The organism is Methanobrevibacter sp. (genome assembly GCF_045114555.1).
Taxonomy (GTDB): domain Archaea; phylum Methanobacteriota; class Methanobacteria; order Methanobacteriales; family Methanobacteriaceae; genus Methanobrevibacter.
Genome location: NZ_JBGUKT010000002.1, coordinates 1 through 57,671, shown reverse-complemented (window position 1 = coordinate 57,671; position 57,671 = coordinate 1). Strand labels below are relative to the sequence as shown.

The window sequence follows — 57,671 nt, the reverse complement described above, 5'->3', positions numbered from 1 at the left end:
TTTAAATAAATTTTAAATCTAAACTAATGCTCTTTTTTTAACAATTTAACGAAGATAATGGACTTTTTCCTTATCAATATCATCAAGGCTGTAAGCTTCCATATGTCCATCTTCAATTCCCAAAGCCAATATTCCAACTATTCTAAAGTAATCATCAATTCCTAAAATGTCACGTACAAGGTCTTCTGATGATTTTCCCAATTTGGATTTTCTTAAATGGATTTGAATCCAGCAGCTTCCAATATCCTGTTCTGCAGCCATCAAATGCATGAATGCTAAAGCTATTGAGGAATCTTCTATCCAGGTATCTGAAATCTCGCTGTTTGCAATGACTGCTATTGCCTTATTTGCATCCTTTACAAATGAAGCTCCAAATGCTTTTGATTTGCTTATTTTCTTTAATGTTTCCTTGTTTTCAATAACTAAAAAATTACATGGCTTTAGGTTTCTGCTTGTAGGGGCAAGGAGACCTGCTTGAATGATCTTATTCATTTTCTCATTTGGAATCTCTTCATCAGTATATTTTCTTACACTTCTTCTTTTAAGCATTACATCCAATAAATCCATTCTATCATCCTTTAAAATTAGTTGATTGTTTATTTCTTGAATTGATTTTTATAGTTTATTATATTAAACTTTTTATAAAATAGAAATTTTTATAAAATAGAAATATCTATTAATTAAGATAAATAAACTATATTATAATAATTGATTATGATTAAAATTAATTCATAAATTAAACTTATAGGAATTATTATCATGAATAGCGAAGAATTATTTAAAATAAGTAAAACCATCACTCCTGGAGGAGTAAACTCTCCAGTACGTGCTTTTGAACCTTATCCATTCTTTGTAAAGGAAGCAAAAGGTTCTCACATCAAAGACATTGACGGCAACGATTATGTTGACCACTGTTTGGCTTACGGTCCTATATTGCTCGGTCATAGTGACGACGATGTCATGAATGACGTTTTTGCACAGATGCAAAAGGGAACCGCTTATGGTGTCCCTACTGAAAATGAGGTCAAATTGGCTCAGGAAATTATCGACAGGGTTCCATGTGCTGAAATGGTTCGTTTTGTAAACTCCGGTACTGAAGCTACAATGGCTGCAATCAGACTTGCAAGAGGGTTTACCGGTAGGGATAAGATTGTCAAGTTTGAAGGATCATATCATGGGGCTCATGACTATGTGCTTGTAAAATCAGGTTCCGGTGCAGCATGTCTTCCAGATTCTTTAGGAATTCCAGTGGAAACAACCCAAAACACCCTTTCCGTACCATTCAATGACGTGGATGCAATGACCAAATTGATTGATGAGGAAGGAAAAAACATCGCCTGTATTATCGTAGAGCCTGTTATGGGAAATATCGGTTGTGTAGAGCCAACTGTCAAATTCTTGAAATTCCTAAGGGAAATCACTGAAGAAAATGACATTGTCTTGATCTTTGATGAAGTTATCACTGGTTTCAGAGTTTCCCGTGGTGGAGCTCAAGAGTATTATGGAGTCAAACCTGATTTGGTCACTTTCGCTAAGATATTAGGTGGAGGATTCCCAATTGGTGCTTATGCAGGTAAAAAGGAAATCATGGAAATGATTGCACCTAACGGCAAGGTTTACCAAGCTGGAACCTTTAGCGGAAACCCTGTTTCAGTTCAAGCAGGCCTTTCCACATTAAAGAAATTGGATTATGTGTTCTATGGGGAATTGGCAAGAAAAGGAGACTTCTTAAGAGACAATATGAAAGATATAGTTGAAGACTTGAACTTGGACTTGCAGGTTGTAGGTCTTGCATCAATGTTCCAAATCTACTTCAATCCAGAGCCAGTTCTCAATTATGAAATAGCTAAAAAGTCAGATACAAAAAGGTTCTTGGTATACTTCAGGGAATTGTTGAAGAATGGTGTATTCATTCCACCTAGCCAATTCGAATGTAATTTCATCTCTGGTGCACATAGCGAAGAAGATTTGGTAAAGACATCAGAAGCTATTGAAGCTGCATTGAAAGTGGCTTGGGATATTTAATCAAGGAAAGGTTTATAATAAATAAAATATAATTTATAATTGTTTATTAAGTTTATATACTTCATATTCTAAAAAAGTTTAGGTGAAAATTATGGATAATAAATTTAGAATTATTATGGCAGTTTTATTGGTTGTTTTTTTAACTTCAATAGCAGCTGCTTTCGGAGGAATTTTTGATGATGGTGATTTAACTACTCAAAATATCCTTGTTTGTCCTGTAGATGACAATGGTGCTTGTAATCTCGCATTTTTAGTCACTGTTGAAAATGGAGCTATTTCCAGTTACACTCCTGTATTTACTGATGGTATGGCTCACGCTACTGCAACTAATGATGCCAATGAAAAATTATCATTTAAAGATGTATTTGCCCTTAGTGATAAACAGCAAGCATTAGATTATGCAAAAGAAATTTATGAAGCAAATAATGATGGAGTTACTGTTGATGCAGTAGCTACTGTCGATAGTCAAACTATTAATGATGTTATTTCCGCAGCAGGTACCTTAAAAGATGGTGAAAACGTTATTACTCCTACTGCTACTGACATTCTTAATGCTGATCCAAATGCTGGAGCAGATGCAGTTAAACCAATTTGTGATGCTCTTTTAAATGCAGCAAAAAATCCACAACAAAGAGATGCTATGTTACAAGCTGTTATAGGAGACTATAAATCTGGTGATGTTTCATTATCTTCTATTGGTTTCTTTAAAAAGTTCCTTGCATCACAAGCACTTGGCGGTTTATTTGTTTAGAAAATTGTAAAAATTTTCTAATTTCTTTTTTCTTTTTTTATTTTACTATTATTTTTAGTTTTATTCAGCTCTTTATTTTTCAACATTTTATTTATTATTAATTATTCAATTAAAAAAACTTTAAATAATTTTAAAATAAATTATTAAATGTAATTAATATTCATTTGATTATTAATGTCAATTAAATATTTCGGAGGCAAAAAAAGATGAAAATTATTGCATTACAAGGAAGTCCACGTATCGGTGGAAACTGTGACGTATTAATGGATGAAATGATTAAAGGGGCAGAAGAAAACGGTCACGAAGTAGTTAAATACTACCTCGAAGAAGAAGACATTGCAGGCTGTAAAGCATGTATGTTCTGTGCTGAAAACCCTGACTGTGTACGTGAAGACGATGGTAACAAGATTATCAATGAATTGGTTGCAGCTGATGGTGTAATCTTTGCAACTCCTATCTACTATGGTCAAATGACTGCACAAGCAAAAACCATTATCGACCGTTTCTATGCAATCGGTCAAAACCCAAATAAAAGCTTAAGCGGTAAAGCTGCTCTTATCTTTACTGAAAACCAACCTGAAGGAACCTACGAAGCATACATTGAATTGACTAAATTCTCTCCATTCACCTTTATGGGATATGAAGTTATTGGTCATGTTGATGCAGGATCTGCAGGTCCAGCAGGAATCGTTGCAGAAGAACAGGAAGACAAATTAAAAGAAGCTTACGAATTAGGTAAACAATTCTAAGTTTATCTATTTCTCTTTTTTTCTTTTTTACTTTATTTTACTTTATTTTATTATTCTATCTATTTTTTCTAATTTTTCATACTTTGACTATCTATAACTATTTTTAATAGGATATTTTTCTAGTTCTGATTTTTTATAAAACTATAAATTAAATAATGAATAAAACAATTACTATGATTAGAATAGTGGCTGGTTTAGGAGAAAATGAAAATATCATAAAGGCTTCTAACCAATTGAAAGATATTGATGATTTGGAAATAACTTTAGTGAAAACTGAAGATGAGCTTATAGAAGCATTTAAAAATCCAGAAATTGATGCAGTTATCAGAGGATCTCTAAAGGCATCTAAAGTCATTAAAGCGATTAAAAAGTTCAAATCAGATAAAACAATCAACAGAACCACTTATATTAATACAGAAGACGATGAAAGTTTTTTAAAGGATTATGAATTTCTGCTAGCTCCTGTAGGCATTGATGAGGGAAAGAACATTGAAGAAAAAGTCACTTTGGCTATTCAAGCAGCTAATTTCATCCAATACCTTGGTAAAAAGCCTAAAATAGCTATTTTAGCTGAAGGAAGAAAGGATGATTTGGGAAGAAGCGAAAGAATCGATGAAAGTTTAATATCCTCTGAAGAATTGACAAATAAATTAATTGAGACATTTAAAGAATTGGATAATTTTGATAATGATAGTGATGAAGTATCAAAGAATTATTCAATAAAAAACTATTATATTCTCTTGGAACAGGCTATTGAAGATGGTTATAACATCCTTCTTGCAAATGATGGCATCTTTGGAAACATCATGTTCAGGACACTTGTGCTTCTTGACAAATGGCCAAGCTATGGTGCTGTAACTCTTGGAATAGATGAGATTTTCATTGATACAAGCCGTGACCAAACTGTAGAAGGTTATGTGAGAAGCTTAAGATTAGCTTATAATCTATCTAAATTAAGAGAATAATTCTATTTTTTTATTTTCATGAATCTATTCATTTTACTTTTTTTTAATTATTTTTATAAATTTAAGAACTGTTTTTCTGAAAATTTATATAAAACTATTTAAATTATTTTTTTTAAATATATTAATATTAGAATTACTTCATTAAGTAATAGTTAAATAAAATTAAGGAAATTTTTCCAAAATAAAAAATAAAAAAATAAAAAAAATATCATGGGGGATTGTTTTGCCACCAAAATTTTTATACAGTATCTATGAAAAGCGTCTTTTAAAGGAATTGGATCCTGAAAGGATGCCAAAGCATGTAGCTATTATCATGGATGGTAATAGAAGATACTCAAAGATTCAAGGAAATATGGAAGTTATCAAGGGACACGAAATTGGTGTAGATACCTTGGAAAAGGTTCTTGATTGGAGTATTGATTTAGGAATCGAAATAGTTACCGCTTATGCTTTTTCCACTGAAAACTTCAATAGGCCTGAACATGAAGTGGAAGGATTGATGAATCTCTTTGTCAAGAATTTCAAGAGAATTGTAAGTCATGAAAAGATTCATAGGAATAAGGTTAAAGTTAAGGTTGTAGGAAGAACTGAACTCTTGCCGGATAGCGTTAGAGAAGCTATTATGGAAGCTGAAGAGGCTACAAAGGACTATGATGAAAGACTTTTCAACTTGGCTATCGGTTATGATGGAAGATTGGAAATCGTTGATGCAATCAAGAAGATCTATAAGCAAGTGGAAGCAGGTGAGATTTCCATTGACGATATCGATGAGGAAATGGTCAGCAAAAACCTTTACACTGCAGGGCTTGAAGATCCGAGCCTTATCATAAGGACCAGTGGTGAAGAAAGACTTAGTGGATTCCTTTTATGGCAATCTTCCTATTCAGAGCTTTATTTCTGCGATAGCTTATGGCCAGAGTTAAGAAAGGTTGACTATTTAAGAGCCATTAGAGACTATCAGGAAAGAGATAGGCGTTTTGGAGTATAATACTTTAAAAACTTAAAATTTATTTCTCTTTTTATCTTTTTTTAACATAATTATTTTATTTTTATCATTGTTTTATTGATTGTGATTATTATGATAGACACACATTGTCATATAGATTTTGATGAGTTTGATGAAGATAGGGATAATGTCATATCCAGAGCTAAGGAAAAGCTCAATGCTGTCATCAATTCAGGATATGGTTTGGAAAGCAATGCAAAGGCATTGGCTCTTTCTAAGGAGTATGAAGGATTCGTTTATCCAACCTTTGGATTCCATCCGGTATCATCCCAGAACTCTCCTCAAGAGGAAATAGATGCTGCACATAATCAGATGATTGAGCATCTTGATGAGATATTGGCAGTTGGTGAAGTTGGAATGGATTTCTTCTATTGTACTGATAAATCATTGAGAGCCAGACAACAGGAAATATTCACTGGATTCATTGAAATTGCAAATGAATATAAGAAACCATTGCTCATTCACGGAAGAGACTGTGAAAAGAAGATATTCAATTTGTTAAAGGATTATGATGATATTCCTAAGGTGATCTATCATTGTTACGGGGGTAGCCTAAAAACAGCCAGAAAGATTTTGGATATGGAAGACCATTACTTAAGCTGTTCTACTATGGTATGCTATAGTCAAAGGCATCAGGACTTATTCAAGGAAATCCCTATTGAAAGAATCTTGACTGAAACTGACAGCCCATATTTGGCAATGACCAAGGATGAAAGAAATGAACCTGCAAATGTTGCACTTGCAGTTGAAAAACTAGCTGAACTCCATGAAATTAGTGTGGATGATGTATCTATACAAACTGAAAAGAATGCAAGATATGTATTCGACATATAATTTTGAATGAACGATTGATTAAATTGATAGTTGTAAAAATTATTTAATTCTAATTATTCTATTATTGGACCTAAGGGTATGATAAAATGAAGCCTTATGTTATACTTAATGCAGCCATGACATTGGATGGAAAAATAGCTACAAAAACAGGAAGTTCTGAAATTTCAGGAAAAGAAGATCTTGAACGTGTTCATGAAATCCGAAAGGAAGTTGATGGAATCATGGTTGGAATTGGAACAGTTCTTGCAGATGACCCAAGGCTTACCGTTCATAAGATAAATGCAAAAAAAGAGGATAATCCAATTCGTGTTGTAGTTGACAATAAGGCAAGGACTCCACTTGACTTTAGGATATTGAATGATGATGCTGAAACAATCATTGCTGTAAGCAGCATTTGTGATGAGAATAATCCTGATTGCGATGAAGAGGCAGTCAAGAGAGCAAAAGAGCTTTCCAAAAGAGTGAATGTTTTCTATTCCTCTAAGGAATCAGTTGATTTAGCTGAATTTATGGAGCATTTGCATTCTGAAGGAATTGAAACCCTTATGCTTGAAGGAGGATCCACACTTAACTTTTCAATGATTAAGGAAAATTTGATTGATGAGGTTAAAATCTGCATAGCTCCTATGATTGTTGGAGGAAAGGATTCCAAAACTTTCTTCGATGGTGAAGGATTCGATTATATGAAGGAAGCTATTCCATTGAAATTGGAAAAGTATTATCCTTTAGGAAAGGACTTTGTTATGGAATACAAGGTTTTAAAATAAGTTTTTTTAGATTTTTTAAAATAGCTATTCTTGTAAAATAAGAAAATTGTAAAAAAGATTAGTAAAAAAAGAATCTAATAAAAATAATAAAAATTAATAAATAAAATAATGTAAAAGCAAACAAATCATTTCTTCTTTGTTTGCTCCTACTTGTTTTTGAAATTTTGCTTTTCAAATTGAGGTTTTATTTTTCGTATCTTGATATTTCCACCTCTAATTTTTGTTTTTTCGATTTGTGCGATTTGTTTTTCTTTTTTTGATTTGATTTGAAATATAGATTGAAGCAATGTTTTGTCGAATGATTTTAGTTTAATTCCTTGCTAAAACACATTTTTTTTTTAAAATTGCTTATTTTTTTGTTTTTGACTAATTTAAAAAATTAATCATTTCGTTCAACCACTTAATCAATTGCAAATACAATTGATGCATTTTAGTTTAAATGTCTCTAATCAGGCTAATTAGTACATTCTAACTTTTTTGGAGATATTCAGGGTCATTTTTTCTTTGGATTTCGATAGTATTCATTTTACTCCAGTTTCGATTTTCGACGCTGGAGTTGTCCCAAATATCTATATTAATATTTGTTCTTATAGTATATAACTGTTTGTATATTTACAAACATTTTGTATATATACAAATATTTAGGTATACCTAAACATTTATATATGATGAAAACAAACTATAATTAAAGATATTTAGGTACACCTAAATTTTAAGGATTCGCCTACAAGTAAAAGAATACTGTCATTAATCACTCCAAATAAAAACAAGTCCTTAAAATTTTAGTACTTTTGTCTTTAATTCTCGGAGGTGAAATATTGGGAAGAACCAAAAGTGGAATTTGTGGCAAGAAGCAGATTAAACCGACTAAACGAGAAAGAAAAAGAGATCCAAAAGTTGTTTCTTTCAGAAGATGATTTTTGGAAATGATCTTATAGTTCCAAACTTTAGAACTTTTTGCAAATATGCTCTAACAACAAAACATTACATGGAAAAATAATTATCTTCAAAATTTCAATCAAATCAAACACACATCCAGAATAAATTCACTAATTAGTTTTCCAATATCGCTCAAATCAAATCTCAAATTTAGAGTTATATTAAAAAAGTTTTAATTTCCAAATAATTTTTTGGAATTCGATTAATTGGCAAACAAAAAGGATTCATTCTTTTTTGTTGCTGGTTGATGATTTTACTATTTTTTGATTTTATTTTTATCAAGATTTTTTATTTTTTAACAATTTATTTTTGTATATAATTATTTTAGCAGGTGAAAATATGGGAAATATGGCTGAAGCAAGAAGAAAAATGCATGAAAGAGACGAAAGGGTAAAAAAGGAAAACAAGTCTGAAGTCAAGAAAATTAGAAATTTCTTCTTTGGTTGCTGCAACAATAAGGAAAGCAAAAAAGTCAAGGAACATAAATAATATTTAAAACACAAAAAAAATATTTAAATGGATATTAAACACTATTTTTTAAAAAAAGATTATTTTTATTTAATTTTATTTAATTTTTTAATAAGTAAAAAAAAGTAATGAATGGAATAACTAAAGGTTTATTCCATTTCTTTTTAAGATTTTTCTAGGATTATCAACGGTAGCTTTCATAACTTCTTCTTTTGTCATTCCAGCTCCTAATCCTATTTCCATTGCTCTTTCAAATGTAATTAAATTGTCAGGGGAATGGGTGTCTGTATCGATTAAAAGATCATTTCCAACTTCTCTTGCAATGTTTGCTACATGGCCGTTTCCTAAACAGTGGCCTTTTCTTGCGCTGATTTCCAAAGCGACATCATTTTTTTTAGCAAGTTCTGCCTCTTCACGGGTAATGAGTCCAGGATGGCCTAAAATATCGATTTCCTTACAGTTTACTGCAGCAAAGTTAGTTCCTTCCACAACAGGTTCATTCAATGTTTCACCGTGAACAACAACAATCTTTGCACCTAATTCACGAGCCTTATCTGCAAGGTCTGGAATGGATTCTACAGGAGCGTGAGTGATTTCAGCACCTAAGACAACTGTAATGTCCCAGTTATTGTTTATGTCATCAATTGCAGCGCTGATTTCCGGAATGGTGTTGATGTTTGAATAATCAACATGGTCAGTAATAGCTATTGCTTCATGTCCAAGAACAAGTGCTCTTCTTGCAAGTTCAGATGGCAAAAGCTCTCCATCACTGAATAAGCTGTGCATATGTAAATCAATTCTTTTATAATTCAATAATATCTCTCCTTCGAGTAAAATAATATAATTATAAATATAATTTTTATTTTTATTTTGAATATTTTATAATTATAAACTTTTATAAATGTTAAAAATCTAATTTATATTAATTAAATAGAATTATATATTTAATGTTTAATATTTATATTCTTATAATTTATAAACTTATTATTTAATTGTCAAGTAGAGTGTTAAAATGATTTCTGTATTTGTTCCATCTCATATCACCGGCTTCTTCAGCATTATTGATAATGAAGACCCATTGTTGAAAGGATCTTTAGGTGCAGGAGTGCTATTGGATAAGGGTGTAATTACTGAAATAGGCGAATGTGGGGAGTTCTCTATTTCAATAAATGGAAAGAAAGATGAATACAATGAGGTAATTATTCTTAAGACCATAGAGCTTATGAAAAAGGACTTGGGGTTTGACTTGGATAATGTCCTTATTAAGCAAACAATTCAAGTTCCAATAGGTTGCGGGTTTGGAACATCCGCTGCATCAGCTATTGGCACTGCCATTTGCATAAATGAGCACTTTAATTTAGGATTGTCTATAGAAGAATGCGGTAAGTATGCACATTTGGCTGAAGTGGCTCTTGGAACTGGTCTTGGAGATGTGATTGGAGAGCTTTCAAAGGGAATAGTTCTCAGAACAAAACCTGGGGCTCCAGGTTATGGTGAGGCAAAATCAATTGTTCCACATGAAAAAACAGGTTTTGGAGTTTTTGAAGTCTTGAAATCAGATTTCTATGTAATAACAAAGTCATTGGGAGAAATATCTACAGCTTCAATCATAGAAGACCCAAAGCATAAGAAGATAATTACACAAGTTGGATTGGAAATTGGAGAGGAATTCAATAAGAAAGATGATGGAATAGTCATCGGTTCCAAATTCAAGAATAAGTTCAATGTAGCTGTTGACAGTGAATTCAATGAAGAGGAAACAATCAAGAAGTTCATGAAGGCTTCACTTTCATTTGCCAAAAGAACTCATCTGATAAATGATGAGCTATTGGAAATCGTTCATAAACTCCATGGAAAGGTCCTTGGAAGTTCAATGGCAATGTTAGGAAACACTGTATTTGCAATTGCAAATGAAGATCAAAAGCTTAAGTTGGAAGCGAAATACTACAATGAATTTGAATTCTATAAGATGGATACTGAAGGAATTCGTATAATGAGTCATGATTAATCAATGGGGTGATATTAGTGATAAAGCTCAGTTATGATATGAAAGTCTATAGGCAACATTTAAGGGAAGTTTTGGAAAAGACAGACAATGTTGTTGAATTAGGTGCTCATGTAGGCAAGTCAAGTGAAATAATCTTATACAAATTGACTACTGGACGATTAATAAGCATAGACAACAGTCCAGAAGCTCTTGAACCTATGGAAAAGCTTTCAAGATACAATGATAATTTTACATTCATCAGTGGAGATGTGAGACTTCACGAAACCTTGGAGCAGGTTGCTAAATCAATTGATCGGTGTGATGTTCTCTCTATAGATTTAGGAGGGGGATATCATCCAGATACTGTATTTAAGGTCTTTTATATTTGGTCTTCTACATTAAAGCCAAGGGATGTCTTGATAAGGAATCAAGGATTGATAGACTTTGTAAACAGTGTGGATTATGATGAGGAATTCGAGTCCAGTGAAGGATGGCTTGAATCCTGTGGAGACCAAGGAATTCCGCCTCAAATAAAGGAGTTTAGCCTTTGGAGCGATAAGATATAATTTTTATAATTTTTTTATTTTTCAAATCTTTTCTATTTTTTCTATTTTAATTTAATTTTATCTTTTTTAATGATACTTTTTACAAATACATTTATAAAATATAAAAGTAATATATTATAATGATTTAAATTTATAAATTTGATTATTTTATTAAGGAAGGAATAAATTATGAATAGACGACAAAAACTTATTATAGCAATTCTTTCTGTAATTCTTATTTGGTTATTAGTTGTTATAGGGAGCTTTTTCATAGGGGGTCCTGATTTAGCTGCTGAAAACAAGACTGTTCTTATCCTTGCAGCAGATAAATACGAACAGCCAAATGGAGGATGTGATATGGCATTCATTGTCCGTTTAGAAAATGGACATTTGAAGAGCTATGATCCGTTCTATCCTGGTGGAATGGTGCACCCAACCCAACCGGCTCCTGGAAATCTGGGAGGCAATATGCGTTTCCACGATTGTCTCTGGAATGGTGTTGAACAGGGTATGGAATATGCAAAAGAAATTGTTGAAGCGCGTAATGGAACACACATAGATGCTGTAGTTGTTATCTATGATGAAGGTTTAGACAATATCATTGATTCCGTAAGACCACTTGAAGTTGATGGTGAAGTAACTAACCTTAGTGCTACTGACATTATTCGTGAAAACGATAATTATAACGGATACAAAGGTAATGGTGGTGTAACTGGAACCATGAACAGAGCAGATGCTGTAATGGTATTGGTTAAAGCACTTTCTACCGCTGCTAAAGATCCTGATAAAAAAGAAACCATGGTTAAAGCAGCTATGGATGAGTATAACAAAGGTAATATTGTTATGACTCCAAAAGGTTCTTTTGCACGTTTACTCGCAACAAAAGGATTTGAAAGTATTGTATAAATTTTAATAATTTATACAATTATATTTTTTTTTAAATTTTTTTATTTTTAACAATTGTTATATTTACTTTTTTAATTCTATATTTTTATTATTTAAAATTAAAAATCAATAAAAATAGAAAATACTTCTTTTGAAAAAAATAATTTTATATAAATTAATAAAATAGAATATGCTCTTTTTAAAAAAATAATTTTATATAAATTAATAAAATAGAAATGTCTTTTTTTTTAAAATTAAATAATTATAAAAATAGGTAAAAAAACAAATGTTTTATTTTAAACTGTTTGCAGCTTCCTGACCTGCCAAGTAACCTGTAGAAAATGCTATCTGCAAGTTATATCCTCCAGTAGGTCCGGCCATTTCAAGAACTTCTCCTGCAAAGTACAATCCATCCACAAATCTTGATTGAAGTGTTTTGGACTCAATCTCTTTTGACTTCACTCCTCCAATGGTAACCTTTGCAAGATCAATTTCCAATGACTCTATTTCAATAGGATGTCGCTTAAGGTTCTCAGCTATTTTATTCTTATCCTTTTTAGTGATGTTAGCCATTGTTTTGCTAGGGCTGATATTGATTTTCATTAGGAAATAATCAATGAAATTAGTTGGCAGGAACTTTTTCATATAATTCTTAATAGCCATTTTACCATTGTCAGGGGTGTCTTTGGTGATTTGGTCCTTTATCTCTTCTTCAGTCATGTCTGGACTAAAATCGATACTGATCTTATTGCTAAACAATTCAAGGCTTTCAATTTCATCATCATCATCCTTTTGATTCAAGTTATCATCCAGTATTGTAAACTTGGACTTTTCAATCAATAAATTGCTTAAGTCAATAACAGCAGGGCCAGTCAATCCAAAATGGCTTATCAATGCATCTCCTCTAACGCTTATTTTTTTCTTCTTATCCTTAAATGAAAGTTCCACATCACTTAAGGTAAGTCCGCTTAAGCTTCTAAGCAAAAAGTCATCTACATTGAATGAAACAAGTCCCGGCTTGATGTCAGTGATTGTATGATTCATCCTTGAAGCAATCCGATATCCATCTCCAGTGGAACCTGTAGAAGGATATGTGATGCCTCCTGTAGATACTATGATCTTTGATGCATTTAATGATAGTTTTTCATTTTCTATTAAGAATACCGGTTCCATACTTTCATTTAATTCATGTTCAATATCATTTGCATTTATTGGACAATTGGTATGTATATCCACTTCCAGTTCTTCAAGATATTCCTCCAAAACATCTAAAATATCTTGGGCATCTTCACTGTCTGGGAAGATTCTCTTTTTGTCCTCAATGTGGAATTCAAGGTCTTTCTCTTCAAATATTTCAAGCAATTTGTCTTGAGGCAATGTGTATAATGCATGTTTTAAGAAGTTCTTGTTCTTATTGTAATAGTTCAATTGATCATGGATAGGTGTGCTGTTTGCAATGTTGCATCTTCCACCTCCGGTCATGAGAAGCTTTTTGCCTAAGCTATCATTCTTTTCTATTATGCATACGGTTTTTGGGCCTAAGATTTGCGCTGCCTTTATTGCAGCCATCATTCCTGCTGGCCCTCCTCCTATAATTGCTACCTTGTATTCCTGCATATTATTACCTTGAATTCATTTTATTAAAGTTTTCGTTTTAAAATAGTTAGTTTAAAATAAGTAAAATAAGTATAAAAATAGTTCTTTTAATTTTAAATAAGTAAAATAAATAAGGAAAATCAAGTTAATTCCTTACTTATTCTTTTTCAATTAATTTTTATTTTAATTAATATTTTATTAATTTCCATTAACTTATGGAGTTAATCTGTGTCTGTCTCTTGGGAAGAGTACAGTTTCCCTAATGTTCTCAACACCGGTTAATACCATAGCTAATCTGTCAGCACCTACACCCCAACCAGCGTGAGGAGCCATACCATATTCGAATGCTTTCAAGTAGCTTCCGAATCCATCTGGGTTTAAGTCTCTTTCAACCATTTGTTTAACTAAGAGGTCATATTGGTGAACCCTTGTGGAACCTGATGAGATTTCAAGGTTTTTGTACATCAAGTCGAAAGCATGACTGATTTCTGGAGTGTCTTCGTAAGGCATTGCATAGAATGGTTTGATAGCTGATGGCCAATCGGTTAAGAAGTAGAAACCTTCTTGAGTATCTCCTAAAGCTTTTTCAGCTTCTCTGGATAAGTCTTCTCCCCATTCCATATCGATTCCCTTGGAATTGATTATGTCTACAGCATCGTCGTATTTGACTTCTGGGAATGGTCCTTCAGGAATAGCGCTTAAGTCGTATTCCAAGATTTCCAATTCTTTTGCACAGTTTTTCTTAGTTGATTTGAGAACTGCAGTGATCATTCCATCCAATACTTTCATTACATCAACATCATCTGCAAATGAGATTTCACAGTCAATGGAGACAGCTTCGTTCAAGTGTCTTAAGGTGTCGTGCTCTTCAGCTCTGAAGATTTGGCCGATTTCAAATACTTTGTCAAATCCAGCACCCATCATCATCTGTTTGTATAATTGTGGAGATTGGCCGAGGAATGCTTCTTTTTCAAAGTAAGTGATTGGGAAAAGTTCAGTTCCTCCTTCAGTAGCGGAAGCTACAAGCTTAGGAGTGTTGATTTCAATCATGCCCTGTTCGTAGAAATAGTCACGAACGGTTTTGAACATGTTAGCTTTTATCTTGAAGATAGAGCTGACATTTGCTTTTCTTAAATCCAAGAATCTTGAGTTTAATCTGGTATCGATTTCAGCCTTTACCTTTTCGGTAGGGTCCATTGGCAATGGCTGTTTAGCAGGGTTAAGGATAATGACTTCAGCTGGAATGATTTCTACACCATTTGGTGCTTTTCCTGCATCTTGCACTGTACCTTTAATAGCCACTACAGATTCTTTTCTGAGTGCTCTTAAATCATCTAAGATGCTTGCATCTACCTTTTTACTTGGTGCAGTTATTTGCACTAATCCATCTCTGTCTCTGATGATTACAAAGATGATTCCACCTAAATCTCTTATTTCATGTACCCAACCCATAATAAGGACTTCTTCCCCACTGATATCTGGGTTTACATCTTTTGAATAATGAGTTCTTCTTAAGTCGCCTAATAAATAATCCACGTTAATCGCCTCGATTATATTTACAATTTAATTTTGTTAATTTTTAATTATAATAGATTTTTAATTATAATAAACATAATAATTGCTTTAATTATAATAATTATATTATTTCTTTAATTTATTTAAACTTAGTTTTTTTAGCATTATTTTTTATCCAATCTCACTTTCACTGAATTTGCATGTGCATAGAATCCTTCATATTCGGCTATTGGGATAACTGTTTTAGAAAGTTCCTCGATTCCTTCCCTTGTAAGGGTCTGAACAGTAGGTTTCTTAAGGAATGCTTCAGTTGAAAGTCCGGAATACATTTTTGCTCCACCACCAGTTGGCAAAACATGGTTTGTTCCAGAACCGTAATCTCCAGCAGCAACTGGAGAATATTTGCCTAGGAAAATGGATCCTGCATTTTTAATTTTATCTAGAACTGCCTTGTCATCTGCTGTGCTTATGATTAAATGCTCAGGAGCATAGGTATTAGTAAAGTCAATAGCATCCTCCATATTTTCACAAAGGATTATGTGTCCATGCTTTTCTAAGGATTCTTCAATGATTTCACGTCTTTCTGCTTCTTTTGCAAATTCTTCAATCAAATCTTTTGCATTGTCAGCTATTTCCTCATCATCAGTTACCAAGAAGCATGATGCATTAGGGTCATGCTCTGCTTGAGATAGGAAGTCATGAGCAAGATACTCTGGAATTGCAGTATTGTCACACAAGATCAACACTTCAGAAGGACCTGCAGGGAATTCTATATCAACATCACCGTAAACAAGCTTTTTGGCTCCAGTAACAAATACGTTTCCAGGGCCCACTATCTTTTCAACCTTTTCAATTGACTCAGTTCCATAAGCCATTGCTGCAATAGCTTGAGATCCACCGCATTTGTAGATTTCGTCTGCTCCAGCCAAGTCTGCAGCCACTAATATAGCATCCATGATTTTTCCATCAGCTCCTGGAGGAGTGCAGCAAATGATTCTTTCCACTCCTGCTATTTTTGCAGGAATCACTTCCATTAAAATGGAAGAAGGATAAGCAGCTCTTCCTCCTGGAATGTAACAGCCAACACTATTGATTGGCCTTATAATCTGTCCAGCAGTAATTCCAGTGTTTACTTCCATAAACCATTCTTCTGGAATTTGGGCCTTATGGAATTTTTCAATGTTTGCAGATGCTCTTTTAAGCGCTTCAATAAGATTTTTATCCAAATTATCGTAAGCTTCTTTGATTTCATCTTTTGAAACCTGCAAATCATCCAATTCTGCCTTATCAAACTTTGCAGTGTATCTTTTTACAGCTTCATCCTGGTTTTCCTTAACATCCTTTAAGATGTCTGAAACTATATTCAGGACTTCACTGATATCTGCCTGTGATCTTTTGATTAAATCATTTGCAGTTTCCTTATCATATTTTAGAATTTCCATTCTACCACTCTTGCTAAATAAAATAAAAAAAATTAATATAATTATAATTTCTTTTCATTTCTTTTTGTTGTTTTTATGCATCTTTTTCTTATGATTATATTGATGCATAATTTATAACATAATTAAATATATTTTTTATATTTTATATACATTATTAATAATATTATTAAATTCTTTTATTTTTTGTCTATTTTTCAGTTTTTTTCAGTTTATTTCTAGTGCTGTTTGCCCATTTTTCGCATGCTTAAGATTTTTCAATATTTTAAACTGTTTAAAAAATTTATTTATTTAATTTAGTTAAGTATTAGTTTGTCTATTTTTCAGAATTTTTAATAGGAAAAATCTAAAAATTTTTGAAAATATTTTGTTTTGAATCCAATTCAACAAAAAGATTTATATATTTTTGATACAAAGAATTAAATATAAAAATTTATATAGTTAAACATAAATTTTAAATACAATTGTGTTTAAAGTACTATTAACAAAAATAAATTTGAGTATGTAATTTAGGTAGTTCATTATTGAGGTTTATATGGGGATTTTGTTGTTAGTTGTTTAAATCCCAAAAGATGATATAAGTCTCTTGGTATTTGTAGTGAATTAATATTTTATAGCTTATTTTTATGTTTGTTATGTGTTTAATGATTTAGTTAAATAATTAGATTTAATTTAAATCCATAATTTATTTTTACAATTTTAAAATATAGGAAAGGTATTATATGTATAAGGATGAAATGATTCAATTACATCAATTTTTAGTATATGTTTTAAAATATTTAGACACTGATAACTCTGCTCATGAGTTCTTTGACGATTACCTTGCTTTGAATATAAGTCCTCATCATATTCACAGAACAAAAGCAGAGCACAAACATGCAATTTTCGTTCTTTCTAACATTATTTCTGAAGTAATCTTGAACAAGGAAGAGGGATCTGTTCCTCCAAATGTTTCAAATGCTTTAAGGGATCTTGTAAGAAGATCTAAAAAAGAATTAAAAGCAGCTGAAGCTGCTCAATCCAAATAATTCTTTTTTCTTTATTTTTTTATTTTTCTATTTTTGTTATCTTTTTTAGTGGTTTTTTGTGTATTATTGTGTATTTTTTTTCTTTTTTTAGTGGTTTTTTGTGTATTATTATGTATTTTTTTTCTTTTTTCAGTGGTTTTTGTTGTAGTGTTCAAAAGTTTTTTGTGTATCCCTGTTGTTTTTTCATCTATTTTTTCTTTAGGATTTTTAAATTATTATTCTTGTCTTAAAAAGATTTAAATATATTATTACTGATATATATTTATAGTATAAAAATTTAATACTAAAATATTAAAATTAGAATCATATTAATAAATAGATTCATATTAAATTAAAAAATTTTAATATTTTAAGTATTTAGATTGACAGATTTAATTAATGGCGAGAATTAAAATCATTCATAGAAAAATTATAATTAAATAAAATTTTTAAATAAAATTTTTTAAAAAAACTTTTAAAGGGTGATATCTTGAAAGTTATTATTGATGCAGCAAATGTTGCGCATTTTCATAAAGAGGAAGGTTCAAAAGCTAAATTAAAAAACATTACCTTGGCTGTTAAGGCTTTGGAAGAAGAAGGCCATGACTTTTTGATCATAGCAGATGCTTCCTTGCGTCATAATATAGATGATAAAGAGACTTTTGTCAGATTGGTTAATGATGGAATCATTGATGAGGTTCCTGTAGGAACCATTGCAGACCATTACATTCTTGATTTGGCTTATGAAGAGGATGCAAAGGTATTGTCCAATGACAAGTTCAGGGATTTCATGTCTGAATTCCCAGACATCAACAGCATAAGGATTCCATTTTCAATTCAAGACAATGAATTGGTTATGGGAAAAGCGAAAAAACCTAAAAAAGTCAAGAATCTCTTGCAGAACATCTGTGATGAAATATTGAATGAGCTTGAAAGAAAACGTTGGGTAGTCTACAAAGGAAAGGAGACAACCAAATTCACTCCATTGAATGTTGCAAAGCAAGCTATTCTCTTGCTTGACGAGTCTGAACAGGATAACGTTTCCTCAAAAATAGAAGGAATATTCTCTAAATTGCCAATGTTTGACAAGGTTATGGAAATGGTGGATGATGTTGAAACATCTGTTCCATATGTGATCTTTGTTCTTGTTCATCCAAAAGACTATAAGGCTGCTGTCAAGGATGCAGGTAACATTTCAGTAACTGTAGCGGACAGATTGAGATTGGTTCACAAGCCACTTATCGCAGTTAGAAATGACTTGTTCATCAAGCCAGGTTACTTTGGATTGAACATAGTCTTGACTGATGAGGTTGAGGACAATCCTCCATATAACATTGAAATCCAAACAAACACCTACGATGAGGTATTCATTAAGAAGAATTCAAGAAACATTGCAAGTACAATTGCAGGCAGATTAGGTTCCTGGAAGTTCCCATTCGTTTCAGTCAAGCCTAATATGATTCTTGAAAAGCCAGGTGAGTTTGAGATCTATTTGGAAAAGAATTCCAAGAAAAAGAAAGATAAGGATTAAATCACCTAATCTTTCAATTAATATTTTTTAAAAGATTCTATCTAATGGATCTTATTTCTAATTAAAGATTTTGAAATTTAACGATTTTATACTTAACAATTTATTTGATATTTAAAAATTAATAGGAGGTAAAATATGGCTGAACATAGTATTATAAGAAAGCTTGTTTCATTAGTTACAAAACATGAAATCATAAGCATAGGTACTAAATACTTCCCTACCACTCCATTGGAAACTGAATATGTGGACATGTTCAATTACACTCAAACCATGCTGATGGAGATCGATAAGGCACATATCACAACAGAAAGTATTTTTACCAACTTGGTTAGAGATGTTGGCCGTGAAAACATTCCAGAAAATCATAGCTTTTATGAATTACTTCCTGCTCAAGATAAGGTTGAAGAATATGCTCTTGTAAGCAATATCATAATGGGTAGTGACCGTTACATGTATGTAGAGCTTTCAGAACCTTCTTATATTATTAATCTTTTCACTGATATTATTTTAAGAGAAAATGGAGAAATTATCGAAAGAAGCGAAACCGAAATCGTTTCAAGATTGATGTCTAAAAACGATGCAATCAGAGTGGCTATACGATTGGTGGGCATTGGTTTGGATAATGGAATCAAAGTAAGGGCTGCTGCGGGTATGACTGGTGCTGCAGCTATTGAAAGATCCATTAAGTTCAATAAGGAAGTTGGAGATTCTCCAGGTGTTGCATTCACTAAATTAGGTGGTGAATATGCACTTGTATTGGACACTCCATTCAAATTGGCTGAATCCGAACCTCCTGAGTTCCAGCAATACCTGTTCATTGATATTGTTGACTCTACAAACTTCATTTCCAAGCATGGAAGAAACAAGCTTGTGGAATTGATGACAAGTGTCAAGGAGTTCATGGAAGATTGTGAAGGTCAAATCGAAGGATACCGTGAAGGTGGAGATGACTTGATAGCAAAATTCCCAAGTAAGGATGTAGCTATTCGTGCAGGTCTTGATTGTGCATGGTTTATATTGAATAACGGTGCTAAAGTCAAGATAGGAATCGGTAGAAGCAGAAGAGAAGCAGGTGAACGTGCAAACATTGCAGAGAGCATTCATGGATTCGGTGCATTGTCTTTAGTCATATTTGATTTGGCTAATGGTTTGTATGGATATTACATTCCATCAGACTTTACAAGAACATTATGTGAATTCTTAACAAATAAGAAAGGTAAGCTAATCACTGCATTTATTGTAATGTTTGTAGCTTCATATTTGCTTGCTATAATGGGCATGGGCATTTATGGACTTTTATTAGTCTTATTGCTTGTGGCTTACTATACATTTAGGTAAAATTTATTCTTAAAAATAATTAGTATTCAGTTGAAATTTGAAATTTATAGTCTTAGCTTTAAAGACTTAAATATGTAATTTGTGGTGAAATTAATGGCAATCGGTAGAAGAGGGAATTCTAGAAAACAGCAAAACAAGAATGTCTTGAAAACTAGAACTCCTAATAATTCTAGAAACTCCAGAGGTTCAAGAGGTTCAAGACACTCAGGTCCTGCTAGAAATCCTAGAGGTTCCGGAGGTTCCAGATACTCATCTAATGCTAGAAAACCAAACAATTCATTAAGTTCTATTTGGTCTAAGAGTTCTATGCCAAGAAGGCCTAGAAGCCCTAGACAGATACTTGTGCTAGTGATAATATTAATTGCTTTCATTTGTGGTTTGGCTTTAGGCATTTCAATGATTATGGGTGTTGGAAGTGAGCCTGATCCTGGTGAAGTGCAATATATGAATGTAACTGATAATATAACTGTATATGAAAACAGCAGTTACGACTTGCATGATGAAAACGGTACTCAAATCTCATATTATGAGTTTGATGAAAATGTAACCTCAGGCCAAAATGTCACTGCATTCAATGCTTCGACTGCCACTGGCATTTATTAATTAGAGAACTTTTTCTCTATTTTTTTCTAATTTTATTTTTTTAAGTTTTTTATAATTTTTTATAATTTTTATTTTTTATATAATTCCAAAGGAGATATCATGTCTAACATTAAAGTTATTGAAGGAGGAATCTGTGCTGTAGAAGGTGTTCGGGCAGCAGGAAGTCGTGAAGGCAAATACGGCCTTACAATTATTGAATCTAAGAATAGTGCTGCTTCAGCTGTTTTCACATCAAATAAGGTTGTAGCTGCTCCTATTATACATACTAAGGAAATGATTAAAGGTGGAAAAATATCATTGGTTGTTGCAAACAGTGGAAATGCAAACTGCTTTACAGGGCAAGATGGAATAGACGATTGTGACAAGACCATTGAATTTGCCTCAGGCATCTCTGGCATTCCATCAAGTGAGATAGCTACTGCATCAACTGGAGTAATAGGAAGAAAAATGCCTATGGACATTATTTTGCCATTGGTTGAAAAATCAATTTCCAAGTTGGACCATAGTGCAGAAAGCTCAACTGATGCTGCAAAATCATTAATGACCACTGACACTTACCATAAGGAATTTGCTGTAGAGACTGAAATCGATGGTAAAAATGTAAGGATTGGAGGAATAACTAAAGGAGTCGGAATGATTGCACCTAACATGGGAACCATGCTTTGCTTCTTGGCAACAGATGCTCTCATATCCTCTGAAATGATTAATAAGGCATTGAAATCTGCTGTAAACAGAAGCTTCAACATGATCGTTGTTGATGGGGACCAAAGTACAAACGACACTGCAATCTTGATGGCAAATGGAAAGTCTGGTGTTGAAGTTGCTAAAGACGGTGAAATCAATGAGGATTTCCAAAATGCTTTGGATTTCATTTGCATTAGTTTGGCTAAAATGATGGCTCGTGATGGTGAAGGAGCAACTAAATTCATTGAATGTAAGGTCAATGGAGCTAAGGATGAAAATGATGCTATTTTGGCTTCTAAATCTGTAATCAGTTCCTCACTTGTAAAATCAGCTATCTTTGGTGGAGACCCTAACTGGGGAAGGATTGTGGCTGCAGTAGGATATTCTGGCTGTGAAATGAATCAGAACATGATTTCAGTTTCCGTTAATTCAGGTGATGGGAAGGAAGCCATTTTAGTTGATAAAGGTAAAATCCTTGCATTTGATGGAACTGAAGAGCTTAATTCAGCAGAAGAGATCATGCAGGAGAAGACAGTAAACATAGTTGTAGATTTGTATCAAGGTGATGCAAGTGCAACCGCTTGGGGATGCGATTTAACCTATGATTATGTAAAGATCAATGCAGAATACACTACTTAAAATAGGTCTTTTATAATATGGATATTATTTTTATAAAAAAAGAAAAAATTAAGAAGCTTCATTTAACTTCTTAATTTCATTTAACTTCTTAATTTAATTTATTAATCTAAATTTATTTTTTTTACTTATCTCTTTATTATTAATTAGTTATTATTCAGGTTCTCCTTGCAAGAATCATATCCCTGATTCCATATGGGGGAACTTCAATCTTCAATCCTAATGTTTGAATAATACTTTCCATTCCATTTCTTCCACTAGGAATCTGTTCAAATGTATTTTTTGGAATGAATACATATCCTCCTGATTTGACTCTGGATAGACCTTCAAATGACAATTTAATGATGTTTTCATCACTTTCAACAAAATAGCTTTTATTTAGATTAATCAGTACAAAATCAAATTCCCCATTTAACTTACCGATATCTTCTGGTTTACTTTGTAAGATATCAGTATCATCTATAAACTGGTCTGTAATAATAAAACCGGTTCCATATTTTCCTACAAAATCAATAAATGGTTTAATTTCATTTAAATAGGTTTCATCATCCTTGGTATCTGTTTCTTTTTTATTTTCACTTAAAACCAATGAAAATGCACGTTTTTCAATATCCCTTAGGAAATTAAGGTTGTCCTGCACTTCATTCAAGTCTTCATGAACCAAATAGACCAAGCCACAGCTTGTATGCAAATCTTCTGTTTTAGGGAATAATGTGCTGTTGTCAATGATTTCAGCCATGGAAGTCTTATAATGGCTTTTGAATCTAAAGCTTATATTGTCCATAGGTGATGATTTGGCAATGATGTCATTAGGAACTATAAATAGCTTTAATGCACCATGTGCATATAATCTGTAAGGCCTTCTATAATTTGCCATAAAAAGTTCTGGCTTTAGATATGAATCCAGAATGCTGTCTGTTTCGTGTTGGCCGGAGATTCTGTTTAGGAATTCTGCTTCCATACTTGCACCGCAAGGGCGGCAATTCACTTCAATCAGGACAGGTCCATTTTCATCTATCATATATTTTCCATGAACTGGACCGTATTGGATTCCAATTGCATCAGCCACATCGTATGCATATTCAACCATTTCTGCCTCGCCAATGCTTAATTCATTGACTGTTTCACTTGAATCATAGACTATGGCACCTTCATTGGTTTTGACTTTTGAATATTTCCAGATTAGGGTAACATTATGAATTCCCTCGCATGAAACTGTATTTACAATATATTCATCGCCCTTTATTCGTTCTTGGATTAGGAATCTAATCTCATTGTCCCCATAATAATTTACTGAATGATTCAATAGTTCTTGGAGGGATTCGATCATTTCCTCTTTGTTTTCGCATATCCTTACACTGGCACTTCCTGCACTGTAAGTTGGCTTAATGACCACTTCCTTTAAATTTTCATTATCATAGAACTCGATTGCATCATCGATGGAATCGACTACTTTTCCTCTAATATAGCGAATTCCGCATTCCTTTAGTCTCTTGTGCATTTCATCTTTTAAAGTCATGGCATCAAGATTTTCAATAGGATTCCCTAATAAACCTAAATCATGAGACAATTTTGTAGCTAATATGACTCCTTTTTCATTTCCAGGCAGTACTAATAGTGGATCTAATTCTTTAACCATTGCAAGGGTTTCTTCATAGCTATCCTTTTCAGATATTATATCAAAGTCATATTTAATTCGTTTATATTCATTTTCAACCATTTTTGATATTCTCTTCCTACTTCAGTATCTATTCTTTTTGGTTCAAGTACCACTGGATTATAGCCTCTGTTGATAATGTCTTCAATATAATTTATTCCTGTTGATATGCATTCAACAATCACTATATTTCTCATCAAATTCCTCCAAGTTATAATTAAATATTAACTAATTAAATATTAACTAATTAAATTTAACTAATTAAATATTAACTAATTATATAGTTTATAAATTAAATTTAAATATTTTTTTTGTTAATCTCTTAATTTATTATTCTTTTTTTAATTTCAAATTCTTCATAATGGAATAAGGGAAAAAGTTTATATGTATTAAAAATAAATATTTTATTAAGTTTTATTATTAAAGCTATTTTTATAAAGAATTTTCTCATATTTTCAATATGAAAAATTTATTTTTATTTATTTTAGATTAATCTTATGATAATCTTATCATCAAAATTAAAGGAGGATATATAATGGCAAAAGTAAAAGGTACCAACAAAAGAACCAGACCTAAAAGATCTTACAAAAAGCCTGGTAGTAAAAAAGGTAGAGGAGTAAGACAAACTTGGAAAAAATAATTTTCCAACTTGCTTTTTCTAGCTTTTAATTTTTATAATTATATCAATTTATATCAAAATATCAAATTTATTTACAAAGTTATTTCTATAAAAAAGGTATTATTCCTTTTAAAATGTTTTTATAAGGTTTCAGGATTTTAATTGAAATGAATTATTTTTGGTGTTTATATGGCTGATGAAGACAATGCACAAAAGAAAAAATCAAGAAAACCTTCTAAAAAATTACTCTATTTTTTAATCATTCTAATTGTCATATTAGCAGAGGGTTTCGTTCTTTGCTATGATTATTCAACTAATGAAGACAGCTTATTGCAGGATTTATCTGAGAATTATCCTATTTTAAATCAGGTTTTAAAATTTATTCCAACTGATTTAATCAATTCATTTACTGCAGACTCTACAGATTCTGCAGATAAGTCCGTAAAGACAATAGGCAAGAACAGCATAGGAACTGTTACTCTTGAAGGGCCATATGGAAATGCCAATTCTTCTGTAAAGGTTGCATACATCTTAGGACAGCATCCAAGGGAATCCAATGCCCATGATGCAATATATGACAGTCTTTTAAACAATTCAGATTACTTAAATTATTCATATTATGTTTATAGGATCAATGTAACTGCAGAAAGTGATGATTTTGAAGAAAGCAGAATGAATGGCCAATTGCTTGCACAGGATTATGTGGTAAAAGATGTGCTCAAGAATGGATATGATTTGGTAATTGACATTCACGCTTCAAATGGTGGTTATGTGCAGGATCCTTATATATTCGCTCCAGTTTCCAATGATACAGTGGCTTATGAGGCTGCAAACAATGTAACCCAAGCCATCAATTATGTGATCTATTATGAACCTGCGAGCTATTCAAGCCCCCAATACTCTACTATTCCTATAGAAGAAGGGGGAATTCCAGCTATTGTATTTGAGATGCGTGGAAACCCAGACCATAGCTTGGAAACAGAGGCAAATCAGTTTATCCATATTGTGGATAAATTGAATTTATAATTTTTTCTATTTTTTTCAATTCACTTTAATTTTTTTATTTTTTTTTAACTCTTTTTTTAAGAACTTTTTTAAAATAATTATTGACTCTTTTTGATATTTTTTATTTTAGATTAAAAGAAAATTTTACTAACTATTTTCATTCAATTAAATTAAATAGTCGCTTGATTATTTGCTTAGTGTTATATTTTTATATTAATTTAAAAGAAGTTGTATCTAATTAAATGATATGCGATTATTATTTTTCAATTGATGCATTCCTGCATCTACATATCTTTATATATTTTTTATAAAAAAAGAAAAAATTTATAAATAAAATAAATGAGCAGGCATTATTCTATTTATTTTTAAAAAATTTTAATTAAAAAATTAAATCTACACTTCAGTTGCATTCACTACATCGTAATAGAATGTATCCGGTTCCTCTTTAAGTCCTTTAGTGAATTTAAGAGTGCACTTCCCGTCTTTTGTGTGATCTATTTTGGAGTCATAGCTGCCTAAAAGATTATTTCCCTTATAGAAGTTTACCTTAATGTCTATGTTCTTATAATCCTTTCCATTTACAGATCTTATGCTTTGACTGAATGAGTATTCCTTTTTCTCTGCATTCCAGCTTGTTGTCGGTTCAATTGAATAGTCAAAGAGATCAGTCATCTGGGAACTTTCAGGAATGGCAGTATTGGAAAGTCCCAAATAAGCTCCAATGGCAACTACTGCAACTATTATTGCGATTATTGCAATTGTAATTTTCTTATCCATACTTAACCTCCTTAATATTGTATATGGGTTTTCCATTTATTAATTTTTGTTCATTTCAAAATGTGATTAAAACTCTATTTTCTTCTGAGTTTAGCGCTTGTCAAGGAGTCATCAGAGACGTAATAATATTTGTAGATGGGCTCTTTGACTTTGTATTTTCCCCAAACTGGACGGTTTCCTTTTACATATACCCATTGTGAAAAGGACACATGCCCCCCAACTATCTTAGGCCTTAGGACCCAACCGTACCTTTGGACCAATCCATATTTCCACACTATCCTATAACCAATGACCTTTTTCTTCAATCCTTTCCCTGAAATCTTCATGCATTGCTCATTGCTTAGGATATTGATTTGATTGGAGATCAATTCTTCCTTTAAGTCAATTGAGTCCTTCAGGGATAAGACAATTGCCTTTTTGCTAAAGTATGTATTGAAATCATCGATTGTTAAATTAATGTTTCCTTCGGTGGAATCGGCTAAAAAGACATGAGTGTCTGTTAGCTTATTTATTACAGTCCAATGCTCGCATCCATTGATGTTAAGATGGACTATATTGTTTTCCTTAAGGCATTTGGTATCAATTTCAATTCCATATGCACGGAATCCGTAGTATTTTGCAGTATCGATTAAGGATTGCATTGTTGTTCCATTCAAGCTTGTGTTTGTATGCTTTGAAACTTCATTTAAGCTGAGATTAAGCCCATATCTGTTTAAAACAGTGGCTAGAGATGCAGGTCCACAGCTGTAATTGTCATTTGCCATTACTACACCACTTGTGTCCTTTAGCCTTTCTTCAATCATATCATCTATGCTTTCTTCTAAGTCGTCAGAAGTTTCTGTTTTTATAGAATTCGCATCATTTAGCTCATTGGATTCTAACTGATTCATATTCAAATCATCTAATCCTTCATCTGTATTTTGATTTATACTTAAATCATTCATGTCTGCATCACTTGTTTCCATTAAATCGGTATCGCTTGCAGATATTTGCCCGATTATTAAAAATAATGATACAAGACATATTATCAAAATGCTTTTATTTATTTTCAACATAATTTTTCTCCTATTTTTTACTTAGCTTTAAAAATTGGATTTTTTTGTTGATAATTTTTCAAATTCATAAACTTGTTATAAATCTTTTATTTTGTAAACTATTTGTTATAAATAGTTTATTTTTAATATAAATTGATTTGCTTTTAAAACTAAGTTATTTTTTAATTTAAAATAGGATATATTTAAATTTAAGCATTTTTAAACTTTATTTTTTAATTATAACTATAATATTTGCTTTAAATTAAAATTTACGAACTCATATTAATTTTATAATGATTTCATAATTTATCAAATGAGTATAATTCTCTTCTTCAATGATATTTTTATATACTATTATAAACAAATCTAACAATTGATATTTAATTAAGATTAATTTTTGCAAATTTTAAGAAATAAAAAATTATATTATAATTTTGATTAATTTTTTGCAAATTTAGAAAATTAAAAATTTTATACTTATTGATTTATTTATGTGATTGAAATGGAAAGAGTAAATATTTTGGTAGAGGCTCTACCTTACATTAAACAGTTTTACAATAAAAAGGTCATGATTAAATATGGAGGCCATGCTATGGTGGATGATGAGGCAATGGCTTCTACAGCAAGAGATACTGTATTATTGAAATATGTTGGTATGCAACCTATCGTTGTTCATGGAGGAGGTCCTGAAATCACCAGATCCATGAAGAAGTTAGGTAAGGAACCTAAATTCATCAAAGGGTTAAGGGTGACTGATGAGGAAACCATGAGCATTGTAAAAATGGTTCTTGTAGGTAATATCAACACAGATATCGTTTCTCAAATCTGCTTGCATGACGGTAAAGGAGCTGGTTTATCCGGTAAGGACAATAAGCTTATTGAAGCATGCAAAAAGATTCATAAGATAAAGGATGAGGAAACAGGTGAAATTGAAGAGATTGATTTAGGTTTGGTTGGTGAAATCAAAAGAATCAATCCTGAAATACTTGAAATGTATACTGAAAATGATTTCATTCCAGTTGTTTCCCCTATTGGAATTGCTCAAGATGGTACTACCTTGAACCTTAATGCAGACACTGTAGCTGGTGCAATAGCTGGTGAAATGGATGCAGAAAAGTTAATAATTTTAACTGATGTTCCTGGTGTATTAAGAGACCCAGAAGATCCTTCAACATTGATTCAAAGAATCCATGTAGATGAGATTCCTGCTCTTATTGAAGAGGGAATCATCTCTGGAGGTATGATTCCTAAGATTGAAACTTGTGTTGATGCATTGAACAATGGAGTAAAATCAGCACATATCCTTGATGGAAGAATCAAACATACCTTGCTTCTCGAAATCTTTACAAAAGAAGGTATTGGAACTATGATTTATAAGTAAATTCTATTTATTTACTTATTCATAATTTTTTTAATCATTTTTAACTTTTTTATTTACTTTTTTTATAATCTTATTTTTTTAGAAATAATCTTCTTTATATATTTTTCATTCAATTTTTATCATATTCTTCATTCAAATCTTGAGTTTTTTTCAGATTTTTTTACCTATTTATATTTATATAATAAAAAATATACTATTACTATAATAAATTATTTGGAGAATAAAAATGCAAAAGACTCATTATAAACTTCTTGTTTGCTTGATGGTTTTCCTTTGTTTAATCATCATTCCAACATCATTCGCTGCAGATGCTGATGCAAGTCTAATTGAGGAGAATACAAACTCTCTCGATTCATTAGGCCTTGTGGAATCTGTTGATGATGGAGGTTCATTGGATTCTCTCAATACTGAATATGAAATGGTGGGAGCTAGTGAATCAAATGGGGATGTTCTCGAAGCAGATTACTATTTTGATAGTTCTGCAGAGACTGATGGTAATGGAACTTATGGAAATCCGTATAACAGTTTAAGTGTTAGCAGAATTAAAGATAATTCTGTTATTCATTTAGCAAATGGAGTTTATGATCTCAACTCTTATAAGTATGTTACAAACCTTACAATAATTGGACAGGATGCTGCTCAAACAATTATTAATGGTAATAAAATGAGATTTGAGGTAAATGGAAATTTTATTCTTCAAAATGTCACATTAAACGATTTTAGACTTGTAAATAATGCGAAATTAAATGCTACAAATGTAATTTTCCAAAATGGTGCTGGTTACTATTCTGGAGGAATAGTCGGAGGGGCTATTTATGCTCCAAGCAACTCTCCTATTTATTTAAGAAATTGTACTTTTTACAATAATTCTGTAGCTAAATCTGGTGGTGCAATTTATTCAAATGCACACAAAACTATAGAAATCATAGATTGTACATTCATAAACAACACTGCAGGTGAATGCGGTGGAGCAATTTACATAAATACAACAAGTCAAGAAAATAAAACCAATTTAACCATTAAAAACACTAAATTCATCAATGACAAATCAACTGGAGACGCTGGAGGAGCAATATACCTAAGATTTGTTAACTTTAATGGAAATAACATATCTGTCTCTAATTGTTCATCCACTTTCGGTGGAGCTTTCACAATCTTAAGCAGTGATGTTGTATTAACTAACATTTATGGTTTCAATAACACTGCAATGTATGATGGTGGTTTTATCTATCAAATGTATGGTGAATTAAAGGTTTCAAATTCCACTTTCATATCAAACAACGCTAAAAATGGGGCAGGAATATTTATAGATGGCGCTAAACGTCTTTCAATATACAATAATACTTTCATAAACAATTCAGCTAGCGTATCTGCAGGAGCAATATACTCTGTTTTCAACAATAATTCCAATATAAAAGATATCATCTATGAAAACAATACTGCATTAGATCCACTTTTCAATGATTTGTTTAACTCTTCATATCTTGATTTGATTGCTTATGGTGATGATTATTCATTATATAATTACAATATACAGGATAATCCTCTTGAAAGTTTTTATAATTCCAGTTATGTCACTTCCATAAAAAATCAAGGAAATGGAGGTAACTGTTGGGCTTTTGCCACACTTGCAACCTTAGAGTCATGTATCCTAAAGGCATCTGGAGAGAATCTTGATTTATCAGAAGAAAACATGAAAAACCTTGCTGCTCTTTATTCCGTTTACGGTTGGAATTATGAACCTAACGGTGGAGGATTTGACGACTTGGCATTAGGATATCTTGCAAGCTGGTTAGGTCCAGTATTTGAATCAGAGGATTCATATAATGCTCAAAGTGCATTATCTCCTGTTTTAAGCAGCTTTATGCATGTTCAAAATGTGTTGTTCTTAAAGAGGGATAACTACACTGACAATGACATGATTAAAAGAGCAATAATGGATTATGGTGCAGTTTATTCTCCTGTTTATATGGATTATAAAAGTAATGATGATATAGGTTATTATGTTTATAATACCCTTACTAAACGTGACCATGCAGTTACATTGATTGGATGGGATGATACTGTAGAAATTCCAGGAGCTCCTGGAAAAGGCGCTTGGATTGTCAAGAATAGTTGGAGCAGTGTTAAATATTTCTATCTTTCCTATTATGACATGTCTTCTCTACAATTAGGAAAATGGGGAGATGCATTTACTTTTATCTTAAATGATACAATCAAATTTGATAAGAACTATCAGTATGATATTGCCAAAACAGATTTCTTCTTCAATACAACAAAAACTGCATGGTACAAGAATATCTTCAATGTAACTGACAATGAGTATTTGACTGCAGTTTCCACCTACTTTGAAAAGGAAACAACTTATAGATTATCTGTTAATGTGAACAATGTTTCTATACTAAATCAATCAGGTTTCGCACGTCCTGGCTATTGGACCATTGACTTATTGAATCCTATTTCACTTAATGTTGGAGACATATTTGAAATTGTATTTAAGATAAACGTTACAGGAGATGCGGGAGTGCCTATTTCAGAAGCTCAAAGCTTAAACAATAAATTCTACAAGGAGAACATTTCATTTATCAGTTTTGATGGAAAGAATTGGGTTGACTTATATGATTTGGTGTGGAAGGATTATCCTGACCATACCTATAAATCACAAGTTGCTTGCATAAAAGCATTTACACTATTGAATAAGGTCAACACTGAAATCACATTGGATGTAAATCCAAATGTCACTGGTGAAAATAACTTTAATCCTGTAAATATCATAGCAACTGTATTGAATCAATATGGTTATCCTGTAAATTGCGGTCAAGTTAAGTTTAATTTGGCTAATGAAATTGTATATGCTAATGTCTCTAATGGAGTGGCACAAATCACCCATATCTTTAAGAAAGGCATTAATAACATATCTGCTGAATTTGTATCATGCGCTTATAATTCCCCAATTGTTAATTCAACCGTGGACATTACAAAATATGATGTATCAATGAGTTTAGATGATTTCTCACTTATCTTTGATAATGCAACTGTTAATGTAAGTTTCTCAGAACCAATTAACGAAACTGTTTTCTTCATATTTGATTATAGGAACTTTACAGCTAAAGCTCAAAACGGTAAGGCTTCAGTTAATTTGACAGATTTAAATGCTGGATGGAATAATCTTAAGATTGCCCTTTATCCTGCAATTTATGATTGCAATGAAATCCTTTATGCCTTCAAGATTGATGAGTATGATACAAGAATTATTGTTGAGGATTCATCAACTATCTACAATAAGGATTATAAGTATAAGATAAAACTTGTTGATTTGAATGGAAATCCACTGTCCGGCAGAAAGATTGAATATAGATTAAACAATGTAAATTACAGTGGCACAACCGATAATAACGGAGAAATCACATTAAGCAACTTAAAGGCAGGCACCTATAAGTTAATTGCAAGCTTCAAAGGTGAAAATCTTTATCACGAATTTTCCAATTCATCAACAATCACTATCAAAACAACAGTTGCACTTCCAAGCTATTCCAATTACACTTATGGATCCAAATACAGCGTAAAATTCCTGGATAAAAATCTAAATCCTTTAAAGAACACTAATGTTACAATAGTATTTGGAGGAAAAACATATAAATTAAAGACAGACAGCAACGGAATAGTCAAGATAGACAACTATCTAAAACCAGGAACTTATGATGTAATAGTTAAGAATCCGAAAACATTGGAAGAGAAAACCCATAAAATTAAGGTTCTTGCTAGAATCAGTTCAAATAAGGATTTGACTATGTATTATGGTGCAGGTTCCTATTATAAGGTTAGAGTATATGATAATTATGGAAGAATTGCACAGAATGTATCTGTTAAATTTAGTATAAACGGCAAGAACTATTATAGAACTACAGATAAAAATGGTTATGCAAGCTTAAAAATTACTTTAAATCCTAAGGTTTATACTATTTCAGCTACTTATAAAGGATTTACAGTTAAAAATAAGGTAACAGTTAAACCAACAGTAATTACAAAAAACCTTTCCAAAAAGAAAGCTAGAATAATTAAATTCACTGCTAAATTAGTCAATTCAAAAGGGGCTATCTTAAAATATAAATATGTGACATTTAAGTTTAAAGGCAAAAAATATCTTAGAAAGACTAATAAATATGGAATAGCTACCATTGGCCTTAAAAATTTAAGACGTGTCAAATATACTATTTATTCTAGTTATGGAAAATTAACTGTTAAAAATACTATTAAAGTCTATTAAATAAGTTTTTTAAAGTGTTTTTAACATTTTTTTCTTTTTTTATTTTTTTCAAAAATAGTTTTTTAGAGTGTCTTTAACATTTTTTTATATTTTCAAAATTAGTTTTTTTTTTAAATTTGAAAGTAATTTTTTCTAAAAATAGTAAATCAAAGATAAGATTGATATTAAAAAATAAAAATAGTAGTAGTGGATAAAGATCCAACTACTTTAAAAACTTAACACTCGAATCCGCCGTCACATCTGATGATTTGACCGTCTACGAATTCAGATTCGTCAGAAGCAAGGAATAATGCTAATGCAGCAATGTCTTCTCCTTGACCTACTCTTTTCATAGGTGCTCCGTCAACCATCATTTGCAATGCTTCTACTCCACCGATACTATCTACCATAGCGGTGTGGATCGCACCAGGAGCAATACCGTTACATCTTATTTCAGGACCAAGTTCGAATGCCATGGATTTGGTAAGACCTGCAATAGCGTGTTTGGATGAGATGTAACCTACAAATCCGAAGTGTGCAGCATAGGATGCTACTGAACAAGTGTTAATTACAACACCTTTTCCTTTTTCTTTCATTACAGGAGCTACTAATTGGGTTAAGTATAATGGAGCGTATACGTCAACTGCAAATACTTTGTCCCATTCTTCTTTGGTAATGTCTAAAAGAGGGGTTACGCTTAAAAGTCCTGCGTTGTTGAATAAAATGTCGACAGTACCATATTTTTCCATGGTTTCGTCAAAGATCTTTTTAATGTCGTCAACATTAGCCATATCTGCAATAACTGCAAATGCTTCTCCACCAGCTGCTTTAATGTCATCCACTACAGCTTGTGCTCTTTCTTCGTTTCTTCCAGTTACAACAACTTTAGCGCCTTCTGCAGCATATAATTTAGCTGTAGAACGGCCCATACCTGAAGTTGATCCAGTTACAATTGCTACTTTTCCGTCTAGTTTACCCATTTTTTCACCTTCTTTAATCATAAAATTTTATGATATTGTGATTATTAATATATTGTATAAAGTATTTAAATATTTTTAAATATTCTTTACATTTTATGAATTTTGTTTAGAATTTTTTATAATTGTATATTATTTAACCTAGTAAAATAAACTTTTTTTATTACTTTGTTCATTTTATTATTTTTTTATTATCTATTCATATAGAAAAAATATAAAATATTTTACAAAATAGGAATATTTAAAAAAGAAGTATTGAACAAACTGTTAATTTTAATTTTTTATAAAAAAAGAAAAACAAATGGGGATTTAAGATAAAAAAAGAAAATTATATGATAAAGTTTATGGGATTAAAAAGAAAAAAAATGAGAAATCATTCTTCTGGATTAGTTGAATACATTTCTCTTAACTCTCTTCTAAGGAGTTTCCATCCATTTACCCTTGGAAGCTCATCCATAGTAAATATCTTTCTTGGAACCTTGTATCTTGCTAAATATTCTTTTGAATATTCGACCAATCCATCAGGATCTTCCTCTTCCTTCCAAACAACAGCAGCTACAGGAAGCTCTCCCCTATGGATGTCATCAATGCTGAAAATTGCAATCTCATCCACTTTTGGATATTTGATCAATGTTTCCTCAACTTCAGTTGGGTAGATTTTCCATCCGCTCATTACAATCATGTCTTTCTTTCTGTCTGTAATGAACAAACGTTCATCCTCATCAATATAACCGATATCTCCAGTGAGGAACCATCCGTCTTCGAGGAAGGATTCCTTGGTTTCCTTTTCCATTCCCCAATAACCTTTAGCTATTGCAGGGCCTCTAAGGGCTATTTCTCCATGTTCATAGTGTCCTAATGAAATGCTTGGGTCATCTTCATCCACGATTTTAAGCTCAGAGAAACATACTGGGTGTCCTACGCTTTCATACCTATCTGCAGTAGCATAGTCTTCAGGCCTTATTACAGTTCCTGTACCGATTACAATGGTTTCGGAAAGGCCGTATGCGTTTATGATTGGAATGTTGTATTGTCCCATGAACTTTTTCCATATCTTTCTATGAAGTGGGCCTCCACCACTGATGATTTCCCTAACAGTAGCGAGATTTTCCCTTTTTTCCTCTTCAAGGTTTGTCAATGTATGGATTACAGGAGGCATTCCGGATAGTACGCTTACCTCTTCATCCTTACATAATTGGAGGTATTCGTTTATTTCAAAGAAGTCCATAGTGATGGTCAATGCTCCAGCTCTAAGTGCTGCAATTGCCCACATTATTCCTACGTGAGCCATTGGATAAATGCAGAGGAATGTGTCGTTTTCCTTATAAGTCAATACATCACAGGCATTGTGGATAGCTGTAAACCAGTTTCCATGGGTTAGCATTGATCCCTTTGGTTTTCCAGTAGTTCCTGAAGTGTATTGCAATTGACATAAGTCATCCCATTCGGTTTCACAAGCAGGTAATGTATCGCTTCCAACAAAGCTTTCACAGTCTTCTATGATATAAGATTCTATATTTAGGTTCTTTACTGTTTCTTTTGCATCAGCATCTGTAATTAATAATTTTGCATCAGAATCTGTTATCATATAGTTTAATTCTGATGATGTAAGTATTCTATTGGTTGGAATAGCTATTGCACCTATTCTCCATATTGCAAGGAGTGAAAATAGGTATTCCGGTGAGTTATTCAAATAGATTAGGACTCTATCTCCCTTTTCAATACCCTTGTCCTTTAAGCTTTGCCCAATTCCTGATACAATATGCAATACTTCATTTGAATTGTATCTTAGGTTTCTGCTTGGACAATAATATACTTCCTTATCCAATCTGCGTGCATTAGCATCAATAAATGTAGTAATGTTTAACATGTTTTTCCTCTTAATTCATAACTTTTTTGTAATCATTAAATTATCTTAAATTCTCTATTTCTCTAATAACTTCATTTGCAACATCCATTGTCTTATCTGTTCCGCCTAAATCCGGTGTCTTAACTTTTCCCTTTTCCAAGACATTTTCACAAGCGGCCCTGACTTTTTCTGCCCAATAGTCTTCGTCTAGGTATTCAAGCATCATTGAAACAGATAAGATCATAGCTATTGGGTTTGAGATATTTTCTCCTGCAATGTCTGGTGCAGATCCATGAACCGGTTCGAACAATCCATGCTTGTCTCCAATATTTCCAGAAGGGGCAAGTCCCAATCCACCAACAAGGCCTGCTGAAGCATCTGATAAGATATCTCCAAAGAGATTGCTTGTAACGATCACATCAAATTCCTGTGGCTTTGTCAAAAGGTACATTGCAGTTGCATCAACATAATAGTCATTAGTCTTGATGTTTGGATAGTCCTTTGCAACTTTAAGGAAGGACTCCTTAAAGACGCCATCAGTCTTTTTCAATACATTTGCCTTATGAACACAGGTTACAGATTCTTTTTTTAGCTTAATTGCTTGCTCAAATGCAAGTTTTGAAATCCTTTCACTTGCCTTTCTGGTTATTATCCTTTGAGCTATTGCTTTCTCTTCTTCATCATCAATTGTTTCATTGCCAGAGTATAATCCTTCAGTGTTTTCCCTTACTATGAGAAAATCCAAGTCATTGAAAAGGCAGTTAATGCCCTTGAATGATTTGATTGGCCTTAGATTTGCATAAGTGTCCAATTCTTGTCTAAGTGTAATAATTGGACTTTTTTGACCAGGGGTGGAAGTGATTGCTCCGAAAAGGGTTGCTTTTGCATTTCGGGCTATCTTAATGGTTTCTTCAGGAATTGTTGTTCCATTCTTGTCAAAGCATTCCCTTCCCGCTTCAGCTTCTATGAAATCGAAGTTCAAATCCAAGGATTCAAGAACAGCCACTCCTGCTTCTGTCACTTCCTTTCCTATGCCGTCTCCATCTATTCTTGCTATTTTTATCATAATTGCATAATCCTTAAATTTTTTTATATGTCATAATCTCATTAGATTTTTTATTATAATTTCATTATTTAATATATTATTTTATGTTTTCTTATATTATAATCTTTTTCAATTTTTATCCTTAATGTATATTTTTGTACATTATTGCCATTATTGATTTAAAGTTCATTTGTATGGTTTAATATTGTTCGTATAAAGTCGAAATATTTATATACTTGTAAATTATAATAATAATTAAGTACATTTAACTCTATAATAAAATTAAGGTAGTTCATTAATTGGATGATTGGTGAATAAATTAAATTTTTATAATTATTTTTAGGATGGTAATAATATGGAAAAATCTATTGATGATCTTATATTAGATTTAAAAGATTCTGATGATTTTGTAAGAGAAGAAGCAATAGGCATGCTTGAACTTAAAGGTGAAGAAGCAGTTGAACCACTTATTGCAGCTTTAGATGAAAGAAACAAAGACATTAAAATCGGAGCAGCTCAAATCTTAGCAGCTATTGGTGATAAAAGAGCTATTCCTGCACTTGTAAAGACTTTAGGAGACAGAAACAAATTGGTAAGAAGAGAAGCTTCCACAGCTTTAACCACTATGGGTGATGAAGCTATTGAACCTGTACTTGCAGAATTGGATAATCCTAAATGGAGAGTCAGAGGTGCAGCTTGCTGGATCTTAGGTGCACTTGACGCTAAGGAAGCTCTTCCAAAACTTGAAGAATTATTAAATGATGAAAGCTCTTTTGTGCAATACGGTGCAAAAGATGCAATTCACAGATTAAAAGATGAATAATTGATTTATTCATTTTTTACCTTTTTTTACCTTTTTTACTTTTTCTTACTCTTTTTAACTCTTTTTTATTATATCTCACTTTTTTTAAATTAGTTTTTCATTCCATTTTTTTTAAGATTTTACTTTTCAATTGCTGTCTATAAGTTTATTTATTATGTTTAACATAATATAATTAAATCAAGAAGAAAAATAATTTTTAGACAATAAGGGTTTTACTTATGATTACAATTACCAAAGCTGAAGAAGAAGTTTTAAATCAAATTAAATCATATCAAGATGAAAATATAGACGTTTCTCTCATTAAAGATGATTTAGGCATGTATGAGCATGACTTGAATGACTTGTTGAAAAGCTTAAAGTCCAAGGGATTGGTGTTCTATAACGGTTCTACAGTTCAATTGAAGGAAGTTGATGCAACAATAAACACTGTAGATTCAAAGGAAGATGTAATAAATGCTGAATTGAACCAAAAGGAAAAAGCATCCTTTGAAATAATCAAGTCTTTGGCAGATGAAAAGGGCTTTGTTTCAAGATATGAAATTGAAGGAAATCTTTTATATGGTGATTTAAAATTATCTGACTTTAGAATGTATCATATCCTATTGTCTTTGGAAAATAAGGGGCTTATTAAAGCTGTTTATAGGAAAAATGGAGACTATTATAAGATTTTATAATAATCAGTTCCATTAACTTTTTTTTACTTTTTTTTAATTTTTTTTATTTATTTTACTTTCTTTGCTTATTTTACTTTCTTTGCTTATTTTACTTTTTTAATTTTTTTTTTATTCTATTTTTGACATAAATTCATTGATTATATTCAATATATTTTCAATATTTCTACCAATCAATATATTATGCTTGGTCTTTTCGAGAACAATCAATTCAGCATCTTTTATGTTATCGCTTATTTTTCTTTGAATGTCCAAAGTGGTTAGATTGTCCTCTTCTCCTGCTATAACGAGTGTAGGGACATTAATTTCATTCAAGCTATCTGTAAGGTTAAATCCGTATCCTGCATTAATTCCTTTTTTGATTCCTTCAAGATTTGCGGTTTTTGCAGCTTCGAACTTAAGGTTTTCGAGGAGTTCCTTATGCTCTTCAAGCATATCCCCAGTTAGTGTGTAAGGTAAGATTGTATCAAAGAATTCAACGAATCCTTCATCTATTGCATTATCAAAGTCATTAAAGATTTTTTTCAATTTTTCATCATGTTCGGGAAAGCTTGACATGACAATGAGTCCTTTAACCATTTCAGGATGATTGATAGCCAAATCCAATATGACATTTCCACCTAATGAAAGCCCTACAAAAACAGCATTATCTATATTCAAGGCTTTCAGCAATTGATATAAATCCTCTTGATATAAGTCAATTGTAGTGTTTTTATCATCATCAGAGGATTCTCCGTGTCCTCTCAAGTCATAAATCAATGTCTGGTAATCCCTCTTTAGATTTTCACTTAACACTTTCCAATAGCTTAAGCTATCAGATAATCCATGAACAAAAACAATGGTTTTTCCTTCCCCTTCAAGTTCATAATTTATGCAAATATTGTTAATAGTCTCTTTAGTCATAATCAATCATTTATTTTAAGTTTAATATAATATTTTTTATTGAATGCCTTAAGCATTTTCCATCAAATTAATGAAATCACTTAACCAGATTTAATATTTTTATTGAAATTTGTATTATTTTTAGTAATATTTATATTATAGAAAGTAATAAATATTAATTAGTTAATAATAATGTTGTGATTTTTATTATATTCGTAATAAATTTAAATTATTATTAAAATATTTGTATTGTAGTTTTAGGTGTTTAATTATGATGAGAATAAGTATGTCTTTACCAAAAAAGCTTTTAGCTGAGTTTGATGAAGTTTTAAAAGACAGAGGTTATCAATCACGTTCAAAAGGTATTCGTGATGCTTTAAGCGATTACATTTTAAGATATCAATGGATGAATGAAATGGAAGGTCAAAGAGTAGGTGTAATCACCATTATCTACGATCATCATTTCACAGGGGTTATGGAAAGCCTTGCAAATATCCAGCATGATTACAGAAAGGAAATCAATGCAAGCATGCACATTCACATGACTCAAAAATACTGTATGGAAGTCATTGTTGTAAATGGTGATGTTACACAAATCAGAGATCTTACCGAAAGAATGATGAGACTTAAAGGTGTAGAGCATGTAAAACTCACATCTACAGCAAACGGTGAGTCTTTAGACCATGACCATAGCCATGAACATGATCATGACCACGTTCATTAATCATTAACTTTTTCTTAATTTTTTAATTGGAGGTTCATTAGTTATCTAATGGGTCTTTATTTAAATTTTAATTAATTATAATAAAACTTTTAAAATTTTTAATTAATTATTATGTTATTTTTTATAATAGTCAATTTTATCTATTTTTAAAATCTTTATTGTTTGAGTGTAATTATGAAATTCAAAGTAAATTCATATCATTTTAAGCTTTTAAGAGATTATGAAAGGCTTAGCGCATTTAAGGGAGCTATTGATGATTATGCGATTAGAAATGGTGGGAATTCCAATGGCTTAAATTCTAAAGTGGCTTTTGATTTGGGATGCGGTTCTGGTGTTTTAAGCTATTTTGCTAGTGAATATATGGATAAGCTTATAGCTATTGAATTAAATAATTCAACCTATCAATTAGCTAAAGAGAACCTTAAAGAATTCGATAAGATACAAGTCTTCAATGATGATATATTAAGCTTTGATTTCAGTAAATTAAATGAAAAAGCTGACCTGATTATATGTGAAATGTTGGATACTGCATTGATAGATGAGGAAGAAGTTCCTGTATTGAATCGTGCAAGGAAATTCCTAAAGGATGGTGGTGAAATCATACCTAAGGGAATGATCAATTCAGCTGAAGCAATATACATGAACAATCATTTCATACAGTATGAAGATGATGAATACAGTCCAATTTATATTTCTTTAGGAGATTCCATTGTTTACAGTGAATTTGATTTCATGGATGAAATCGATTGCAATTTTTCTGCTGAAATGGAGTTAAAGGTCTATGATGGGGAGGAATTGGAAAAAATTGGCTTTGAAGAGAAATTAAGTCAGGAAAAGTTTGAAAAATTCAATTTTAAGGAAAATTTTAATATTGGAGAAGATAAATTAAAGATTAATGGTATTAAACTAACAAGCTTTACCAAATTGAATGAAAACATTATCTGTGGACCTACTCCAATGTTAAATCCTGAAATGCTGATTCCAATTGAAGAGACTGAAGTGAAATGTGGAGATTCGCTTAGGATCAGATTGGAATATGTCATGGGTGGTGGAGTTGAAACCATCAAGACTGAAGTTTTAGAGGTCATTCGTCATTGATGATGTAATTTTTCATAGTTAATAGGTATTCATTCAAATAAATTTTGTAAAACTGTATGATGTTCAATTGATAAAAAATATATTGAATGTATACTTTTTTAGTTGCATTTCAAGTGTAAAAATTTTCAAGTTTTTCTAATGTATTTTATTGTGATAAAATGTTAAATAATTTTGATAAAATAAGTTCAGAAATTGATTTGTTTTTAGAAAACTGCGAAAGTCTTCTTATTTTAGGTATAGGGAATGATATTCGTGGAGATGATGGTTTAGGACCATATATTATCAATCAATTATCTATTTTAAAGGAAAATCTATTAAATAAATCAAATCTAAATGATGATAATCAAGAAATCAATAAAAACGAACTTGAAAATAAAGATAATGAATTTGAGTTTTTTGATAATGTAAATGATATTAACACTGGAAATACACGTCTAGATGAGGCACTTGATTCGTACATAAACGAATTAAATGTTGATGTAAATGAGTCATTGATTGAAAGGATGAATAAAACATTTTTAATTAATGGTGGGTCTGTTCCTGAAAACTTTACAGGGCTTATAAAGAAAATCGACCCATCCCATATCATACTGATTGATGCAAGTTTGATGAAAAGGCAAGCTGGTGAGATAAACATTGTAAATAAGGACAATATAGTGGATATCAGCATTTCAACACACTCAATGTCATTAGCATATCTAATCAAATATTTGCAGTTGGAAAAGGAATTTAACATTCTCTTCATTGGAATTGAACCTGAAATCATGGATTTGTCATTTGAATTGTCTGATAATGTTAAGGAGTCATCAGACATGCTTATAAAATTGTTGTTCGATAAGATTTTAGCATATTAAATCCCCTAAAAACTTTTTTTATTTTAATCTCTTGAAAAATAACTTGTCTTTTTTCTTTTTTTAGTAAATTATATTTAATACGATTTTAAATATATTAATAGATTAAAGAATTCTAATGTGATTTTATGAAAGTACTGTTTATTGGATCAAGATTATACGATGATGTAGCTTATCATGTTGATAAATTGGGAGTTGAAAGCATAATAACCGAATCAAATGAGGATGCTCCTAATTTGGATTTGCCCAGCAAATATTATATCGTTCCAAGAGGAATGGATAAGCCAATGGAAATAGCTATTGAAGAGGAAGTGGATGCAATCGTTCCCCTTTTAGGCATTGACCCTCCATTGATGAGTGTAGCTGTCATGAAAGAGGAAATCGAGAAAGAGCATAATATTCCTGTAATCTCCTCCAATGTAAATGCTGTAGCCATTGCATCAGATAAGATAAAAACCAAGGAATTCTTTAAATCAATCAATCTCAACGTTCCTCCAGCAAGTGTATTGAATAGAAATGACTTTGACACTGAAGAGGAATTTATAGAAAAATTAGGTTTTGATTTTCCTATTGTCTTAAAGCAAGGAGAAGGCCAAGGCGGTAAGGACATTTGCATAACAAATGAATTTAGTGATGTTTTGGATTACTTTGAGAATTTTGAGCAAGCATTGATTGAAAAGTTCATCGAAGGATCTGAAGTTTCCATTGAGGTTATTGGATGGAATGGAGAATACTTGCCATTGGTTCCTGTTTACAAAGGGGAAACCAATTTGGAAGGAATTCACCCAATCAAAAGACTTAGATATGGGCCTTGTGATTTTGAAGGAATGGATAATGGGGAGTTTAGAAAAATAGCAAAACACATTGCAACAAACCTTAAATCTGAAGGAACAATAGATATGGACCTGATTTATTCAAAAGAGGAAAACAAGGTTTATGCAATTGAAATAAACACTCGTCCAAGCGGTACAAGATACCTTTCCTTTGCTTGCACAGACTTGAATCCTTTGAACTTGCTTGTAGACATTGCAATTGGCAAATTCGATGTAAAAGAGCTTGAAAAGGAAATGAAGGGCTATTGCACTTTAGAGATCCCTATCGGAGATTATGAAGGACCAGCTCCTCAGGAACCGGTTAAGGAATATCTAAATGGAAATTTCATTGTTCATGGCCCTAAAGGATATCAAAGGGTAACCATTAGGGGAAATACACGTGAAGAAACCTTTGAAATAGCTAAGGAATTAACTGGAAATGATTATAGCTTTTAGATAGGGCTATTAATTTTTACAATAAATAATTTTTTTTTTAATTATTTTTGCTCTTATTTTATTTATTTTCTCACTCTTCTCTATTTTTAAGAATTTATTTAATTCTCAAATTCTCTTTTTAAATCTTCTTTTTATTTAAATACATTTTTTTATGATGTTTTTTGACATTATCACTTTTAAATGATAATATCATTGTAATATCATTTTTTTATATATAAATAAAAATATAAATAGTAGGTTAACTATAAAATAGTATATTATAATCTTAATTTTTTAATATTTTTTAAGAATTTAGTGTGATAAATTAGTGTGATGAATATGGATTTGACAAAAATAATTATAATGTTTTTAATAACTTTCTTTGCGACAGTGATATTCACTTGGTTTGTAAGGAAAACATTAAGGGATGCAGACTTGTCTGACAATCCTATAGTAAGTGAACATAGACATAAGGCAGGAACCCCTACAATGGGGGGAATAGCTTTCTTATTTGCTATTTTGCTTATTCTTTCATTATATTACAAAAACACTGATATTTTGATCATTTCATTTATCATGCTTACTGGTGGAGTAATGGGATTGCTTGATGACCTATTAGGTCTTAGAGTAAAGGAATATCAAAAGGTGGTTAAAAACATCAGCGATTCTGTTGTTCCTATAGGCCTCCTTGACTTAGGAGTTGGTGAAGAGGCAAGAATCACCACTGACAAGGCTAAAGAACAAGTGGGCGCATTGGTTGATGAAGGCAAGCTTGAGATTGTTGCTGAAATTCCAATCAAATACGAGCCAAGTGAAGGAGTTAAAATCATTGTACAGCTATTGCCTGGTTTATTCTTGGCATTTACAGGTGCTGTAGCGACTTGCGGTGGATTCAATTTAGGCCTTTTGGCATATCCTGTTTTAATCATAGGTGTATTAGGTGCAATCAATGCAGTAAACCTTATTGATGGTATGGATGGTTTGGCTGCTGGAATAATAGCTATTGCATCATTTGCATGCTGTGTTTACGGATACATGTTTGGAAATCCAACAGCACTTTATCCATTTGGACTCTTGACTGCAATCTGTCTTGGATTCTTGGTATTCAATAGGTATCCTGCTTCAATATTCATGGGAGATACAGGTTCATTTATCTTAGGTACCGGTTATGCAGCAGCAGTGTTCTTAACTGACATGCCTTACTTTGGAGTGTTAGCATTGGCTGTCCCAATTGTATCTACAATCATAAGCTTAATGCACAGGGCTCATATAATAACATTGCCTGTAGAACCTTTGCATCATACCTTGAATTACAAGGGAATTTCTGAAATCAAGATTGTTTTAAGCTATTGGCTACTTACTGTAGTTGTATGTGGAATTGGAATTTTAGGAAAACTTTACCTCTTTTCATAAGATTTCAATTAACTAATTTAAATTTAAAATTTATCAATAATTTACCAATTATTTTTATTCTATTATTCTTTTTATAAACACATCAAGGGATTGAAATGTCAAAAACATATTTTTTAAATGAATTAGCAGATTCCGTATCTTCCTTAAACACTTTTTCTATCGATCAGCTTGCAGATTCCATTGGAGGCAAGATTTATGGTTCCAATAGTTATAAGGCTTCTAATGGATTTACAGGGATCTTTGAAACCTTAAATGAAGCTCAAGAGGGAGATATTGTAATAAGGCATTGGATTAACGGCAAGGGTGTTGAAATAGCAAATGACAAGAATGTGGCTTGCCTAATCACCTTGACTCCTAAGGAAGATGCTTTGGAAATGGCTGAAAAGCTCCGGTTTCCAGTGATTGTAGTTGATAGGATTGAATTTGCCAATGCATTTGCAATCAAATGGACAATTGACAATTTGGTTCCTGACTGTAAAAGAGTGGTGATAAGTGGAACAAACGGCAAATCCACAAGTTCCCATATGATTTATCATATCCTATCTCATGCAGGATACAATGTATTCACTAACACTGATGCTAAATCTGAGTTCAATACATTGATTGATCCTATGGTTGCAAAATTGATTTCAGAAGAGGTTTTGGCAAATCAGGGTGTTGACCCAAGATTATTCAATTTCATATGTGACATTCCAAACAAGGAAGTGTTCGATTATCTTGTAATTGAAGTTTCAGAAGTGCAAGGTTGGGGAACAGACTTGATGAAAAACCATGCATTGATCATGTCATCAGCTATCAATCCTGATGTAGGTGTTATAACCAATGTTGCAATGGACCATATAGGCCTTGTAAACTCAATTGAAGATGTATTTGAAGAGACATCCGGTGTAGTAAAAGCTACAAATAAAGGAGGAGTTGTCCTTAATTTTGATGATGAGAATGTCTTGAACATGAAACAATTCTTAAATGAGGGCGTTGACGCTTACTTCACTTCAATGGAAAAAGAGCTAATTGAAGATTATGATGAGAGCATTGATAAGAAAGTCTATTTTGACAGATATGAAATGAAAATAAAGTATAATGGTGAGTCAATTCTAAGCTTTGAAGAGCTTCCATTTACAGGAGAGCATTTTATACGAAATATACTTTCTGCAATTTCCGCATGCATTTCATTGGAGATTCCAATTGAGGATATTGTTGATGGTGTAAAAACATATAGGCCTTTAAGCAGAAGGTTTACAAGGCTTTACGATGAGCCTATAGTTATTGATGACTTTGCACATAATCCTGATGGAATAAAAAACACCGTTAGGGCAAGCTATGATTTGGCAGAGCAATTGGATAAGAATGACTTATATGTTGCCTGTGCAATCAGAGGTTCCCGTGGAGAGACATTGAATGGTCTCAATTCACAAGCTTTGGCAGAAGTGATCAAGGAGTTGCGCCACAGAAATGATGATTTGATTGAAAAAGACCCAAGAGCTAAGAAAAGAAAGATTTACTTAACACTATCCTCAAGCGTTGATTTGGTGGACCATTTGAATTATGTTGAGGACTTTGAAAAGGACATTTTCTTTGCCAAATTGGATGATGAACATATCAAGTACAATCATTTTGAAAAGCTCTATGATGCTTTAGGATACATTATGGAAACTGCAGACAATGATGATGTTGTATTATTGATTGGTGCACAGGGAATGGACCCTGCATCAGAGGTATTGAAAGATATTTTAGGACATTAAATAGCGTAGAATTATATTTTATTGCAATTTTTATTTACAAATTTTATTTACAATCATTTAATTTATTATTTTTATTAAAGAGTTGTTCATATGAGTGAATTTTGTTTTAGTTTCTTGGAGAATCAGTTTAGAGACATTTATCTGGACTGTGCCAGAATGGATAAGAATCTCATTGAAGGAGATGGGGTTGAAGCTATTCTGATTGCTGGAAGAATAGCTGAAAAGATCACTAAGGCAATTTTCGCTTATGAAGGAATCAAGGATGATGAAAACAGCCAATACAAAAGGATTGAAAAGTTGAATAAGGCTAATATTTTGCCAAATAACATAAAAAATGACTTTTCAAAGCTTAGAAGATTAAGAAATGATGTTTATCACAATACATTAAACAGTGATGGAACTGGTGGATTCAGACCATCACAACAAGCAAATAAACCTTATGTGCAGAATGGTGGTTTAAGGGATTATAAAACCGGTTTTAATGAAGTTAAAAGTGATTCTTCACTTAGCGATGATCATTTTCGTGATGAGTCTCCAAATAAATCCTCTAATCCCCTTTTATCCAAAAGCCCTTCAAATGATATAAGCGGTGAGCTTCAGGCTGCAAGTGAAGCGCATAAGATCATTTTCAATATCTGTGTCTGGTTCTATGTGAATTATTCTGGTGATAAGGACTTCATAAGGCCTAAATATAAGCTTAGCAGAAGAACTCAGGATGCAGACTTCCTGATTAGACTCAAGTCAGCCATTAATGATGGCAAGGACTTCATTAGGCTCAGGCAATCCAGTCCAGACAATGAAATCATACAGATATTGAATGAATTGTACATTCCTAAGGCAAAAGAGGAAAAGGATGAGAATCTTGTTTATGGAATAAATAATCAGGAAATTAAGATCAGACAACCTGATGTTCCATATTCACAATGCTTGGGAATTTCCTATGATGACAATCTTTTCATGTGGAAAGCGGAACATGGGAATAAGGAATTGGGATTATACCAATCCTCTAAAGAGGCTTTTGAAGCAAGGGAAATTTATATCCATTCAATTCCAATGCCTAGAAAGATAGGTGGAGCATATTCAAAAGCAAGAGGAATCTCATTCAGCAAAATACAGAAATTATGGTCTGTAAGCGTTAAGGGACAGATAATTTCATACCATTCAAGTGAAAATGAGGCAATCAAGGCAAGAAAGGATTATTTGAAGGAAAACGGTTTGGTTGATGTGAAGGTCAAAGGCGGCTATAAGACAATAACCCTTGAAGACAGGGATAGGTTAAGGGCTAAAGCAAAAGAGAATGCTAAAAAGACCAAAACTTCAAAACCAATCAAATCAATTGATTCAAAGTCAAGCATAAAGAAGGAAATGGCTAAAGGCAAAGATTCCAATAAAAAATCTAAATTGGATTATGCTAAAGAATTTAAAAAAGATGCTGAAAAAAATAAGGTTAATGTTGAAAATGGAAATAAGGTCCAAAAAGAAAAAGCTAAAAAGAAGGTTAAGGTTAGCGGAGGAGCTAAAGTTTCCAAATCCAAGTCCAAAAATTCAGAGTCATCAATAAGTCAGAAAAAATCCTCTAAGTATGAAGGTGTTTTCTATGAGGAAGGATTATTCATGTGGAGTGCTGAAGTTGACGGCAAGCATTTAGGTTTATTCCCAACTGAAGAAGAGGCTCATGAAAAAAGAGCGGAATACATTAAAAACAGATCTTGATTTTAGGTTATGATAATATGATGTCTAATTTTAAGTATTGTCCAATGTGTGGAACACAAAGGGAAGATGGAAGTCAATTTTGCAAAAATTGCAATTTTGAATTTTTAGTTGGCAAGTATGTAAAGTTAGATGATGAAAAGTCTTCTCAAGATGAAAAAATTGAAGTTGAAAAATTATCTCAAGATGAAAAAATTACTACTGAAAAAGTCTCTCAGGAAGAGTTTGTTGAATCAAATGAAATGTTAAGACAAACTAAGGATAAAATTAATTGTTGTATTGCTAAGTATCTAAATTATGAACTGGCTAATCAATATAATGAAAGTTATGATGAAAACATAAATATTAGTGTAACTAAGTACATATCTCACAGTTCAAATAGCTCATTTGATGACATTTTTGAAAAGGAATACCTTGAAAAATTTGAAAATTTGATTCATGATGAAAAATTTGTAGACTCAAAAAATATTTTCATTCAATGGATTGGTGAAAATAGGGGTCACTTGCCTGGTATGGTATTGAATCAATACAAGGTTCCAATTCAATCAAACATTGATAGTTTGAAAAATGTAATTTCATTGGATATGGTTGATAGTGATGAGAATGAAAAATTCAAGGATCTTTTGAATGAATATTTGGATTTTGAAAAAGAGTTTTTAGAAAATTTAATTTAATTATTTTTTAATTTTGAAAATATTATTTTTTTTAAAAAAAGAAATTGATGATAGAAATAATTATTTTCTATCAATTAATAATTCACCAGCAACTCCAATGCTTTCTGGAGGTAAAGCTTCCACTAAAACAGTGATTGCTTCAATTGGTAAATTGTATGCTTCCGCTACAGTTTCACTTACTTTTTTTACCATTTCTCTTCTATTTTCTACACTTATGTTTGGGTTTCCAACAATTGTCACTACAGGCATTATTTCACATCCTTTTTTAGTTATTTAATTCTATTCTTTTTATTATTGATATTATTTTTCTTTTCTTGATTAACATATATCTTAATTTCTTGAATTACAATAATCTTTATTTAATAAAAATTACAAATAAAAATTTAATTATAAAACTATTCTTTTCAGTGATATGATGAATAAAAAAAGGTTTTTTTCAGTTTTAATTGTAATTTTTCTAATTCTTTTAGCCCTATCTATCTGTGGAACAATATTGTTGGGGATGGATGAGGGGCAATATGATTTGGGCCATGATGATGTTTCAATTGCAGTGACTGGAGATGTCATGTTTGGCCGTAAGATGCCTGCTGTATTGGATTCTGGTGAAAGCCCATTCAGATTTGTAGAGAATGTAACCAAGAATGCAGATGTCTTGCTTGTAAACTTTGAAAACCCTGTTACCACTTCATCCTATGCAGTGAAAGGGGACGTTCCATTAAAGGCAAACCCTAAATACACTTACCTCTTGGCAAATGCAAACGACAATGTTGTGGCATCACAGGCAAACAACCATGCATTGGATTATGGTGAAGTGGGCTTGAATGAAAGCATCAAGAACTTGAAGGATGCCGGTATTTATGTAATGGGTGCTGGAAATGATGTTTCTCAAGCGACAGCACCTGTAAACATTGACTGCGGTGATAGAAAGGTAACCATTTTGAACTATATGGATGCAGATAACTTCCAGGAATATAGAGGAGTGATGGATCCTGCAACAGCAAACAGTTCAGGATACTCTGCATATGATTCTGAGCTTGCCCAAAGACAAGTTCAGGAAGCTCGTGAAAATGGATCAAGCATTGTAATAGCTTATCTTCACTATGGAAATGAGTACAGCAGAAGCCCTAATGAAAACCAGAAAAAGATATCCCATGAGCTCATCAATGACGGTGCAGATATTGTAATCGGTTCCCATACTCATGTAACCCAAGGAGTTGAAATGTACAATGGAAAGCCTATTTTCTATAATTTAGGAAACTTCATCTTTGACCAGTCAAATCCGGCTACTCACACATCATATTTCTTGAATTTGGCTTTGCATGAGGATAATTGTACTATAACCCTTTATCCAACATACTTATCTAACTATTTGCCACACTTCATGGATGCAGAATCAGGTAAGGCTTTAATAAATGTCTTGAATCCTCATTGTGATGAGTTGAAAGTAAATGATGACGGTACAGGTGAATTGACATTTAAATTAGGAAACAATACTTTAAATGCTACAAATTAATGTTTTAATATAAATCTTTATTTTCTTATGTTTGATATGATAAAATTTTAATCTTTATTTTAATTTTTTGATGTGATAGAATGCTTGGTGAAATAGAACTTAAAAAACTTTTTCCAGACTTTGAGGATTTGGTTCAGCCATCTGGAATTGACTTGGAACTTGATGAGATATTCATTCAAAAATCTGGCGGTTCATTGATTGACAATGAAAAAAATCTTCCAGAGATTGAGGCTTTGGAAGGTCCAGTTTATACCTTAAAACCTCATACAGCCTATTTGGCTTCAATAAAGCGAAAGGTGAAAATTCCTAAGGGGTATACAATGCTTTACTTGCCAAGGTCTACCTTGCTTCGGTCTTTTGTTTCTGTTCAGACAGCAGTAGGGGACCCAGGATTTTATGGAACCTTGATGTTCATGATTTACAATCATGGGGAATTTGAATATAAGATCAAATCAGGTGATAGAATAGCACAAGCTGTTGTTTATCCGGTTGAAGGTTCAGGTGAGTATAACGGTTCATATCAGGAAGAGGAATGATTTTAAATAGATTTATATATTCTTATTAATAGAGTATAATTGGAATCTTATGATTCATATTTATTTTTTAAAATAAAGTTAATTTTAATTCTTATTGATTATTTTAGTTGATACTATGGTAGAAATAACAATTGGATTGCCTAAAGGCAGTTTAAACAATGTAAATAGAGGAAATACCCATCAATTATTTGTAGATGCAGGTTATGAAGTAAGAGGATATGATCCTGGAAATGAATCTTATGAAATTGATATTCTTAATGATGAGGAGATAAGTGCCTTTTTGACTCGTCCTCAAAGTACTCCTGTAGAATTGAATAGGGGTATGGTTGATATAGCTATTGTTGGAGAGGACTGGGTTTTGGAAGAGTCTGTTTTAAGCGATAATGATATAGTTAAGATAGGCGACTTGAATTATGGCCAAACCCGTTTGATTGTAGCTGTTCCTAAGGAATCTCCTTATGATGACTTATCCGAATTCTTTAGGGCAAACAAGGATAGGGACACTCCAATCTTATGCTTTACAGAATATCCTAACCTAACCAGAAAGCACATTATGGAAAATGAGGCATATCAGGAAATCTATGGTGATGCCAGCCCATATGTGCAAGTGAGAGGACTAAGGGATGGAGACAATAAGAAGGTTCAGGTTATCAATTCTGACGGCGCTACAGAAGTTTACATTGCTAAAGGTGCTGACTTGATTGTGGACAACACTCAAACAGGCAGCAGCTTAAGAAAAGCAGGCCTTAAGGAACTTGAAACCATCTTGCATTCTTCAGCAGGATTATATGCTGGAATAAGCTGTGATGAAGAGAAGATGGCAAAGGCAAAGATGATCTATGAACAGTTGTTAGGTGCCGTAACTGCAAGGAAATACTTTGATGTGAAATTCAATATTGCAAATGAATCCATTGAAAAGGTTTCAAATTATTTGGTTGAAAACAAGTTCTGCAGTGCTGAACCAACTGTCAATCAAGGATCAAGCTTTTCACAAATCAATGTCTTGATTCCTAAAGAGCATTTCCCTGAAATGTTAGATGGAATAAGAGCATTAGGTGCTTCTTCAATTATAAGAAGCGATGTAAAGCAGTATGTGATTTAACTTATTTGGATTAATTTCCAAATCTTTCTCTTTTTTTATTTTTATTTTATCTTTTCTTATTTTATCTTATTTATCTTATTTTTTTCTTAATACTCATTTTTATGCTTAAATGGCTGTTTTTCTTCTTAGTTAATTAATTATTCATTATAAATTAAGAATTATGCCTAAAAACATGATAATTCCATATTTTATTTATAATGATTTTTAATAAAAAAACAATATCTTTTTATATAATAAGGTATAAATCACTTAATAATAATGTTAAATTATGATAAATCATTATAATTTATTTGAATTTGTCATTATGATTCCTAATTTATAATGATATTTTCAAAATCGGACTGTTAATTTAAATTGGTTAAGTGTTTTATTTGCAAAATGCTTGTATTTTTACATTTAGGTGTCTAAAATGTTGACTTCTGTACAAAAGGAAATTTTACAGACTTTAATTAATTTGTATCAAAACTCAGATGGCAAGTCCATTAAGGGTGAAGACATTGCTGAAGTGATGAACAGAAACCCAGGAACCATTAGAAATCAGATGCAATCCCTTAGAAGCTTAAGTCTTGTAAAAGGTGTTCCAGGGCCTCGTGGTGGATATAAGCCTACTATTGAAGCATACCATACCTTAAACATTTCAGTTTCAGACAGCAATGCTAAAGTTCCTGTATATAAGGAAAACAAAAAGTTAGAGGATGTTTCAGTAGCTAAGATTGAGTTTACAAGTGTACCTCACCCTGGTGAATGTGAAGCTGTTATTAAGGTTTTAGGAAGCATAAAGGATTTGCATGTAGGAGATGTTATCCGTGTAGGACCTACCCCTGTCAATAATCTCGGTGTTATTGGTGAAATCGTAGGAAGAGACGATATGGACAATATCCTCCTCTTGGATATCAGCACTATAAGAAGCATTCCTAAAAACTCCGTTTATGAGATAGCTACATTGGATTTGATTTATCTAAAGCCTGGAGATTCAATTAAGGATGCTGCTTGCCTTCTTTCAAAAAACAATATCGATGGAGCGCCAGTAATTACCGAAGGTGTAGCTATTGGTATGGTTTCATTGGTGGATATTGTAAAGGCATTGGCTGAAGGAAAGGAAAATGAAGACGTTAGGGATATAATGTCCAAACGCTTGTTCTTCATTGATAAGGATACAAAAATAGCCACTGCAGTTTACAAGATGTATAAGTTTGGAATAAGCAGATTGATAGTGGTTGATGATGACTACACTCCAATCGGTGTTGTTACCCGTACTGACTTGATTGAAAAGATCACTAATCTAAACAATTTCCCATTGTTGAATGATAACGATTTGGAAGATGAAATTTAAGTTTAGCATCTATTAGAAGAATTTTATTCTATTTTTTATTTCTTCTATTTATTTTATTTTTTAAAATTTTTTATTATTATTTCATTATTTTAGTTTTTAAGTGTGGATTATATGAAAGTTGATCAATTGAAATTAAAGAAGGATATGACTGTTAGCGAATTGATTGAACAGTTTGATAAGTCAGGCGTTTTAGGAGCTGGAAGAGTTGCAAGAGCTTCTAATTTGCTTGTTGATATGATTAATGATGAGGATATGGACATCTTCATGAGTTTAGGTGGTCCATTGGTTCCTGGGGGAATGCGCAATATCGTTGCTGATTTAATCAGGGAAAAAAGAATCAAGGTATTGATGACAAGTGGGGCTAATGTCACTCATGATCTTCTTGAAGCATTTGGAGGCAGACATTATAGGGACCTTGGAACCAATGATGAAGAGCTTAATGATGCTGGAATAGGCAGAATTGCGGATGTTTACACTCAAGGGGAAGACTTTGAACTGTTTGAAAGTGAGATAACCAAAATATTTGAAATCATCAGCGAAAAGTTGGATAATGATGAGGATAATGGAATAATTTCCATTCAAAGGCTTTTAAAGGAAGTTGGATTATTGATTGATGATGATAATTCAATCCTAAGGCAAGCTGCATTGAATGACGTTTCAATCTTTGCTCCAGGACTCATTGACAGCATGTTTGGTCTTCAGTTATGGATGTTTACACAGGATCACACTCTTGTAGTGGATGCAGTGGGAGACATGCATTACCTGTCAGACCTTGTATTTGAATCTGAAAAGATAGGTGCTGTCATGTTAGGTGGAGGTCTTCCAAAGCATTACACTCTTGCTTCAAATCTCTTAAAGGGAGGAATAGATGCAGGTCTTCAAATTACTATGGATAGGCCTGAAACCGGTAGTTTAAGCGGTGCTCCTTTGGAAGAGGCAAAATCATGGTCCAAGGCAAAGCATGGATCCAATTTAGTTACTGTCATTGGTGATGTGACTATCATTTTCCCATTGATAGTGGCTGATGCATTGAATAGAATCGATTAAGTTATGGTTAAGACTTAATCTCTTTTTTCTTTTTTTTATTTACATTATCATTTTTCATTCTCTTTTTAAGTTTTTAAACCTATGATAATTTTTTATTTTAAGTATAGTTTACTATATTTAACTATTTTTCTAAAATAATGATAATATTTACTTTATATTGTAAAATAAGAATTATTTAATCGTTATATTTAAATATAAGTAATTTAAGATATTATTTTAAATAGTATAACCAGTAATTTTAAAATTTTTTATCAATTCAATGTTGTGTTAATATGGATTTAAGTAGAATTAATCTTTTCAATATTCTTGCTGTAGTTCAAAGAATTCCTTTAATAAAAAGGTATATTGATACTTCTAAAAACAATTATAATTCTAAAAAATCAGTAGAAGACTCCTCTAGGACTACATTGGATATTGATGAAGATCTTAAAAGGAGATTGGAGGCTAGATCTAAAAAAACTGGGTTTAGCGAACATGATTTAGTAAATTCTTATATATTTCATGGCTTAAATGAAGATGAAAAATATGAATGTGAAGGAGGTATGACTCCTGAAGAAATTTTTGAGATTTTAAATCATGATTTGCCTGAAGGAGATTGGGTTTCAAATGAACTAGCAGGATTAGTTGAAAGCAAATATATAACTAATGCTATTTAATTAAAAAAGGATAGCTATAAGTGAGGCGTTCAATGATTTTTTTAGATAGCACTTATTTAATAGGCTTAATTTTAAAAAATGATTCCTTATATTATAAATCTCACCTTTTGAAACCTTATTCGGATGATGAAAATAAAATAATCAATAAAACTGTTTTTAATGAGGTTTTAAACAGTGTAACTTCAAATAATTCTCATTATGATTTAAATCATATAAAAAAATTATTGCTTTCTTTTAATATTGATTTTTTAACTTCAGATGATTACCTTGATTCATTTGATATTTTTGAGTATTATAATTTTTCAGTTAATTTTTCAGACTGCACTATCCTAAATACTATGCAGAATTATAATATTAATCAAATAGCTTCATTTGATTCTGATTTTGATAAAATAAAAGGAGTTAAAAGAATTTATTTGAAATAAAAAAAGTTATGCGATATAATTTTCAAACAATACTCTTGCTATTTCATAGGCTATTTCAAAGCATAGGAAATAGATAAAGCTCCAAATGTTCAATAATCCAATTAAAACAAGCAATAGAATCACTACTTTTAATGCAAACCTATAATCGAAGAAATACTCTAGAAACTTGCTTTTTGAATAGATTTTCTCATTGTCATTTCCTATCTCATCGATAATTGCTCCAATCATGCATATTATAATTGTGATAATGGAAAGATATGTGAAAGATTGCAATCCAAGAAATAGGAATGCTATTATGAATGAAGCCATTGTAGCGATATGATGAATTCCATCAACCTTTAAAGCCAAGATATTTCCGATAAGAATTGCTATGAAGATGCAAGCTGCATCCAAATCGATTGAGCATGCATATGCTGTAAAGAGTCCACAGACTATTCCAAGAACAATAGCTATTGCCTTATTTGACTTTTCATCATATTCATCATCTGAAAGCTTCATAAAGAAGCCAGAAAAGAAATAGGATAATGCTAAACTAATATTAAACAATTTTACACCTTTTTACTGAAATATATGAAAAAGAATAATTAGAATTATTAAAATTAATAATTATTAGAAAAATATAATTTAAGGAAATTCACAGATTATTTGATTGAATCAACAATGTCTTTAGTTGCCTTTTGAGGGTCTTCTGCATTGTAAATGGATCTTCCAATGATCAATGCATTGGAATATTTCAATGTTTCCCTTGGGTCTCCTCCTTGTGTTCCTACTCCAGGAGAAATCATGAATGCATCTTTTCCAACGATATCCCTTATTTCGGATAATCTTTCAGGTCTTGTGGATGGTGCTACATAGTTAGTGATTCCCATTTCAACACCCATTCTAGCTATTTCATCTGCATTTGGCTGGAGGAACTTGATTGCTCCTGGATGAGACATTTCAGTTAAGAGGAATACTTCCCCTCCATGGTCTTCTGCAGATGTCTTGCATGCATCTACACTGTCTGAACCTACAAATCCATGACATATTATCGCATCTGCGCCAGCATCAAAGGTTTGGTCAGCTATCTTTTGATTGGTTGCTGGAATGTCTGCAACCTTATAATCACAAATAACCTTATAATCGAACTTTTCCTTAAAGAATCCAATAGTTGACAGTCCCTCAGCAAGGGTCAATGGATATCCGATCTTTATTGTATCAATGTACTCGTTGATTGATTCGCATACCCTTTCCGCTTCATTCAAATCCATTAAGTCCATTGCAAGTATGATATTGTTTTTTATATTCATATTAATCACTTTAAAGCTTACCATATATAGTTTATTTTTTATTAAATTTAATTATTTTTGTTTTGTTTTTTAGTGCTTTCGTTTTTTTTTAATTATTTTTGTATTAATTTTATTTTTTCTTTTTAGTGATTAACTTTTTTAATTATAAACTAATTTAATATAGTTAATTTTTTATAATATATTAAATAATATATATTATAAGCTTGATAGTTAATTTTTACTTAAAAAAAGTTCTGGGTAATTATAGATAATTCTAGCAAATTTTAGGACTTTTTATCATGACGCATGGGAGAAAAAATATGATTTTTGCGGCTATTCTAGCAGGTGGCGATGGAAACAGAATGGGTGAAGTGGATAAGCCTAAACAGTTTTTAAAATTAGGTGATAAACCAATCATTATTCAAACCGTTGAAAAGTTTTCTTTGAATAGTAAAATTGATCAGATTATTGTATTGTCTCATAAATATTGGTTAAACCATACAAAAGATTTGATTAATCAATATTTCCCAAATTCTTCTAATATAGTTGTAATTGAAGGTGGAGAACTTCGTAATGATACAATTATGAATGCAATTGATTATATATTAGAAAATTTTGAAATCGATGAGGATGACATTATCTTAACCCATGATTCAGTACGACCATTTGTTACACATAGGATTATTATGGAGAATATTGAAAAGACATTGGAAGTTGGTGCATGTGATACCGTAATCCCTGCAACAGATACAATTGTTGTATCTGAAGGTCATGGGCTTATTTCCAATATACCAAATAGGAACTGCATGTATCAAGGCCAGACTCCTCAGACATTTAATATTTTAAAGCTTAAGGAAACTTATGAAAATTTGTCTGACGAGGAAAGAAGTACTTTGACAGATGCTGCAAAGATATTTGTTCTGAATGGTGAAGAGGTAGCTATTGTTAAAGGAGAAGTCTTTAACATCAAAATTACCTATCCTTATGACTTGAAAGTGGCAAATAGCATTATAAAAGATGCTAAATTAAATGTGTCTGATGCTGAATCAAGTGAACAAACAGTAAATTTATATGATTTCAGCACTTAATTTTTTTT

At 31.8% G+C, this 57,671-nt stretch carries 53 protein-coding genes; 37 read left to right on the top strand and 16 right to left on the bottom strand.

The genetic code is table 11. The annotated features are described in order from the left end of the window. Positions 1-45 precede the first annotated feature (45 nt). On the bottom strand, positions 46-567 hold the full coding sequence (locus ACJMLB_RS00285; protein ID WP_405322711.1) for a nitroreductase family protein: 522 nt from the start codon (positions 565-567) through the stop codon (positions 46-48). Between the two features lie 192 nt (positions 568-759). Between ACJMLB_RS00285 and hemL the strand changes: the two genes are divergently transcribed. The 8 genes from hemL (at position 760) to ACJMLB_RS00245 (ending at position 8,525) form a co-directional block, all read left to right on the top strand. Further along, a complete protein-coding gene (hemL, locus tag ACJMLB_RS00280) occupies positions 760-2,025 on the top strand; it encodes a glutamate-1-semialdehyde 2,1-aminomutase (RefSeq protein ID WP_405322709.1) in 1,266 nt (421 codons plus the stop codon). Between the two features lie 91 nt (positions 2,026-2,116). Beyond that, on the top strand, positions 2,117-2,776 hold the full coding sequence (locus ACJMLB_RS00275; RefSeq protein WP_405322708.1) for a DUF4012 domain-containing protein: 660 nt from the start codon (positions 2,117-2,119) through the stop codon (positions 2,774-2,776). Between the two features lie 206 nt (positions 2,777-2,982). Beyond that, positions 2,983-3,525: a flavodoxin family protein gene (locus tag ACJMLB_RS00270; protein ID WP_298536303.1), complete on the top strand. Its 543-nt coding sequence runs from the start codon at positions 2,983-2,985 to the stop codon at positions 3,523-3,525. A gap of 173 nt (positions 3,526-3,698) precedes the next feature. Next, positions 3,699-4,490, top strand: coding sequence for a methanogenesis marker protein Mmp4/MtxX (gene mtxX / locus ACJMLB_RS00265; protein ID WP_405322706.1), 792 nt, complete (start codon positions 3,699-3,701; stop codon positions 4,488-4,490). A gap of 223 nt (positions 4,491-4,713) precedes the next feature. Then, positions 4,714-5,478 carry a polyprenyl diphosphate synthase gene (gene uppS / locus ACJMLB_RS00260; protein ID WP_295606406.1) on the top strand — a complete coding sequence of 255 codons (765 nt, stop codon included), beginning with the start codon at positions 4,714-4,716 and terminating at the stop codon, positions 5,476-5,478. Positions 5,479-5,568: 90 nt separating this feature from the next. Then, positions 5,569-6,330 carry a TatD family hydrolase gene (locus ACJMLB_RS00255; protein ID WP_405322704.1) on the top strand — a complete coding sequence of 254 codons (762 nt, stop codon included), beginning with the start codon at positions 5,569-5,571 and terminating at the stop codon, positions 6,328-6,330. 86 nt (positions 6,331-6,416) lie between these two features. Further along, entirely contained in the window at positions 6,417-7,097 is a 681-nt protein-coding gene (locus tag ACJMLB_RS00250; protein ID WP_405322703.1) for a 2,5-diamino-6-(ribosylamino)-4(3H)-pyrimidinone 5'-phosphate reductase, read from the top strand. A 1,278-nt stretch (positions 7,098-8,375) separates the two neighbouring features. Next, positions 8,376-8,525, top strand: coding sequence for a hypothetical protein (locus ACJMLB_RS00245; protein WP_295605735.1), 150 nt, complete (start codon positions 8,376-8,378; stop codon positions 8,523-8,525). Between the two features lie 120 nt (positions 8,526-8,645). Here ACJMLB_RS00245 and ACJMLB_RS00240 read toward each other — a convergent pair whose 3' ends face one another. Next, complete coding sequence (locus tag ACJMLB_RS00240) at positions 8,646-9,317, bottom strand: histidinol phosphate phosphatase domain-containing protein (RefSeq protein ID WP_405322702.1); 672 nt, start codon at positions 9,315-9,317, stop codon at positions 8,646-8,648. Between the two features lie 199 nt (positions 9,318-9,516). Here ACJMLB_RS00240 and ACJMLB_RS00235 point away from each other — a divergent pair, with 199 nt between their 5' ends. The 3 genes from ACJMLB_RS00235 (at position 9,517) to ACJMLB_RS00225 (ending at position 11,942) form a co-directional block, all read left to right on the top strand. Beyond that, a complete protein-coding gene (locus tag ACJMLB_RS00235) occupies positions 9,517-10,512 on the top strand; it encodes a pantoate kinase (RefSeq protein WP_405322701.1) in 996 nt (331 codons plus the stop codon). 17 nt (positions 10,513-10,529) lie between these two features. Continuing rightward, positions 10,530-11,057: a class I SAM-dependent methyltransferase gene (locus ACJMLB_RS00230; protein WP_405322700.1), complete on the top strand. Its 528-nt coding sequence runs from the start codon at positions 10,530-10,532 to the stop codon at positions 11,055-11,057. Between the two features lie 168 nt (positions 11,058-11,225). Beyond that, positions 11,226-11,942, top strand: a complete 717-nt coding sequence (locus ACJMLB_RS00225) for a DUF4012 domain-containing protein (protein ID WP_405322699.1) — start codon at positions 11,226-11,228, stop codon at positions 11,940-11,942. Between the two features lie 270 nt (positions 11,943-12,212). On the opposite strand, the gene ACJMLB_RS00220 is transcribed toward ACJMLB_RS00225, so the two are convergent. From ACJMLB_RS00220 to hisD, 3 genes are all read right to left on the bottom strand, one after another. Beyond that, positions 12,213-13,538, bottom strand: a complete 1,326-nt coding sequence (locus ACJMLB_RS00220; RefSeq protein ID WP_405322696.1) for an NAD(P)/FAD-dependent oxidoreductase — start codon at positions 13,536-13,538, stop codon at positions 12,213-12,215. A gap of 192 nt (positions 13,539-13,730) precedes the next feature. Further along, the gene (gene aspS, locus ACJMLB_RS00215; protein WP_405322695.1) at positions 13,731-15,053 is read right to left on the bottom strand and encodes an aspartate--tRNA(Asn) ligase; all 1,323 of its coding nucleotides are present in this window, start codon (positions 15,051-15,053) and stop codon (positions 13,731-13,733) included. A gap of 143 nt (positions 15,054-15,196) precedes the next feature. Further along, a complete protein-coding gene (gene hisD / locus ACJMLB_RS00210) occupies positions 15,197-16,474 on the bottom strand; it encodes a histidinol dehydrogenase (protein ID WP_405322694.1) in 1,278 nt (425 codons plus the stop codon). A 719-nt stretch (positions 16,475-17,193) separates the two neighbouring features. Between hisD and ACJMLB_RS00205 the strand changes: the two genes are divergently transcribed. The 5 genes from ACJMLB_RS00205 to argJ all read left to right on the top strand — a co-directional run bounded on the left by ACJMLB_RS00205 (position 17,194) and on the right by argJ (position 22,273). Then, complete coding sequence (locus ACJMLB_RS00205) at positions 17,194-17,499, top strand: UPF0058 family protein (protein WP_292779248.1); 306 nt, start codon at positions 17,194-17,196, stop codon at positions 17,497-17,499. Positions 17,500-17,968: 469 nt separating this feature from the next. After that, entirely contained in the window at positions 17,969-19,009 is a 1,041-nt protein-coding gene (locus ACJMLB_RS00200; RefSeq protein ID WP_296854721.1) for an NYN domain-containing protein, read from the top strand. Between the two features lie 135 nt (positions 19,010-19,144). After that, positions 19,145-20,347, top strand: a complete 1,203-nt coding sequence (locus tag ACJMLB_RS00195; protein ID WP_296854723.1) for a hypothetical protein — start codon at positions 19,145-19,147, stop codon at positions 20,345-20,347. A 93-nt stretch (positions 20,348-20,440) separates the two neighbouring features. Further along, entirely contained in the window at positions 20,441-20,950 is a 510-nt protein-coding gene (locus tag ACJMLB_RS00190; RefSeq protein ID WP_405322693.1) for a hypothetical protein, read from the top strand. 99 nt (positions 20,951-21,049) lie between these two features. Next, positions 21,050-22,273 (top strand): bifunctional ornithine acetyltransferase/N-acetylglutamate synthase, encoded by a 1,224-nt coding sequence (argJ, locus tag ACJMLB_RS00185; protein ID WP_405322692.1) that lies wholly within the window; start codon positions 21,050-21,052, stop codon positions 22,271-22,273. A gap of 154 nt (positions 22,274-22,427) precedes the next feature. Here the strand turns inward: argJ and ACJMLB_RS00180 are convergent, their stop codons facing one another. Both ACJMLB_RS00180 and ACJMLB_RS00175 read right to left on the bottom strand, forming a co-directional pair. Then, a complete protein-coding gene (locus tag ACJMLB_RS00180; protein ID WP_405322691.1) occupies positions 22,428-23,990 on the bottom strand; it encodes an ATP-grasp domain-containing protein in 1,563 nt (520 codons plus the stop codon). Next, positions 23,945-24,124 carry a hypothetical protein gene (locus tag ACJMLB_RS00175; protein WP_405322689.1) on the bottom strand — a complete coding sequence of 60 codons (180 nt, stop codon included), beginning with the start codon at positions 24,122-24,124 and terminating at the stop codon, positions 23,945-23,947. The genes ACJMLB_RS00180 and ACJMLB_RS00175 overlap by 46 nt, the downstream gene beginning before the upstream one ends. 611 nt (positions 24,125-24,735) lie before the next feature. Here ACJMLB_RS00175 and ACJMLB_RS00170 point away from each other — a divergent pair. Beyond that, entirely contained in the window at positions 24,736-25,572 is an 837-nt protein-coding gene (locus tag ACJMLB_RS00170) for a hypothetical protein (protein WP_405322688.1), read from the top strand. A 372-nt stretch (positions 25,573-25,944) separates the two neighbouring features. On the opposite strand, the gene ACJMLB_RS00165 is transcribed toward ACJMLB_RS00170, so the two are convergent. Then, positions 25,945-26,328 (bottom strand): hypothetical protein, encoded by a 384-nt coding sequence (locus ACJMLB_RS00165; protein ID WP_405322687.1) that lies wholly within the window; start codon positions 26,326-26,328, stop codon positions 25,945-25,947. A 74-nt stretch (positions 26,329-26,402) separates the two neighbouring features. Continuing rightward, positions 26,403-27,383 (bottom strand): cysteine peptidase family C39 domain-containing protein, encoded by a 981-nt coding sequence (locus ACJMLB_RS00160; RefSeq protein ID WP_405322686.1) that lies wholly within the window; start codon positions 27,381-27,383, stop codon positions 26,403-26,405. 481 nt (positions 27,384-27,864) lie between these two features. Here ACJMLB_RS00160 and argB point away from each other — a divergent pair, with 481 nt between their 5' ends. Both argB and ACJMLB_RS00150 read left to right on the top strand, forming a co-directional pair. Then, positions 27,865-28,743 carry an acetylglutamate kinase gene (gene argB / locus ACJMLB_RS00155; protein ID WP_296854741.1) on the top strand — a complete coding sequence of 293 codons (879 nt, stop codon included), beginning with the start codon at positions 27,865-27,867 and terminating at the stop codon, positions 28,741-28,743. A gap of 226 nt (positions 28,744-28,969) precedes the next feature. Further along, entirely contained in the window at positions 28,970-33,010 is a 4,041-nt protein-coding gene (locus ACJMLB_RS00150) for a C1 family peptidase (protein WP_405322685.1), read from the top strand. 215 nt (positions 33,011-33,225) lie between these two features. On the opposite strand, the gene ACJMLB_RS00145 is transcribed toward ACJMLB_RS00150, so the two are convergent. The 3 genes from ACJMLB_RS00145 to aksF all read right to left on the bottom strand — a co-directional run bounded on the left by ACJMLB_RS00145 (position 33,226) and on the right by aksF (position 36,881). Continuing rightward, on the bottom strand, positions 33,226-33,969 hold the full coding sequence (locus ACJMLB_RS00145) for an SDR family NAD(P)-dependent oxidoreductase (protein ID WP_405322684.1): 744 nt from the start codon (positions 33,967-33,969) through the stop codon (positions 33,226-33,228). A gap of 370 nt (positions 33,970-34,339) precedes the next feature. Then, a complete protein-coding gene (locus ACJMLB_RS00140; protein WP_405322683.1) occupies positions 34,340-35,836 on the bottom strand; it encodes a class I adenylate-forming enzyme family protein in 1,497 nt (498 codons plus the stop codon). Between the two features lie 40 nt (positions 35,837-35,876). After that, positions 35,877-36,881, bottom strand: coding sequence for a homoisocitrate dehydrogenase (gene aksF / locus ACJMLB_RS00135; protein ID WP_405322682.1), 1,005 nt, complete (start codon positions 36,879-36,881; stop codon positions 35,877-35,879). A gap of 334 nt (positions 36,882-37,215) precedes the next feature. Here aksF and ACJMLB_RS00130 point away from each other — a divergent pair, with 334 nt between their 5' ends. Together ACJMLB_RS00130 and ACJMLB_RS00125 are read left to right on the top strand one after the other, a co-directional pair. Further along, positions 37,216-37,683, top strand: a complete 468-nt coding sequence (locus ACJMLB_RS00130) for a HEAT repeat domain-containing protein (protein WP_304086844.1) — start codon at positions 37,216-37,218, stop codon at positions 37,681-37,683. 218 nt (positions 37,684-37,901) lie between these two features. After that, positions 37,902-38,357, top strand: coding sequence for a hypothetical protein (locus ACJMLB_RS00125; RefSeq protein ID WP_405322679.1), 456 nt, complete (start codon positions 37,902-37,904; stop codon positions 38,355-38,357). Between the two features lie 108 nt (positions 38,358-38,465). Here the strand turns inward: ACJMLB_RS00125 and ACJMLB_RS00120 are convergent, their stop codons facing one another. Beyond that, a complete protein-coding gene (locus ACJMLB_RS00120) occupies positions 38,466-39,257 on the bottom strand; it encodes an alpha/beta fold hydrolase (protein ID WP_405322676.1) in 792 nt (263 codons plus the stop codon). A gap of 250 nt (positions 39,258-39,507) precedes the next feature. Here ACJMLB_RS00120 and nikR point away from each other — a divergent pair, with 250 nt between their 5' ends. The 8 genes from nikR to ACJMLB_RS00080 all read left to right on the top strand — a co-directional run bounded on the left by nikR (position 39,508) and on the right by ACJMLB_RS00080 (position 48,695). Further along, positions 39,508-39,960 carry a nickel-responsive transcriptional regulator NikR gene (nikR, locus tag ACJMLB_RS00115; RefSeq protein WP_405322674.1) on the top strand — a complete coding sequence of 151 codons (453 nt, stop codon included), beginning with the start codon at positions 39,508-39,510 and terminating at the stop codon, positions 39,958-39,960. A 174-nt stretch (positions 39,961-40,134) separates the two neighbouring features. Beyond that, positions 40,135-41,058, top strand: coding sequence for a methyltransferase domain-containing protein (locus ACJMLB_RS00110; protein ID WP_405322672.1), 924 nt, complete (start codon positions 40,135-40,137; stop codon positions 41,056-41,058). A 158-nt stretch (positions 41,059-41,216) separates the two neighbouring features. Continuing rightward, positions 41,217-41,912 (top strand): hydrogenase maturation protease, encoded by a 696-nt coding sequence (locus tag ACJMLB_RS00105; protein WP_405322670.1) that lies wholly within the window; start codon positions 41,217-41,219, stop codon positions 41,910-41,912. A gap of 125 nt (positions 41,913-42,037) precedes the next feature. Further along, on the top strand, positions 42,038-43,177 hold the full coding sequence (locus tag ACJMLB_RS00100) for an ATP-grasp domain-containing protein (protein WP_405322668.1): 1,140 nt from the start codon (positions 42,038-42,040) through the stop codon (positions 43,175-43,177). A gap of 318 nt (positions 43,178-43,495) precedes the next feature. Then, positions 43,496-44,569, top strand: a complete 1,074-nt coding sequence (locus ACJMLB_RS00095) for a glycosyltransferase family 4 protein (RefSeq protein ID WP_405322666.1) — start codon at positions 43,496-43,498, stop codon at positions 44,567-44,569. Positions 44,570-44,664: 95 nt separating this feature from the next. Beyond that, a complete protein-coding gene (locus ACJMLB_RS00090) occupies positions 44,665-46,311 on the top strand; it encodes a Mur ligase family protein (RefSeq protein WP_405322664.1) in 1,647 nt (548 codons plus the stop codon). Between the two features lie 90 nt (positions 46,312-46,401). Continuing rightward, positions 46,402-48,024: a hypothetical protein gene (locus tag ACJMLB_RS00085; protein ID WP_405322662.1), complete on the top strand. Its 1,623-nt coding sequence runs from the start codon at positions 46,402-46,404 to the stop codon at positions 48,022-48,024. A gap of 17 nt (positions 48,025-48,041) precedes the next feature. After that, positions 48,042-48,695, top strand: coding sequence for a zinc ribbon domain-containing protein (locus ACJMLB_RS00080; protein ID WP_405322660.1), 654 nt, complete (start codon positions 48,042-48,044; stop codon positions 48,693-48,695). A 60-nt stretch (positions 48,696-48,755) separates the two neighbouring features. Here the strand turns inward: ACJMLB_RS00080 and dmpI are convergent, their stop codons facing one another. Further along, entirely contained in the window at positions 48,756-48,944 is a 189-nt protein-coding gene (gene dmpI, locus ACJMLB_RS00075; protein WP_292787116.1) for a 4-oxalocrotonate tautomerase DmpI, read from the bottom strand. Between the two features lie 253 nt (positions 48,945-49,197). Here dmpI and ACJMLB_RS00070 point away from each other — a divergent pair, with 253 nt between their 5' ends. The 7 genes from ACJMLB_RS00070 (at position 49,198) to ACJMLB_RS00040 (ending at position 55,307) form a co-directional block, all read left to right on the top strand. Further along, the gene (locus ACJMLB_RS00070; protein WP_405322743.1) at positions 49,198-50,208 is read left to right on the top strand and encodes a CapA family protein; all 1,011 of its coding nucleotides are present in this window, start codon (positions 49,198-49,200) and stop codon (positions 50,206-50,208) included. A gap of 80 nt (positions 50,209-50,288) precedes the next feature. Further along, positions 50,289-50,744 (top strand): dCTP deaminase domain-containing protein, encoded by a 456-nt coding sequence (locus ACJMLB_RS00065; RefSeq protein WP_405322657.1) that lies wholly within the window; start codon positions 50,289-50,291, stop codon positions 50,742-50,744. Between the two features lie 115 nt (positions 50,745-50,859). Beyond that, positions 50,860-51,846 (top strand): ATP phosphoribosyltransferase, encoded by a 987-nt coding sequence (locus ACJMLB_RS00060; RefSeq protein ID WP_405322655.1) that lies wholly within the window; start codon positions 50,860-50,862, stop codon positions 51,844-51,846. Between the two features lie 409 nt (positions 51,847-52,255). After that, positions 52,256-53,179: a CBS domain-containing protein gene (locus ACJMLB_RS00055; protein ID WP_405322653.1), complete on the top strand. Its 924-nt coding sequence runs from the start codon at positions 52,256-52,258 to the stop codon at positions 53,177-53,179. Between the two features lie 111 nt (positions 53,180-53,290). Continuing rightward, positions 53,291-54,226: a deoxyhypusine synthase gene (locus ACJMLB_RS00050; protein ID WP_405322650.1), complete on the top strand. Its 936-nt coding sequence runs from the start codon at positions 53,291-53,293 to the stop codon at positions 54,224-54,226. Positions 54,227-54,498: 272 nt separating this feature from the next. Then, positions 54,499-54,882, top strand: coding sequence for a hypothetical protein (locus ACJMLB_RS00045; protein ID WP_405322648.1), 384 nt, complete (start codon positions 54,499-54,501; stop codon positions 54,880-54,882). Positions 54,883-54,914: 32 nt separating this feature from the next. Beyond that, a complete protein-coding gene (locus ACJMLB_RS00040; protein ID WP_405322646.1) occupies positions 54,915-55,307 on the top strand; it encodes a type II toxin-antitoxin system VapC family toxin in 393 nt (130 codons plus the stop codon). A gap of 6 nt (positions 55,308-55,313) precedes the next feature. On the opposite strand, the gene ACJMLB_RS00035 is transcribed toward ACJMLB_RS00040, so the two are convergent. Next, positions 55,314-55,853, bottom strand: coding sequence for a hypothetical protein (locus ACJMLB_RS00035; protein WP_405322644.1), 540 nt, complete (start codon positions 55,851-55,853; stop codon positions 55,314-55,316). Positions 55,854-55,948: 95 nt separating this feature from the next. Next, positions 55,949-56,596 carry an orotidine-5'-phosphate decarboxylase gene (pyrF, locus tag ACJMLB_RS00030; protein ID WP_405322642.1) on the bottom strand — a complete coding sequence of 216 codons (648 nt, stop codon included), beginning with the start codon at positions 56,594-56,596 and terminating at the stop codon, positions 55,949-55,951. A gap of 299 nt (positions 56,597-56,895) precedes the next feature. Here pyrF and ACJMLB_RS00025 point away from each other — a divergent pair, with 299 nt between their 5' ends. Then, on the top strand, positions 56,896-57,663 hold the full coding sequence (locus ACJMLB_RS00025; RefSeq protein WP_405322640.1) for a 2-C-methyl-D-erythritol 4-phosphate cytidylyltransferase: 768 nt from the start codon (positions 56,896-56,898) through the stop codon (positions 57,661-57,663). The last annotated feature ends 8 nt before the right edge of the window (positions 57,664-57,671 follow it).

Excerpts from the sequence above, each read along its gene's own strand:
- ACJMLB_RS00285 (WP_405322711.1), bottom strand. The coding sequence starts at position 567 with ATGGATTTATTGGATGTAATGCTTAAAAGAAGAAGTGTAAGAAAATAT.
- hemL (WP_405322709.1), top strand. The coding sequence starts at position 760 with ATGAATAGCGAAGAATTATTTAAAATAAGTAAAACCATCACTCCTGGA.
- ACJMLB_RS00275 (WP_405322708.1), top strand. The coding sequence starts at position 2,117 with ATGGATAATAAATTTAGAATTATTATGGCAGTTTTATTGGTTGTTTTT.
- ACJMLB_RS00270 (WP_298536303.1), top strand. The coding sequence starts at position 2,983 with ATGAAAATTATTGCATTACAAGGAAGTCCACGTATCGGTGGAAACTGT.
- mtxX (WP_405322706.1), top strand. The coding sequence starts at position 3,699 with ATGATTAGAATAGTGGCTGGTTTAGGAGAAAATGAAAATATCATAAAG.
- ACJMLB_RS00255 (WP_405322704.1), top strand. The coding sequence starts at position 5,569 with ATGATAGACACACATTGTCATATAGATTTTGATGAGTTTGATGAAGAT.
- ACJMLB_RS00250 (WP_405322703.1), top strand. The coding sequence starts at position 6,417 with ATGAAGCCTTATGTTATACTTAATGCAGCCATGACATTGGATGGAAAA.
- ACJMLB_RS00245 (WP_295605735.1), top strand. The coding sequence starts at position 8,376 with ATGGGAAATATGGCTGAAGCAAGAAGAAAAATGCATGAAAGAGACGAA.
- ACJMLB_RS00235 (WP_405322701.1), top strand. The coding sequence starts at position 9,517 with ATGATTTCTGTATTTGTTCCATCTCATATCACCGGCTTCTTCAGCATT.
- ACJMLB_RS00225 (WP_405322699.1), top strand. The coding sequence starts at position 11,226 with ATGAATAGACGACAAAAACTTATTATAGCAATTCTTTCTGTAATTCTT.
- ACJMLB_RS00220 (WP_405322696.1), bottom strand. The coding sequence starts at position 13,538 with ATGCAGGAATACAAGGTAGCAATTATAGGAGGAGGGCCAGCAGGAATG.
- hisD (WP_405322694.1), bottom strand. The coding sequence starts at position 16,474 with ATGGAAATTCTAAAATATGATAAGGAAACTGCAAATGATTTAATCAAA.
- ACJMLB_RS00205 (WP_292779248.1), top strand. The coding sequence starts at position 17,194 with ATGTATAAGGATGAAATGATTCAATTACATCAATTTTTAGTATATGTT.
- ACJMLB_RS00195 (WP_296854723.1), top strand. The coding sequence starts at position 19,145 with ATGGCTGAACATAGTATTATAAGAAAGCTTGTTTCATTAGTTACAAAA.
- ACJMLB_RS00190 (WP_405322693.1), top strand. The coding sequence starts at position 20,441 with ATGGCAATCGGTAGAAGAGGGAATTCTAGAAAACAGCAAAACAAGAAT.
- argJ (WP_405322692.1), top strand. The coding sequence starts at position 21,050 with ATGTCTAACATTAAAGTTATTGAAGGAGGAATCTGTGCTGTAGAAGGT.
- ACJMLB_RS00180 (WP_405322691.1), bottom strand. The coding sequence starts at position 23,990 with ATGGTTGAAAATGAATATAAACGAATTAAATATGACTTTGATATAATA.
- ACJMLB_RS00175 (WP_405322689.1), bottom strand. The coding sequence starts at position 24,124 with ATGAGAAATATAGTGATTGTTGAATGCATATCAACAGGAATAAATTAT.
- ACJMLB_RS00170 (WP_405322688.1), top strand. The coding sequence starts at position 24,736 with ATGGCTGATGAAGACAATGCACAAAAGAAAAAATCAAGAAAACCTTCT.
- ACJMLB_RS00165 (WP_405322687.1), bottom strand. The coding sequence starts at position 26,328 with ATGGATAAGAAAATTACAATTGCAATAATCGCAATAATAGTTGCAGTA.
- ACJMLB_RS00160 (WP_405322686.1), bottom strand. The coding sequence starts at position 27,383 with ATGTTGAAAATAAATAAAAGCATTTTGATAATATGTCTTGTATCATTA.
- argB (WP_296854741.1), top strand. The coding sequence starts at position 27,865 with ATGGAAAGAGTAAATATTTTGGTAGAGGCTCTACCTTACATTAAACAG.
- ACJMLB_RS00150 (WP_405322685.1), top strand. The coding sequence starts at position 28,970 with ATGCAAAAGACTCATTATAAACTTCTTGTTTGCTTGATGGTTTTCCTT.
- ACJMLB_RS00145 (WP_405322684.1), bottom strand. The coding sequence starts at position 33,969 with ATGGGTAAACTAGACGGAAAAGTAGCAATTGTAACTGGATCAACTTCA.
- ACJMLB_RS00140 (WP_405322683.1), bottom strand. The coding sequence starts at position 35,836 with ATGTTAAACATTACTACATTTATTGATGCTAATGCACGCAGATTGGAT.
- aksF (WP_405322682.1), bottom strand. The coding sequence starts at position 36,881 with ATGATAAAAATAGCAAGAATAGATGGAGACGGCATAGGAAAGGAAGTG.
- ACJMLB_RS00130 (WP_304086844.1), top strand. The coding sequence starts at position 37,216 with ATGGAAAAATCTATTGATGATCTTATATTAGATTTAAAAGATTCTGAT.
- ACJMLB_RS00125 (WP_405322679.1), top strand. The coding sequence starts at position 37,902 with ATGATTACAATTACCAAAGCTGAAGAAGAAGTTTTAAATCAAATTAAA.
- ACJMLB_RS00120 (WP_405322676.1), bottom strand. The coding sequence starts at position 39,257 with ATGACTAAAGAGACTATTAACAATATTTGCATAAATTATGAACTTGAA.
- nikR (WP_405322674.1), top strand. The coding sequence starts at position 39,508 with ATGATGAGAATAAGTATGTCTTTACCAAAAAAGCTTTTAGCTGAGTTT.
- ACJMLB_RS00110 (WP_405322672.1), top strand. The coding sequence starts at position 40,135 with ATGAAATTCAAAGTAAATTCATATCATTTTAAGCTTTTAAGAGATTAT.
- ACJMLB_RS00105 (WP_405322670.1), top strand. The coding sequence starts at position 41,217 with ATGTTAAATAATTTTGATAAAATAAGTTCAGAAATTGATTTGTTTTTA.
- ACJMLB_RS00100 (WP_405322668.1), top strand. The coding sequence starts at position 42,038 with ATGAAAGTACTGTTTATTGGATCAAGATTATACGATGATGTAGCTTAT.
- ACJMLB_RS00095 (WP_405322666.1), top strand. The coding sequence starts at position 43,496 with ATGGATTTGACAAAAATAATTATAATGTTTTTAATAACTTTCTTTGCG.
- ACJMLB_RS00090 (WP_405322664.1), top strand. The coding sequence starts at position 44,665 with ATGTCAAAAACATATTTTTTAAATGAATTAGCAGATTCCGTATCTTCC.
- ACJMLB_RS00085 (WP_405322662.1), top strand. The coding sequence starts at position 46,402 with ATGAGTGAATTTTGTTTTAGTTTCTTGGAGAATCAGTTTAGAGACATT.
- ACJMLB_RS00080 (WP_405322660.1), top strand. The coding sequence starts at position 48,042 with ATGATGTCTAATTTTAAGTATTGTCCAATGTGTGGAACACAAAGGGAA.
- dmpI (WP_292787116.1), bottom strand. The coding sequence starts at position 48,944 with ATGCCTGTAGTGACAATTGTTGGAAACCCAAACATAAGTGTAGAAAAT.
- ACJMLB_RS00070 (WP_405322743.1), top strand. The coding sequence starts at position 49,198 with ATGGATGAGGGGCAATATGATTTGGGCCATGATGATGTTTCAATTGCA.
- ACJMLB_RS00065 (WP_405322657.1), top strand. The coding sequence starts at position 50,289 with ATGCTTGGTGAAATAGAACTTAAAAAACTTTTTCCAGACTTTGAGGAT.
- ACJMLB_RS00060 (WP_405322655.1), top strand. The coding sequence starts at position 50,860 with ATGGTAGAAATAACAATTGGATTGCCTAAAGGCAGTTTAAACAATGTA.
- ACJMLB_RS00055 (WP_405322653.1), top strand. The coding sequence starts at position 52,256 with ATGTTGACTTCTGTACAAAAGGAAATTTTACAGACTTTAATTAATTTG.
- ACJMLB_RS00050 (WP_405322650.1), top strand. The coding sequence starts at position 53,291 with ATGAAAGTTGATCAATTGAAATTAAAGAAGGATATGACTGTTAGCGAA.
- ACJMLB_RS00045 (WP_405322648.1), top strand. The coding sequence starts at position 54,499 with ATGGATTTAAGTAGAATTAATCTTTTCAATATTCTTGCTGTAGTTCAA.
- ACJMLB_RS00040 (WP_405322646.1), top strand. The coding sequence starts at position 54,915 with ATGATTTTTTTAGATAGCACTTATTTAATAGGCTTAATTTTAAAAAAT.
- pyrF (WP_405322642.1), bottom strand. The coding sequence starts at position 56,596 with ATGAATATAAAAAACAATATCATACTTGCAATGGACTTAATGGATTTG.
- ACJMLB_RS00025 (WP_405322640.1), top strand. The coding sequence starts at position 56,896 with ATGATTTTTGCGGCTATTCTAGCAGGTGGCGATGGAAACAGAATGGGT.